The 57,671-nt window shown below is 61.6% G+C and carries 45 protein-coding genes and 3 pseudogenes (2 of these 48 cut by a window edge); 28 read left to right on the top strand and 20 right to left on the bottom strand.

Features of this window, described 5'->3' with window-relative positions; genetic code table 11:
* From JFU58_RS06630 to lpxC, 13 genes are all read left to right on the top strand, one after another.
* Positions 1-1,500, top strand: the 3' portion of a protein-coding gene (locus JFU58_RS06630; protein WP_167410175.1) for a peptidoglycan D,D-transpeptidase FtsI family protein. Its footprint begins 243 nt before the window's first position; only the last 1,500 of its 1,743 coding nucleotides appear in the window; its start codon lies off the left edge, out of view; it ends in the stop codon at positions 1,498-1,500.
* Positions 1,500-2,963 (top strand): UDP-N-acetylmuramoyl-L-alanyl-D-glutamate--2,6-diaminopimelate ligase, encoded by a 1,464-nt coding sequence (locus JFU58_RS06625; RefSeq protein WP_201140113.1) that lies wholly within the window; start codon positions 1,500-1,502, stop codon positions 2,961-2,963. The genes JFU58_RS06630 and JFU58_RS06625 overlap by 1 nt, the downstream gene beginning before the upstream one ends.
* Positions 2,956-4,326: a UDP-N-acetylmuramoyl-tripeptide--D-alanyl-D-alanine ligase gene (locus JFU58_RS06620; protein ID WP_201140111.1), complete on the top strand. Its 1,371-nt coding sequence runs from the start codon at positions 2,956-2,958 to the stop codon at positions 4,324-4,326. Before JFU58_RS06625 ends, JFU58_RS06620 begins: the two co-directional genes overlap by 8 nt.
* Positions 4,326-5,408: a phospho-N-acetylmuramoyl-pentapeptide-transferase gene (gene mraY, locus JFU58_RS06615; protein WP_017477688.1), complete on the top strand. Its 1,083-nt coding sequence runs from the start codon at positions 4,326-4,328 to the stop codon at positions 5,406-5,408. Before JFU58_RS06620 ends, mraY begins: the two co-directional genes overlap by 1 nt.
* Positions 5,409-5,414: 6 nt before the next feature.
* A complete protein-coding gene (gene murD / locus JFU58_RS06610) occupies positions 5,415-6,761 on the top strand; it encodes a UDP-N-acetylmuramoyl-L-alanine--D-glutamate ligase (RefSeq protein WP_177070285.1) in 1,347 nt (448 codons plus the stop codon).
* Positions 6,758-7,981, top strand: a complete 1,224-nt coding sequence (gene ftsW, locus JFU58_RS06605) for a putative lipid II flippase FtsW (protein WP_063027210.1) — start codon at positions 6,758-6,760, stop codon at positions 7,979-7,981. The genes murD and ftsW overlap by 4 nt, the downstream gene beginning before the upstream one ends.
* Complete coding sequence (gene murG, locus JFU58_RS06600) at positions 7,971-9,041, top strand: undecaprenyldiphospho-muramoylpentapeptide beta-N-acetylglucosaminyltransferase (protein WP_201140109.1); 1,071 nt, start codon at positions 7,971-7,973, stop codon at positions 9,039-9,041. Before ftsW ends, murG begins: the two co-directional genes overlap by 11 nt.
* Positions 9,034-10,479: a UDP-N-acetylmuramate--L-alanine ligase gene (gene murC, locus JFU58_RS06595; protein WP_003216219.1), complete on the top strand. Its 1,446-nt coding sequence runs from the start codon at positions 9,034-9,036 to the stop codon at positions 10,477-10,479. The genes murG and murC overlap by 8 nt, the downstream gene beginning before the upstream one ends.
* Positions 10,476-11,432, top strand: a complete 957-nt coding sequence (locus JFU58_RS06590) for a D-alanine--D-alanine ligase (RefSeq protein WP_076014383.1) — start codon at positions 10,476-10,478, stop codon at positions 11,430-11,432. The genes murC and JFU58_RS06590 overlap by 4 nt, the downstream gene beginning before the upstream one ends.
* A 4-nt stretch (positions 11,433-11,436) precedes the next feature.
* Positions 11,437-12,303 carry a cell division protein FtsQ/DivIB gene (locus JFU58_RS06585; protein ID WP_029615882.1) on the top strand — a complete coding sequence of 289 codons (867 nt, stop codon included), beginning with the start codon at positions 11,437-11,439 and terminating at the stop codon, positions 12,301-12,303.
* Between the two features lie 15 nt (positions 12,304-12,318).
* Positions 12,319-13,581 (top strand): cell division protein FtsA, encoded by a 1,263-nt coding sequence (gene ftsA, locus JFU58_RS06580; protein ID WP_003216224.1) that lies wholly within the window; start codon positions 12,319-12,321, stop codon positions 13,579-13,581.
* A gap of 65 nt (positions 13,582-13,646) precedes the next feature.
* Positions 13,647-14,843: a cell division protein FtsZ gene (gene ftsZ / locus JFU58_RS06575; protein WP_010170471.1), complete on the top strand. Its 1,197-nt coding sequence runs from the start codon at positions 13,647-13,649 to the stop codon at positions 14,841-14,843.
* A gap of 112 nt (positions 14,844-14,955) precedes the next feature.
* Positions 14,956-15,867 carry a UDP-3-O-acyl-N-acetylglucosamine deacetylase gene (gene lpxC / locus JFU58_RS06570; protein ID WP_003171886.1) on the top strand — a complete coding sequence of 304 codons (912 nt, stop codon included), beginning with the start codon at positions 14,956-14,958 and terminating at the stop codon, positions 15,865-15,867.
* 109 nt (positions 15,868-15,976) lie between these two features.
* Here the strand turns inward: lpxC and JFU58_RS06565 are convergent, their stop codons facing one another.
* The 3 genes from JFU58_RS06565 to JFU58_RS06555 all read right to left on the bottom strand — a co-directional run bounded on the left by JFU58_RS06565 (position 15,977) and on the right by JFU58_RS06555 (position 20,436).
* Entirely contained in the window at positions 15,977-17,482 is a 1,506-nt protein-coding gene (locus JFU58_RS06565; protein WP_063027214.1) for a diguanylate cyclase, read from the bottom strand.
* Between the two features lie 51 nt (positions 17,483-17,533).
* Positions 17,534-19,027 carry a sensor domain-containing diguanylate cyclase gene (locus JFU58_RS06560; RefSeq protein ID WP_201140107.1) on the bottom strand — a complete coding sequence of 498 codons (1,494 nt, stop codon included), beginning with the start codon at positions 19,025-19,027 and terminating at the stop codon, positions 17,534-17,536.
* 86 nt (positions 19,028-19,113) lie between these two features.
* Entirely contained in the window at positions 19,114-20,436 is a 1,323-nt protein-coding gene (locus tag JFU58_RS06555; RefSeq protein ID WP_201140105.1) for an OprD family outer membrane porin, read from the bottom strand.
* 350 nt (positions 20,437-20,786) lie between these two features.
* Here JFU58_RS06555 and JFU58_RS06550 point away from each other — a divergent pair, with 350 nt between their 5' ends.
* From JFU58_RS06550 to JFU58_RS06535, 5 genes and pseudogenes are all read left to right on the top strand, one after another.
* Positions 20,787-21,761 carry a 2-hydroxyacid dehydrogenase gene (locus JFU58_RS06550; RefSeq protein WP_177070289.1) on the top strand — a complete coding sequence of 325 codons (975 nt, stop codon included), beginning with the start codon at positions 20,787-20,789 and terminating at the stop codon, positions 21,759-21,761.
* Positions 21,762-21,785: 24 nt separating this feature from the next.
* Positions 21,786-21,884 (top strand): annotated as a pseudogene (locus JFU58_RS32195) (outer membrane lipoprotein carrier protein LolA); the annotation flags it as partial.
* A 51-nt stretch (positions 21,885-21,935) separates the two neighbouring features.
* Positions 21,936-22,838: a chemotaxis protein CheV gene (locus JFU58_RS06545; RefSeq protein WP_063027220.1), complete on the top strand. Its 903-nt coding sequence runs from the start codon at positions 21,936-21,938 to the stop codon at positions 22,836-22,838.
* A 3-nt stretch (positions 22,839-22,841) separates the two neighbouring features.
* Positions 22,842-23,324, top strand: a complete 483-nt coding sequence (locus JFU58_RS06540; protein ID WP_201140103.1) for a GNAT family N-acetyltransferase — start codon at positions 22,842-22,844, stop codon at positions 23,322-23,324.
* A gap of 108 nt (positions 23,325-23,432) precedes the next feature.
* Positions 23,433-24,176, top strand: a complete 744-nt coding sequence (locus tag JFU58_RS06535) for a YkgJ family cysteine cluster protein (protein WP_093205294.1) — start codon at positions 23,433-23,435, stop codon at positions 24,174-24,176.
* Between the two features lie 59 nt (positions 24,177-24,235).
* Here JFU58_RS06535 and JFU58_RS32550 read toward each other — a convergent pair.
* The 4 genes and pseudogenes from JFU58_RS32550 to JFU58_RS06520 form a co-directional block, all read right to left on the bottom strand.
* A pseudogene (locus JFU58_RS32550) lies at positions 24,236-25,228 on the bottom strand (methyl-accepting chemotaxis protein); the annotation flags it as partial.
* A gap of 303 nt (positions 25,229-25,531) precedes the next feature.
* Positions 25,532-25,813: pseudogene (locus JFU58_RS32545) on the bottom strand (PAS domain-containing protein); the annotation flags it as partial.
* 107 nt (positions 25,814-25,920) lie between these two features.
* The gene (locus JFU58_RS06525) at positions 25,921-26,709 is read right to left on the bottom strand and encodes a transporter substrate-binding domain-containing protein (RefSeq protein WP_201140101.1); all 789 of its coding nucleotides are present in this window, start codon (positions 26,707-26,709) and stop codon (positions 25,921-25,923) included.
* Positions 26,710-26,877: 168 nt separating this feature from the next.
* Entirely contained in the window at positions 26,878-27,120 is a 243-nt protein-coding gene (locus JFU58_RS06520) for a hypothetical protein (protein ID WP_003216247.1), read from the bottom strand.
* Between the two features lie 215 nt (positions 27,121-27,335).
* Between JFU58_RS06520 and JFU58_RS06515 the strand changes: the two genes are divergently transcribed.
* Genes JFU58_RS06515 through JFU58_RS06500 form a run of 4 tightly spaced genes read left to right on the top strand, consistent with a single transcriptional unit; the run spans position 27,336 to position 33,657 of the window.
* Positions 27,336-28,502: an efflux RND transporter periplasmic adaptor subunit gene (locus JFU58_RS06515; protein WP_177026147.1), complete on the top strand. Its 1,167-nt coding sequence runs from the start codon at positions 27,336-27,338 to the stop codon at positions 28,500-28,502.
* A complete protein-coding gene (locus JFU58_RS06510; protein ID WP_177026146.1) occupies positions 28,499-31,594 on the top strand; it encodes a multidrug efflux RND transporter permease subunit in 3,096 nt (1,031 codons plus the stop codon). Before JFU58_RS06515 ends, JFU58_RS06510 begins: the two co-directional genes overlap by 4 nt.
* 31 nt (positions 31,595-31,625) lie before the next feature.
* Complete coding sequence (locus JFU58_RS06505) at positions 31,626-32,303, top strand: heavy metal response regulator transcription factor (protein WP_063027234.1); 678 nt, start codon at positions 31,626-31,628, stop codon at positions 32,301-32,303.
* Positions 32,293-33,657, top strand: a complete 1,365-nt coding sequence (locus JFU58_RS06500) for a heavy metal sensor histidine kinase (RefSeq protein ID WP_177070297.1) — start codon at positions 32,293-32,295, stop codon at positions 33,655-33,657. The genes JFU58_RS06505 and JFU58_RS06500 overlap by 11 nt, the downstream gene beginning before the upstream one ends.
* A 13-nt stretch (positions 33,658-33,670) precedes the next feature.
* Here JFU58_RS06500 and JFU58_RS06495 read toward each other — a convergent pair whose 3' ends face one another.
* Entirely contained in the window at positions 33,671-34,639 is a 969-nt protein-coding gene (locus JFU58_RS06495) for a LysR family transcriptional regulator (RefSeq protein ID WP_003216257.1), read from the bottom strand.
* 182 nt (positions 34,640-34,821) lie between these two features.
* Between JFU58_RS06495 and JFU58_RS06490 the strand changes: the two genes are divergently transcribed.
* Genes JFU58_RS06490 through JFU58_RS06475 form a run of 4 tightly spaced genes read left to right on the top strand, consistent with a single transcriptional unit; the run spans position 34,822 to position 39,588 of the window.
* Positions 34,822-36,333 carry an efflux transporter outer membrane subunit gene (locus JFU58_RS06490; RefSeq protein WP_093205313.1) on the top strand — a complete coding sequence of 504 codons (1,512 nt, stop codon included), beginning with the start codon at positions 34,822-34,824 and terminating at the stop codon, positions 36,331-36,333.
* Positions 36,334-36,343: 10 nt separating this feature from the next.
* Positions 36,344-38,527 carry an FUSC family protein gene (locus JFU58_RS06485; RefSeq protein ID WP_201140099.1) on the top strand — a complete coding sequence of 728 codons (2,184 nt, stop codon included), beginning with the start codon at positions 36,344-36,346 and terminating at the stop codon, positions 38,525-38,527.
* Complete coding sequence (locus JFU58_RS06480) at positions 38,517-38,717, top strand: DUF1656 domain-containing protein (RefSeq protein ID WP_063027242.1); 201 nt, start codon at positions 38,517-38,519, stop codon at positions 38,715-38,717. The genes JFU58_RS06485 and JFU58_RS06480 overlap by 11 nt, the downstream gene beginning before the upstream one ends.
* 10 nt (positions 38,718-38,727) lie before the next feature.
* Complete coding sequence (locus JFU58_RS06475; protein WP_017477666.1) at positions 38,728-39,588, top strand: efflux RND transporter periplasmic adaptor subunit; 861 nt, start codon at positions 38,728-38,730, stop codon at positions 39,586-39,588.
* Positions 39,589-39,690: 102 nt separating this feature from the next.
* Here the strand turns inward: JFU58_RS06475 and JFU58_RS06470 are convergent, their stop codons facing one another.
* Both JFU58_RS06470 and JFU58_RS06465 read right to left on the bottom strand, forming a co-directional pair.
* Positions 39,691-40,089 (bottom strand): hypothetical protein, encoded by a 399-nt coding sequence (locus JFU58_RS06470; RefSeq protein ID WP_063027246.1) that lies wholly within the window; start codon positions 40,087-40,089, stop codon positions 39,691-39,693.
* Entirely contained in the window at positions 40,086-41,276 is a 1,191-nt protein-coding gene (locus tag JFU58_RS06465; protein ID WP_201140097.1) for an MFS transporter, read from the bottom strand. Before JFU58_RS06465 ends, JFU58_RS06470 begins: the two co-directional genes overlap by 4 nt.
* A 111-nt stretch (positions 41,277-41,387) precedes the next feature.
* On the opposite strand from JFU58_RS06465, the gene JFU58_RS06460 reads away from it, so the two are divergent.
* Positions 41,388-42,251: a LysR family transcriptional regulator gene (locus tag JFU58_RS06460; RefSeq protein ID WP_063027250.1), complete on the top strand. Its 864-nt coding sequence runs from the start codon at positions 41,388-41,390 to the stop codon at positions 42,249-42,251.
* A 30-nt stretch (positions 42,252-42,281) separates the two neighbouring features.
* Here the strand turns inward: JFU58_RS06460 and JFU58_RS06455 are convergent, their stop codons facing one another.
* Together JFU58_RS06455 and JFU58_RS06450 are read right to left on the bottom strand one after the other, a co-directional pair.
* The gene (locus tag JFU58_RS06455; protein WP_201140096.1) at positions 42,282-43,094 is read right to left on the bottom strand and encodes an SDR family oxidoreductase; all 813 of its coding nucleotides are present in this window, start codon (positions 43,092-43,094) and stop codon (positions 42,282-42,284) included.
* Between the two features lie 20 nt (positions 43,095-43,114).
* A complete protein-coding gene (locus tag JFU58_RS06450) occupies positions 43,115-43,579 on the bottom strand; it encodes a hypothetical protein (RefSeq protein WP_063033898.1) in 465 nt (154 codons plus the stop codon).
* 197 nt (positions 43,580-43,776) lie between these two features.
* Between JFU58_RS06450 and JFU58_RS06445 the strand changes: the two genes are divergently transcribed.
* The gene (locus JFU58_RS06445; RefSeq protein WP_201140094.1) at positions 43,777-47,160 is read left to right on the top strand and encodes a dermonecrotic toxin domain-containing protein; all 3,384 of its coding nucleotides are present in this window, start codon (positions 43,777-43,779) and stop codon (positions 47,158-47,160) included.
* A gap of 104 nt (positions 47,161-47,264) precedes the next feature.
* Here JFU58_RS06445 and JFU58_RS06440 read toward each other — a convergent pair whose 3' ends face one another.
* The 8 genes from JFU58_RS06440 to JFU58_RS06405 form a co-directional block, all read right to left on the bottom strand.
* Entirely contained in the window at positions 47,265-48,716 is a 1,452-nt protein-coding gene (locus tag JFU58_RS06440; RefSeq protein WP_063027256.1) for a mannose-1-phosphate guanylyltransferase/mannose-6-phosphate isomerase, read from the bottom strand.
* A gap of 149 nt (positions 48,717-48,865) precedes the next feature.
* Positions 48,866-49,522, bottom strand: a complete 657-nt coding sequence (locus JFU58_RS06435; RefSeq protein ID WP_026077992.1) for an alginate O-acetyltransferase AlgF — start codon at positions 49,520-49,522, stop codon at positions 48,866-48,868.
* A 16-nt stretch (positions 49,523-49,538) separates the two neighbouring features.
* On the bottom strand, positions 49,539-50,726 hold the full coding sequence (locus JFU58_RS06430) for an alginate O-acetyltransferase (RefSeq protein ID WP_201140092.1): 1,188 nt from the start codon (positions 50,724-50,726) through the stop codon (positions 49,539-49,541).
* Positions 50,727-50,737: 11 nt separating this feature from the next.
* The gene (locus JFU58_RS06425) at positions 50,738-52,303 is read right to left on the bottom strand and encodes an MBOAT family O-acyltransferase (RefSeq protein WP_063027259.1); all 1,566 of its coding nucleotides are present in this window, start codon (positions 52,301-52,303) and stop codon (positions 50,738-50,740) included.
* A gap of 217 nt (positions 52,304-52,520) precedes the next feature.
* Entirely contained in the window at positions 52,521-53,630 is a 1,110-nt protein-coding gene (locus JFU58_RS06420) for a mannuronate-specific alginate lyase (protein ID WP_017477656.1), read from the bottom strand.
* An 8-nt stretch (positions 53,631-53,638) separates the two neighbouring features.
* Positions 53,639-55,087 carry an alginate O-acetyltransferase gene (locus JFU58_RS06415; RefSeq protein WP_063033899.1) on the bottom strand — a complete coding sequence of 483 codons (1,449 nt, stop codon included), beginning with the start codon at positions 55,085-55,087 and terminating at the stop codon, positions 53,639-53,641.
* An 11-nt stretch (positions 55,088-55,098) separates the two neighbouring features.
* The gene (gene algG / locus JFU58_RS06410) at positions 55,099-56,691 is read right to left on the bottom strand and encodes a mannuronan 5-epimerase AlgG (protein WP_063027261.1); all 1,593 of its coding nucleotides are present in this window, start codon (positions 56,689-56,691) and stop codon (positions 55,099-55,101) included.
* Positions 56,691-57,671, bottom strand: the 3' portion of a protein-coding gene (locus JFU58_RS06405; protein ID WP_201140091.1) for an alginate export family protein. It continues 507 nt past the right edge of the window; 981 of the gene's 1,488 nt are visible here — the last part of the coding sequence; its start codon lies off the right edge, out of view; the stop codon is at positions 56,691-56,693. The genes algG and JFU58_RS06405 overlap by 1 nt, the downstream gene beginning before the upstream one ends.

The raw sequence follows: 57,671 nt of genomic DNA, 5'->3' as shown, positions 1-57,671 counted from the left end.
AACGCCAAGGAAATGCAGACCGCCAAGGACAAGTGGCCGGAACTGGCTGCCGCCCTGGGCCAGGACCCTAAAGCCCTGAGCGAGCGTCTCGACGCCCAGGCCAACAAAGAATTCATCTACCTGGTTCGCGGCCTCACCCCCGAACAAGGCCAGCAAGTGCTCGACCTTAAAGTCCCCGGTGTCTACGGCATCGAGGAGTTTCGGCGTTTCTACCCGGCCGGCGAAACCACTGCCCATATGGTGGGCTTCACCGACATTGATGATCACGGTCGCGAAGGCGTAGAACTTGCCTACGACGAATGGCTGGCCGGGGTCCCCGGCAAACGGCAGGTCATCAAGGATCGGCGCGGCAGACTGATCAAGGATGTCCAGGTCACCAAAAACGCCAAGGCCGGTAAGCCCTTGGCGTTGTCGATTGACCTGCGCCTGCAATACCTCGCCAACCGCGAGCTGCGTAACGCGATCATCGAGAACGGTGCGAAAGCCGGCAGCCTGGTGATCATGGACGTGAAGACCGGCGAGATTCTCGCCATGGTCAACCAGCCGACCTACAACCCGAATAACCGTCGCAATCTGCAACCGGCGATGATGCGCAACCGCGCCATGATCGACGTGTTCGAGCCCGGTTCGACCATGAAAGCCATCTCCATGAGTGCCGCCCTGGAAACCGGGCGCTGGAAGCCCTCCGACAAGGTCGAGGTCTACCCGGGCACCCTGCAGTTGGGCAAATACACCATTCGTGACGTATCGCGCACCGAAGGTCCGGTGCTGGATCTGACAGGTATCCTGATCAACTCCAGTAACGTGGGCATGAGTAAAGTCGCCTTCGATATCGGCGGCGAAGCCATCTATCACCTCGCGCAAAAAATCGGCCTGGGCCAACCCACTGGCCTGGATTTCCCGGGCGAGCGTGTGGGCAACCTGCCGAACTACCGCGACTGGAAAAAGGCCGAGACTGCCACGCTTTCCTATGGCTACGGCCTGTCGGTGACGGCCATCCAGTTGGCCCACGCCTTCTCGGTATTGGCCAACAACGGCCGCATGGTGCCGCTGAGCCTGATCCACCTGGACGAGGCGCCGCCTGCGACCCAGGTGATCCCGGAAAACGTCGCCAAGACCATGCAAGGCATGCTGCAACAAGTGATCGAAGCACCGCGTGGCGTGTTCCGTGCCCAGGTGCCGGCGTATCACGTGGCAGGCAAGTCCGGTACCGCGCGTAAAACCGCCGTAGGCACCAAGGGCTACGCCGAGAACTCCTACCGCTCGCTGTTCGCAGGCTTCGGCCCGATGAGCGATCCGCGTTACGCCATTGTTGTGGTGATCGATGAGCCGAGCAAAGCCGGTTACTTCGGTGGCCTGGTATCGGCGCCGGTGTTCAGCAAGGTGATGTCCGGGACGCTGCGCCTGATGAACATCACGCCGGACAACCTGCCGGCGACCCAACAAGCGAACGCCGGACCGCCGGCCGCTGCTGTAAAAGCCAATGGAGGGCGCGGCTGATGTCCCTTAGCCTGAACAAGATTTTTGCCCACGCTGGCCGCGATCTGCTGATTCGCGAGTTGACCCTGGACAGCCGTAATGTGCGCGCCGGTGACCTGTTCCTGGCCGTGCCGGGTGGCAAGTTCGATGGCCGTGACCATATCGCCGACGCGCTGAAACGCGGTGCGGCAGCGGTGGCCTATGAAGTGGAAGGCGCCACTGTGCTGCCGATCACCGACGTGCCATTGATTCCGGTCAAGGGCCTGGCGGCGCAGCTGTCGGACATCGCCGGGCGCTTTTATGGCGACCCGAGCCGTACCCTGAACCTGGTGGGCGTGACCGGCACCAACGGCAAGACCAGCGTGACCCAATTGGTTGCCCAGGCGCTTGACCTGCTGGGCCAACATTGCGGCATCGTCGGCACCCTGGGCACCGGTTTCTACGGCGCGCTGCAAAGCGGCCTGCACACCACGCCTAACCCGATTGCCGTACAGGCGACCCTGGCCGACCTGAAAAAGGCCGGTGCCAAGGCGGTTGCCATGGAAGTCTCGTCCCACGGTCTGGACCAGGGCCGCGTGACTGCCCTGGCGTTCGACGTGGCGGTGATGACCAACCTGTCCCGGGATCACCTGGATTACCACGGGACCATGGAGGCATACGCCGCCACCAAGGCCCGGCTGTTTGCCTGGAATGACCTGAAGTGCCGGGTGGTCAACCTGGACGACGAATTCGGTCGTCAGCTGGCCGCCGCCCAAGGCGACGGTCGCCTGATCAGCTACAGCCTGGAAGATTCCAGCGCCTACCTGTATTGCCGTGAAGCCAGCTTTGATGACGAAGGCGTGCGCGCCACCCTGGTGACGCCGCAGGGCGAGCACCATTTGCGCAGCACCTTGCTCGGGCGTTTCAACCTGAGCAACGTATTGGCCGCTGTTGGTGCCTTGCTCGGCCTGGATTACGCCCTCGACGAAATCCTGCGCGTGCTGCCGAAGCTGGAAGGCCCGGCCGGTCGTATGCAGCGCCTCGGCGGAGGCACCCAGCCGCTGGTAGTGGTCGATTACGCCCACACCCCAGACGCCCTGGAAAAAATCCTGCAAGCCCTGCGTCCCCACGCCAAGGGCAAGTTGCTGTGCCTGTTCGGCTGTGGCGGTGACCGCGATCGCGGCAAACGCCCGCTGATGGCTGAAATCGTCGAGCGCCTGGCTGATGGTGTCCTGGTCACTGACGACAACCCGCGCAGCGAAGACCCAAGCCAGATTTTCGATGACATTCGTGTCGGCTTTAAAGAGGCATCCAAGGCGACGTTCGTTGCCGGTCGCGGTGCAGCCATCGCCCAATTGATCGCCAGCGCAAGTGCTGACGACGTGGTGGTGCTGGCCGGTAAAGGTCACGAGGATTATCAGGAAATCAACGGCGAACGCCATCCTTTCTCGGATCTGGTCGAGGCTGATCACGCCTTGACCGCATGGGAGGTGGCCCATGCTTAAGGCGCTCACATTCAGCGAACTGACCCAGGCCTTGTCGGCCCGCGTGCTGTCGGCTGATTGCAGCTTTGATGGCGTCAGCATCGACAGCCGTACCATTAAGCCCGGACAACTGTTTGTCGCCTTGGCCGGCCCAAGTTTTGATGGCCATGACTACCTGAATGACGTCGCTGCCAAAGGCGCTGTCGGCGCTCTGGTGCAGCGCGAAGTTACTGACTCGACACTGCCGCAATTGCTGGTCGCTGACACCCGCCTGGCCCTCGGCCAACTGGGGGCGCTGAACCGTGCCGCTTTCACCAATCCTGTTGCGGCAATCACCGGCTCCAGCGGCAAAACCACGGTCAAGGAACTGCTGGCCGGCATCCTGCGCACGCGCGGTCCGGTCCTGGCGACCCGTGGCAACCTGAACAATGACTTCGGCGCTCCGCTGACCCTGCTCGAACTGGCCCCGGAACACACGGCGGCGGTGATTGAGCTGGGTGCTTCGCGCATCGGCGAAATCGCCTACACCGTGGCCATGACCAAGCCTCATGTCGCGGTGATCAGCAACGCCGGCACCGCCCATGTCGGCGAGTTTGGCGGCCCTGAAAAGATCGTTGAAGCCAAGGGCGAAATCATCGAAGGCCTCGACGCATCCGGCACTGCCGTGCTGAACCTCGACGACAAGGCCTTCGAAACCTGGCGTGTACGTGCCGCCGGTCGCAAGGTCTTGAGCTTCGCGGTGCACAACGCCGCTGCCGATTTCCATGCCTCGAATATCAAGGCCGACGCCCGTGGTTGCCCGTCCTTCACCCTGCATACCCCGCAAGGTGACGAGCACGTACAGCTGAACCTGCTGGGCAACCATAACGTCGCCAATGCCCTGGCGGCCGCCGCCGCTGCCCATGTGCTGGGCGTGTCGTTGTTTGGTATCGCCACCGGCCTTGGCGCGGTGCAACCGGTCAAGGGCCGCACCGTCGCGCAACTGGCCAGCAACGGCATGCGCGTGATTGATGACACCTACAACGCCAACCAATCTTCGATTTGCGCTGCTATCGACCTGCTGACCGGTTTCGCCGGTCGCAAGGTGCTGGTGCTGGGGGACATCGCCGAACTGGGCGAGTGGGCCGAACAGTCTCACCGTGAAGTCGGCGCGTACGCGGCCGGCAAGGTCGATGCCCTGTACGCCGTTGGGCCGAACATGCTTGACGCCGTGGACACCTTCGGGCCGGGCGCCAGGCATTTCGCCAGCCAGGCCGAGCTGATCCAGGCGCTGAGCGCAGCTGAACAAGACAAACACACCACTATTTTGATCAAGGGATCGCGCAGCGCGGTGATGGAAAACGTCGTCGTGGCCTTGTGTGGCTCAAGTACGGAGAAACATTAATGCTGCTGCTGCTGGCTGAGTATCTGCAACAGTTCCACAAAGGCTTCGCGGTCTTTCAGTACCTGACCCTGCGCGGGATTCTGGGTGTGCTGACCGCGCTGTCGTTGTCGCTGTTCCTCGGGCCATGGATGATCCGTACCCTGCAAAACCTGCAGATCGGCCAGTCTGTGCGCAACGACGGCCCGCAGTCGCACCTGTCCAAGTCCGGCACCCCGACCATGGGCGGTGCGTTGATCCTGTCGTCCATAGGCATCAGTACGCTGCTGTGGGCTGACCTGCATAACCGCTATGTCTGGACCGTGCTGTTGGTGACCCTGCTGTTCGGCGCCATCGGTTGGGTGGATGACTACCGCAAGGTGATCGAGAAGAACTCCAAGGGGCTGCCAAGCCGCTGGAAGTATTTCTGGCAGTCGGTGTTCGGCCTGGCGGCGGCAATCTTCCTTTATACGACTGCGCCAAGCGCGGTCGAGACCACCCTGATCATCCCGATGCTCAAGGACGCCAGCATCCCGCTGGGTGTTGGCTTCGTGGTACTGACTTACTTCGTGATCGTCGGCTCGAGCAACGCGGTCAACCTGACTGACGGCCTCGACGGCCTGGCGATCATGCCGACGGTGATGGTGGGCGGCGCGCTCGGCATCTTCTGCTACCTGTCGGGTAACGTGAAATTCGCTGAATACCTGCTGATCCCGTATGTACCGGGCGCGGGCGAACTGATCGTGTTCTGCGGCGCATTGATCGGTGCCGGCCTGGGCTTCCTGTGGTTCAACACCTACCCGGCACAAGTCTTCATGGGCGACGTCGGCGCACTGGCGCTGGGCGCGGCCCTGGGCACCATCGCGGTGATCGTCCGCCAGGAAATCGTCCTGTTCATCATGGGCGGTGTGTTCGTGATGGAAACCCTGTCGGTGGTGATCCAGGTTGCCTCCTTCAAATTGACCGGGCGCCGCGTGTTCCGCATGGCGCCGATACACCACCACTTTGAACTCAAGGGCTGGCCTGAGCCGCGGGTGATTGTCCGTTTCTGGATTATCACCGTGATTCTGGTTCTGTTCGGCCTTGCCACCCTGAAACTGAGGTAGAAACGAGTGTCCCTGATCGCTTCAGACCACTTCCGTATCGTTGTCGGCCTCGGCAAGAGCGGCATGTCCCTGGTTCGCTTCCTGGCGAACCGGGGCACGTCGTTTGCCGTGGCCGATACGCGGGAAAATCCACCGGAGCTGGTCACGCTGCGCCGTGACTACCCGCACGTGGAAGTGCGTTGTGGCGAGCTGGATGTCGAGTTTCTGTGCCGTGCCGATGAGCTCTACGTGAGCCCCGGTCTGGCCCTGGCGACCCCGGCCCTGCAAGCGGCGGCGGCCCGTGGTGTGAAGTTGTCCGGCGATATCGAGCTGTTCGCGCGTAACGCGAAGGCGCCGATCGTGGCCATCAGCGGTTCCAACGCCAAAAGCACCGTCACCACCCTGGTGGGCGAGATGGCAGCTGCGGCTGGCAAGCGTGTGGCCGTAGGCGGCAACCTCGGCACGCCGGCGCTGGACCTGCTCAGCGACGACGTCGAGCTGTACGTGATGGAGCTGTCGAGCTTCCAGCTGGAAACCACCGACCAGCTCAACGCCGAAGTGGCCACCGTGCTCAACGTCAGCGAAGACCACATGGACCGCTACAGTGGCCTGCCGGCCTATCACCTGGCCAAGCACCGGATCTTCCGTGGTGCGCGGCAAGTGGTGGTGAACCGTCAGGATGCCCTGAGCCGTCCGCTGATCGGCGAAGGTCTGCCGTGCTGGACCTTCGGCCTGAACAAACCCGACTTCAAGGCGTTCGGTCTTCGGGAAGAGAACGGCGAGAAATACCTGGCCTTCGAATTCCAGAACCTGATGCCGGTGCGTGAACTGAAAATCCGTGGTGCGCACAACCAGGCGAATGCCCTGGCGGCGCTGGCACTCGGTCACGCGGTGGGCTTGCCATTCGACGCAATGCTCTCGGCCCTGCGCACATTCGCCGGGCTTGAGCATCGCTGCCAGTGGGTTCGCGACCTCGACGGCGTCGGCTATTACAACGATTCCAAGGCCACCAACGTCGGTGCGGCACTGGCTGCCATCGAAGGTTTGGGGGCCGACATTCAAGGCAAGGTCGTGCTGATCGCCGGTGGCGACGGCAAGGGTGCCGACTTCAAGGACCTTAAAGGCCCGGTCGCTGCCCACTGCCGCGCCGTGGTGTTGATGGGCCGCGATTCCGGCTTGATCGCCGATGCCCTGGGCGACGCCGTACCGCAGGTGCGCGCGCAGTCCCTGGACGATGCCATCGCCCAATCCAAAGCCTTGGCTCAGCCGGGCGATGTGGTGCTGCTGTCGCCTGCCTGCGCGAGTTTCGACATGTTCAAGAACTACGAAGAGCGCGGCCAGCTGTTCGCCCGCGCCGTGGAGGCCTTGGCATGAGTATCAATTTCCGCAACATCATCAAGCCGTACCCGTCGCCGATCATTACCGGGCGCGGTATCGACCTGGATTTCCCGATGCTTGCCGGTTGCCTCGCGCTGCTGGGTCTTGGCCTGGTAATGATTACCTCGGCGTCCTCGGAAGTGGCCGCCGTGCAGTCTGGCAACACCCTGTACATGATGATCCGTCACCTGGTGTACCTGGTGATCGGTCTCGGTGCGTGCATCGTCACCATGATGATCCCGATTGCCACTTGGCAGCGCCTGGGTTGGCTGATGCTGGTGGGCGCGTTCGGCCTGTTGATCATGGTGATCCTGCCCGGCATCGGGCGTGAGGTGAACGGTTCGATGCGCTGGATCGGCTTCGGTGCGTTCAACGTGCAGCCGTCGGAAATCGCCAAGGTGTTCGTGGTGATCTACCTCGCCGGTTACCTGGTGCGGCGCCAGAAAGAAGTACGCGAAAGCTGGATGGGCTTCTTCAAGCCGTTCATCGTGCTGTTGCCGATGGCCGGCCTGTTGCTGATGGAGCCGGACTTCGGTGCCACCGTCGTAATGATGGGGGCGGCGGCGGCGATGCTGTTCCTCGGTGGCGTGGGCCTGTTCCGCTTCACCTTGATGGTGGTGCTGGCGGTGGCCGCTGTGACGATTCTGGTGCAGGCGCAACCCTACCGGATGGCGCGTCTGATTACCTTTACCGACCCATGGTCCGATCAATTCGGTTCCGGCTACCAGCTGACCCAGGCGTTGATCGCCTTCGGTCGCGGCGAGTGGCTGGGCGTGGGCCTGGGCAACAGCGTGCAGAAGCAGTTCTACCTGCCGGAAGCCCACACCGACTTCGTGTTCTCGGTACTCGCCGAAGAGCTGGGCGTCGTCGGTTCGTTGTGCACCGTCGCGCTGTTCGTATTCGTGTGTGTACGCGGCATGTACATCGGCCTGTGGGCCGAGAAAGCCAAACAGTATTTCGCCGCTTACGTGGCGTACGGCTTGTCGTTCCTGTGGATCGGCCAGTTTCTGATCAATATCGGGGTGAACGTCGGCTTGCTGCCGACCAAGGGCCTGACCTTGCCGTTCCTCAGTTACGGCGGCAGTTCGTTGGTGATTTGCTGCGCCTGTCTCGGCTTATTGCTGCGCATCGAGTGGGAGAGTCGAACCCACCTGGGCAGCGAAGAGATGGAGTTCAGCGAAAGCGACTTCGCCGAGGAGCCGAACCATGGGCGCTAACGTGCTGATCATGGCAGGCGGCACCGGTGGCCACGTGTTCCCGGCGCTGGCCTGTGCCCGCGAGTTCCAGAACCGCGGCTACAGCGTGCATTGGCTCGGCACGCCGCGCGGCATCGAAAATGATCTGGTACCGAATGCCGGCTTGCCACTGCATTTGATCAACGTCACCGGCCTGCGTGGCAAGGGCAAATTGTCCCTGCTCAAGGCGCCGTTCGTGTTGCTCAAGGCGGTGTGGCAGGCGCGCAAGGTTATCCGTGAAGTGAAGCCGGTATGCGTGCTGGGCTTTGGCGGTTACGTGACCGGCCCTGGCGGTGTCGCGGCAAAACTCGCCGGTGTGCCGGTGATCGTCCATGAGCAGAACGCCGTGGCCGGCACCGCCAATCGCCTGTTGGTGCCTTTGGCCGCCCGGGTGTGCGAGGCCTTCCCGAAGACCTTTGGTGCCGCGGACAAACTGCGCACCACCGGCAACCCGGTGCGTACCGAGCTGTTCATGGACATTGCCCGCCAGCCGTTGGCCGGTCGCAAGGCGCACCTGTTGATACTGGGCGGAAGCCTGGGCGCCGAACCCTTGAACAAATTGCTGCCTGAAGCGGTGTCGCAACTCCCTGAGGAACTGCGCCCGGAGATCTTCCATCAGGCCGGCAAGAACCACGATGAAGTGACCGCTACGCGCTACCGCGAAGCGGGTGTGGAGGCGAATGTGCAGCCCTTCATCAAAGACATGGCCCAAGCCTATGGCTGGGCCGACCTGGTGGTCTGTCGCGCAGGTGCGTTGACCGTCAGTGAACTGGCTGCCGCCGGTCTGCCGTCGTTGCTGGTGCCTTTGCCCCACGCGATCGACGATCACCAGACCCGCAACGCCGAATATTTGGCCGGGGAGGGCGCTGCCTTCCTGCTGCCGCAAAGAACGACTGGCGCCGCCGATTTGGCCGCACGCCTGACCGAGGTTTTGATGCAACCGGAACGACTGAACAGCATGGCGAGCACCGCAAGCCGCCTGGCCAAACCTGACGCAACCCGCACCGTGGTCGATATCTGCCTGGAGGTGGCCCATGGTTGAGAATCAGAAAGCCATGCCACAACCGGAAATGCGCCGCATCCGTCGCATCCACTTCGTCGGTATCGGTGGCGTGGGCATGTGCGGGATCGCCGAAGTGTTGCTGAACCTGGGTTATCAGGTGTCCGGCTCCGACCTGAAAATGTCGCCAGTCACCGAGCGCCTGGAATCGTTTGGCGCGAAAATCTTTATCGGCCACCGCGCTGAGAACGCCGCCGAAGCCGATGTGCTGGTGGTCTCCAGTGCCGTGAACACCTCCAACCCGGAAGTGGCCACAGCCCTTGAGCGCCGCATTCCCGTGGTGCCGCGCGCCGAGATGCTGGCCGAACTGATGCGCTACCGCCACGGCATTGCCGTCGCCGGTACCCATGGCAAGACCACCACCACCAGCCTGATCGCCTCGGTGTTCGCCGCCGGTGGCCTGGACCCGACGTTCGTGATCGGTGGCCGCCTGAATGCAGCCGGCACCAATGCACAGCTCGGTACCAGCCGCTACCTGATCGCCGAAGCCGATGAAAGCGACGCCAGCTTCCTGCACCTGCAACCGCTGGTGGCCGTGGTGACCAACATCGACGCCGACCACATGGCGACCTACGACGGTGACTTCAACAAACTGAAGAAAACCTTCGTCGAGTTCCTGCACAACCTGCCGTTCTACGGTCTGGCCGTGGTGTGCCTGGACGATCCGGTGGTGCGTGAAATCCTGCCGCTGGTGAAGCGTCCGACCGTGACCTACGGCTTCAGCGAAGACTGCGACGTGCGTGCAATCAATGTGCGCCAGCAGGGCATGCAGACCTTCTTCACCGTGCTGCGTCCTGACCGCGAGCCGCTGGATGTCTCGGTGAACATGCCGGGCAACCACAACGTACTCAACTCCCTGGCGACCATCTGCATCGCCTCTGACGAAGGCGTCAGCGATGAAGCCATCGTCGAAGGCCTGTCGGGTTTTGCCGGCGTAGGTCGTCGCTTCCAGGTGTACGGCGAACTGCCGGTGGACGGCGGCAACGTGATGCTGGTGGACGACTACGGTCACCACCCGACCGAAGTCGCGGCGGTGATCAAGGCCGTACGCGGTGGCTGGCCGGAACGCCGTCTGGTGATGGTGTACCAGCCGCACCGCTACAGCCGTACCCGCGACCTGTACGACGACTTCGTCAATGTACTGGCGGATGCCAACGTGTTGCTGCTGATGGAAGTCTACCCGGCCGGTGAAGAGCCGATCCCGGGCGCCGACAGCCGCAAGCTGTGCAACAGCATCCGTCAACGCGGCCAGCTGGACCCGATCTACATCGAACGCGGTGTGGACCTCGCGCCAATCGTCAAGCCGCTGCTGCGTGCCGGCGACATCCTGCTGTGCCAGGGTGCCGGTGACATCGGCGGCCTCGCCCCTAAATTGCTGGCAAGCCCGCTGTTTGCCGCTGCACAGGGGAAGTCGAAATGACCACTGACTACGGCTCGCTGTTCTCCACCATCCAACCTGCCGACTTCGGCCGCGTCGCGGTGCTGTTCGGTGGCAAAAGTGCTGAGCGTGAAGTGTCGCTGAAGTCCGGCAACGCCGTACTGGAAGCGCTGCAAAGCGCCGGTGTGAACGCGTTCGGCATCGACGTGGGCGATGACTTCCTGTCGCGCCTGCAGGCCGAAAAGATCGACCGCGCCTTCGTCATTCTTCACGGCCGTGGCGGTGAAGACGGCAGCATGCAGGGCCTGCTGGAGTGCCTGGGCATTCCGTACACCGGCAGCGGGATCCTCGCTTCGGCACTGGCCATGGACAAGTTGCGCACCAAGCAGGTGTGGCACAGCCTGGGTATTCCGACCCCGCGTCACAGCGTGCTGTGCAGCGAAGACGATTGTATTTCTGCAGCCAAGGAACTGGGCCTGCCTTTGATCGTCAAACCAGCCCATGAAGGCTCCAGTATCGGCATGGCTAAAGTGAACTCAGCCGCCGAATTGATTGACGCATGGAAAGCGGCCAGTACCTACGATTCGCAAGTGTTGGTGGAACAGTGGATTCAAGGTCCCGAGTTCACCATCGCTACGCTGCGTGGCCAGGTATTGCCGCCTATCGCATTGGGCACGCCCCACACCTTTTATGACTACGACGCCAAGTACGTGGCTTCCGATACTCAGTACCGGATCCCGTGTGGCCTCGACGCAACCAAGGAACAGGAATTGATGGACCTCACGGCGAAAGCCTGTGAGGCGCTGGGTATCGCCGGTTGGGCGCGGGCAGACGTGATGCAGGATGACCAAGGGAATTTCTGGTTCCTTGAAGTCAACACCGCACCCGGGATGACCGATCACAGCCTGGTACCTATGGCCGCTCGTGCAGCCGGTTTGGATTTCCAGCAGTTGGTGCTGGCGATCCTGGCAGCAAGCATTGAGCCTCGAGGCTAAGACCATGAACGGCGCATCGCTTCGTCATCAGCAACCCGCTCCCGGCCGCAAGCCGGTGCCGCGTGGTGCCAGCCGAATGGTGGCTAAAGAGCCGATGTCGGCGCGCATGCCGAAAGCCAACTTTGGTTTTCTGAAGGCTTTGTTCTGGCCGGTGATCCTGGTGGCGTTGGGGTTTGGTACGTACGAAGGCGCCCAGCGTCTGTTGCCGTATGCCGACCGGCCGATCACCAAGATCAGTGTGCAGGGCGATTTGAGCTACATCAGCCAGCAAGCCGTGCAGCAGCGAATCGCCCCGTTTGTGGCGTCGAGCTTCTTCACCATCGACCTGGCAGGCATGCGTTCCGAGCTGGAACAGATGCCATGGATTGCCCACGCCGAAGTTCGTCGCGTGTGGCCGGATCAGGTAACGATCCGCCTGGAAGAACAACTGCCTGTGGCCCGTTGGGGCGATGGACAGTTGTTGAACAACCAGGGCCAGGCGTTTGCACCTCGCGAAGTGGCGAATTACGAGCACCTGCCGCAGTTGTTCGGGCCGCAGCGGGCGCAGCAGCAAGTGATGCAGCAGTACCAGGCGTTGAGCCAGATGCTGCGGCCGTTGGGCTTCTCGATTGCGCGACTGGAATTGCGTGAGCGGGGGAGCTGGTTTTTGACCACGGGTGCAGGCAGTTCCGGCCCGGGCATCGAGTTGTTGCTGGGACGCGGCAACCTGGTGGAAAAGATGCGCCGTTTTATCGCCATCTATGAAAAGACCTTGAAAGAACAGATTACGAACATTGCGAGCATCGACCTGCGTTACGCCAACGGCCTTGCCGTCGGCTGGCGGGCCCCTGCGGCGCCCACGGCAGCGCAACCTGCTGTCGCGAAGAATTAAGAAGAGGCAGGACCCATGGCAAACGTGCAAAGCGGCAAAATGATCGTCGGTCTGGATATCGGCACCTCCAAAGTGGTGGCGCTGGTAGGCGAGGTCGCGGACGACGGCACGCTGGAAATCGTCGGAATCGGCACGCATCCGTCCCGGGGCCTGAAGAAGGGCGTGGTGGTGAATATTGAATCCACCGTGCAATCGATCCAGCGCGCCATCGAAGAAGCGCAGCTGATGGCCGGTTGCCGGATTCACTCGGCATTCGTCGGTGTTGCCGGCAACCACATCCGCAGCCTGAACTCCCACGGCATCGTGGCGATCCGCGACCGCGAAGTCAGCTCGGCTGACCTGGAGCGGGTACTCGACGCAGCGCAAGCCGTGGCGATCCCGGCTGACCAGCGCGTGCTGCACACGCTGCCGCAGGACTACGTGATCGACAACCAGGAAGGTGTTCGCGAGCCTTTGGGCATGTCGGGCGTCCGTCTGGAAGCCAAGGTTCACGTCGTGACCTGCGCCGTCAACGCTGCACAGAACATTGAAAAATGCGTGCGCCGCTGCGGCCTGGAAATCGACGACATCATTCTCGAGCAGTTGGCTTCGGCTTACTCGGTACTGACCGACGACGAAAAAGAACTGGGCGTGTGCCTGGTGGACATCGGCGGCGGCACCACGGACATCGCGATCTTCACCGAGGGTGCGATCCGTCACACCGCCGTGATCCCGATTGCCGGTGACCAGGTGACCAACGACATCGCCATGGCGTTGCGCACCCCGACCCAGTACGCCGAAGAAATCAAGATCCGTTACGCCTGCGCCCTGGCCAAGCTGGCCGGTGCAGGTGAAACCATCAAGGTGCCGAGCGTGGGCGACCGTCCACCGCGCGAACTGTCGCGCCAGGCGTTGGCCGAAGTGGTTGAACCGCGCTACGACGAACTGTTCACCCTGATCCAGGCTGAACTGCGCCGCAGCGGCTACGAAGATTTGATCCCGGCCGGCATCGTGCTGACCGGTGGTACCTCGAAGATGGAAGGCGCGGTCGAACTGGCCGAGGAAATCTTCCACATGCCGGTCCGCCTGGGCGTGCCTCATGGCGTGAAAGGCCTGGGCGACGTGGTGCGCAACCCGATTTATTCCACCGGTGTGGGCTTGCTGTTGTACGGGCTGCAAAAGCAGACCGACGGCATTTCCCTGTCGGGCCCGAGCAACCGCGACAGCTACAGAAGCGACGACGAAGCGAAAGCACCGTTGTTCGAGCGGTTGCAGGCTTGGGTGAAAGGCAATTTCTAAAGATTTACCGCAACACCGTTTCAAGTAGTAGGCGAAAAAACTAGAGAAATGAAAGGAGAGGGAAAATGTTCGAACTCGTAGACAACATCCCCGCAAGCCCGGTCATCAAAGTGATCGGCGTCGGCGGTGGCGGCGGCAACGCTGTCAACCACATGGTCAAGAGCAACATTGAAGGCGTTGAATTCATCTGCGCCAACACTGACGCCCAGGCCCTCAAAAGCATCGGTGCACGCACCATCCTGCAATTGGGCACAGCCGTGACCAAGGGCCTGGGTGCCGGCGCGAACCCGGAAGTCGGCCGTCAAGCCGCTCTGGAAGACCGCGAGCGCATTGCTGAAGTGCTGCAAGGCACCAACATGGTGTTCATCACCACAGGCATGGGCGGTGGTACCGGTACCGGTGCTGCGCCGATCATTGCCGAAGTGGCCAAGGAAATGGGGATCCTGACGGTTGCCGTCGTGACCCGTCCGTTCCCGTTCGAAGGTCGCAAGCGCATGCAGATCGCCGATGAAGGCATCCGTCTGCTGTCCGAAAGCGTCGACTCGTTGATCACCATTCCCAACGAGAAGCTGCTGACCATCCTCGGTAAGGACGCCAGCCTGCTGTCGGCTTTCGCCAAGGCTGACGATGTACTGGCCGGTGCCGTTCGCGGTATCTCCGACATCATCAAGCGTCCGGGCATGATCAACGTCGACTTTGCCGACGTACGTACCGTGATGAGCGAAATGGGCATGGCGATGATGGGCACTGGCTGCGCCAGCGGTCCGAACCGTGCACGCGAAGCTACCGAAGCGGCTATCCGCAACCCGTTGCTGGAAGATGTGAACCTGCAAGGTGCACGCGGCATCCTGGTGAACATCACCGCCGGTCCTGACCTGTCCCTGGGTGAGTACTCCGACGTGGGTAGCATCATCGAAGCCTTCGCTTCCGAGCACGCCATGGTCAAGGTCGGTACGGTTATCGATCCGGACATGCGCGACGAACTGCACGTGACCGTTGTTGCTACCGGCCTGGGTGCAAAAATCGAGAAGCCTGTAAAGGTCATCGACAATACCGTCCATACCAGCCACGCCAGCCAGCAAGCTGCCGCTCCAGCGCCTGCGCGCCAGGAACTGCCGTCTGTGAACTATCGTGACCTGGATCGTCCGACCGTGATGCGCAACCAGGCTCAGGCCGGTGCTGCTGCATCCCGTAGCCCGAATCCGCAAGATGACCTGGACTACCTGGACATCCCGGCTTTCCTGCGTCGTCAGGCCGATTAATGGAATGTATCAGGGCTATGAAGGTGATTGGTGTTCAGCAAAGGTCTGGTCTGCTATTATCGCCAGCCTTTGTTGATACCAGTTCGCAATTTGCGCTGAAGCGGTCCAAGCCATGATTAAACAACGCACCCTGAAGAATATTATCCGTGCCACAGGTGTAGGTCTGCACTCCGGGGAGAAGGTATACCTGACCCTCAAGCCCGCACCTGTCGACACCGGCATCGTGTTTGTTCGTGCCGACCTGGACCCTGTGGTGCAGATTCCTGCTCGCGCGGAAAATGTTGGCGAAACCACGATGTCGACCACGTTGGTCAACGGTGACGTCAAAGTGGACACGGTGGAGCACTTGCTCTCGGCCATGGCCGGTCTGGGCATCGATAACGCCTACGTCGAGCTCTCCGCGTCCGAAGTCCCAATCATGGATGGCAGCGCCGGACCCTTCGTATTCTTGATTCAATCTGCCGGCCTGGAAGAACAGGACGCAGCCAAGAAGTTCATTCGCATTCTGCGGGAAGTGACAGTAGAAGACGGCGACAAGCGCGCCACCTTCGTCCCGTTCGAAGGCTTTAAAGTGAGCTTTGAGATCGATTTCGATCACCCGGTATTCCGTGACCGCACACAAAGTGCAAGCGTGGATTTTTCCAGCACTTCGTTCGTAAAAGAAGTCAGCCGCGCCCGTACCTTTGGTTTCATGAGTGACATCGAGTACCTGCGCAAGCACAACCTCGCACTCGGCGGCAGCGTTGAAAACGCCATTGTGGTCGACGCGGATGGTGTACTGAACGAAGACGGCCTTCGCTATGAAGACGAATTTGTGAAGCACAAGATCCTCGATGCAATCGGTGACCTCTACCTGCTGGGCAATAGCCTGATAGGCGAGTTCAAAGGCTTCAAGTCGGGCCACGCCCTTAACAACCAGCTGCTGCGCAAGTTGATTGAGCAGACAGATGCTTGGGAAGTCGTGACCTTCGAAGATGCCAGCACCGCACCGATCTCTTACATGCGTCCCGTCGCGGCGGTGTAAGTAACAACTCTCTTTCCTTTTGTTTTTAAAGGCTGCCTTCGGGTGGCCTTTTTTTATGCCTGATCGTTCCCTACGTTCTGCGTGGGAACGCCTCCTGTGACGCTCCGCGTCACGGCTTTAACGCGCAGGCATCAACAACGCGATTACGCCCGGTATGCTTGGCCTCATACAGCGCCTGGTCGGCGTTGAGCAGTAATTCCTCCAGCGTGGTGCGGCTGTTTTTGGTCCAGGTACTGAGGCCAATGCTGACGGTAATCGGCACCGTATCCCCGCCCACCCGCGGCAGGTGTTCGACACTGCTGCGGATATGTTCAGCAATCACCAGCGCCCCCTGGCTGTCGGTATGTGGCAGCACCACCGCAAATTCCTCGCCGCCATATCGGGCCGCGAGATCGGCAGGGCGGCGGATATTGCCCTCGATCACCTGCGCCACCGTACGCAATGCCTCGTCGCCACCTTGATGGCCATGTCGGTCGTTGAACGCCTTGAAGTGGTCCACATCAATCATCAGCACCGTCAACGGTTCGGCTGAACGCTGGGCACGGTCCCATTCCAGGCGCAGGCGCTGGTCCAGGGTGCGGCGGTTGGCCAGGCCGGTGAGCGCATCGGTGGCTGCCAGTTCTGACAGCACCTGCTCGGCGCGGTGGCGCCTGCGCAGTTCCATGCAAAGCATCCCGGTCAGCCACAGCAGGCCAATGCACAAAACCCCGGTGGCCCCGCTGATCAATAGCGCCGCACGCTGCCAGGGTGCGAATATGTCATCCGTGGACAGGCCCACCACGACGATCAGCGGTAAATTCCCCACCGTGGAGAAGGTATAGAGGCGGTTCTCCTCATCCACACTGGACGTGCCACGAAAGTTGCCATCGCGCTCTTTCAGTATGCGCGCGACGTTGGGGCGTTGGCTGAGGTCCTTGTCGATCATGTCCCGTTCCAGCAACGGCTGTTGGGCCAGCAGGATGCCTTGCTGGTTGATCAGGTTGATGGTGCTGTCGTTGCCGATATTCAGGCTGCGGAACAGTTGCTGGAAATACGACAGGCGCATGGAGGCCACGGCCACCCCGAGGAATCGCCCGTCGGGTCCGGAGACCCTGCGGCTGAATGCGATGCGCCATTGGTCGTCACACACGCAGCGCGCCATGAAGGGCCGGCTGATGAACAGGCCCAGGTCGGGATTCTGCCGGTGGGCCTGAAAGTAATCACGGTCGGCGAAGTTGGCAGCCTTGGGCGTCAGCAGCGAGGAGTCGGCAATCACCTCGCCGTTCTTGTCCAGCAGCAGGATGTCACCCTTGTACGGCGCCGCTTCCGATCGATCAAACAGCACCAGGTGGCGGATGCTGGCCGATACTCCGGCCAAATCACTGCGTTCGGTGGCCGCGATCAGGCCTTTGATCGACAAGTCGTACAGCTCGACGTTGCGCAGCACGTCGGCATCGATCAGTTGGGTGATGTTATTGGCCGTGCGCTGGGCCGCCTGCAAGGTGTTGGCGTGCTCGCGGGTCAGCAACACCGCGACTACCAACATGATCAGCAGCACCGTGACGCAACTGCCGATGATCAGCAGCAGCTCCGGACGGTGGGTCGGGCGGGGCGGGCGGGTGGTGCTTGGGCTCATCGGGCGTACTTCTGCTTCGAGGATGCCCTTAGCGTAGTTGCTGATAACGGCTCATGTGGTCTGGCTGTGAACCGTGCGGTTGCGCCCGGAGTGCTTGGCGTCATACAGCGCCCGGTCGGCACTCAGCAGCAGCTCTTCCAGTGAACCACGGCGGCGTTTGTCCCAGGTACTGAGGCCGATGCTGACAGTGATCGACAACGCGTCTCCGTCCGCTGGTGGCAAGTGCTCCACCGCGCTGCGGATATGCTCGGCGATGATGCTCGCACCGTCGATGTCGGTATCCGGCAGGATCACCGCGAACTCTTCGCCGCCGTAACGGGCCGCCAGGTCGGCGGGGCGACGAATATTGCTGCCGATGACCCGGGCGACGTTGCGCAGCGCCTCATCACCGCCTTGGTGGCCGTGGCGGTCGTTGAAGGCCTTGAAGTGGTCGACGTCGATCATCAGCAAGGCCAGCGGCTCGCCCGAGCGTTGTGCGCGCTCCCATTCCAGGCGCAGGCGCTGGTCGAGGGTGCGGCGGTTGGCCAAGCCGGTGAGGGCGTCGGTGGCCGCCAGTTCCGACAACACCTTCTCGGCGCGATAGCGGCGGCGCAGTTCCCGGCGCAGCATCCAGGTCAGCCACAGCAGGCCTATACACAGCACACCGGTGGCGCCACTGATCAGCACGGTGGCACGTCTCCAGGCGGCAAACACGTCATCGTTGGACAGCGCCACCACCACAATCAGCGGCAGCGCACCGACGCTGGTGAAGGTGTACAGCCGTTGCTTGCCACTGATGGAGGAGAGACCGCTGAAACTGCCGCTGCCTTCGCGCAGCATTCTTTTGAAGTTTGGCCGCATGCTCAGGTCTTTGTTGATCATGTCGCTTTCGAGCAGAGGCTGCTGGGCCAGCAGAATGCCGTCGTTGTTCAGCAGGTTGATGCTGCTGCCGCTGCCGATGGTCAGGCTATTGAACAGCTGGTCGAAATACGCCAGGCGCATGGTCGCCACCGCCACACCGGCAAACTCGCCATTGGGCCCGGGCACCCGACGGCTGAACGCAATACGCCAGACCTGATCGCACTCGCAACGAATCTTGAAGGGCCGGCTGATGAACAAGCCCGCGTTGGGGTTCTGCTGGTGGATCTGGAAATAGTCGCGATTGGCGAAATTGCGTGACGTGGGCGTCAGCGTGGAGGAGTCGGCGGTGACCGCGCCGGCCTTGTCCAGCAGCAGGACCTCGCCTTTGAAAGGGGCGGCCGTGGACTGGTCGAACTGCACCATATGCAGGATGTCGGCCGAGACCTGGGGTAAGTCGTGGCGGGTGGTCGCGACAATCAGGCCGTTCAGGGCCAGGTCGTAGAGTTCGACGTTGCGTAACACATCGGCGTTGATTAACTGGGTGATATTGGTGGTGGAGCGCTGGGCCGTCAGCAGGGCGCTGTTGTGTTCGCGAGTCAGCAGTACGGCAACGATGATCACGATCAGGATGACGGTAAGGCCGCTGCCCAGAATCAGCAGAAGCTCCGGGCGTGCAGGCGGGGTGAAGGTGCGGCGTTGACTCATGGGACTGACTTCGGCACTCGAGATACTGGCAGTTTAGTTCCATGTTGTGAAAAATAAGTCGTCGCCGCTAAAAGAATGCCTGAAGGTTAAAAAACGTCGATCGGGTAGTCGACGATCACCCGGTATTCATCCACGTCCCGGTCCACTGCCGCGTAGCCATTGCCGCCGCGATTGGTTGCCCACTGCAGGCGTACGGCCAGGTCCTTGGCCTTGCCGCCTTGCACCACGTACTTGAGGTCGATGTCCCGTTCCCAGTGCTTGGCGTTCTTGCCGTCGGCGCTGTACCAGGATGAGTAGCCACGGCTGTCCGGGTCGACGGTGGTCAGGTCGGTCTTGCCGCTGATGTACGACACCGCCGAGGTCAGGCCAGGCAGGCCCAGCCCGATGAAGTCATAGGCGTACTTGAGCTTCCACGAGCGTTCGTTGGGGCCGTTGAAGTCCGAGTATTGCTGGGAGTTATCCAGGTAGATGCTGTCACCCTGGCTGATGTAGTCGAACGGTGTGTTGCCGTTGACCCGCTGGTAGGCGGCGGTGACGCTGTGATTGCCTACGCCGACGGTGAAATGCAGGCTGTAGGTGTTGTTGTCGATGTTACCCAGCAGGGCTTTGCCGGTGTCCTGGGTGTGATAGTAGTGCAGACCCGGGTTCAAACTGACCAGTTCGTTCAGTTGCCAGGTGTAGTCCAGGTCGTAGTAGTACTGGTTCCAGATGTCCTTGAGTTCGGACGCGTACAGGTTGCTGGTCAGCCCCGGCAGGCCGCTGAAGGACACACCGGCCCAGTCCAGGTGCTGGCTGTCTTCACCGTTGGGCAAGGCGCCGTAGCTGGTGCCGATGCGCCGGTGGCCACTCTGGTTGTAGAGCTTGGTGAAGCTGGCCTGGCCGCCTTCGAACATCCAGCCGTCCAGGCTGTGGTTGGTCAGGCTCACGCCGCGGAAGGTCTGGGGCAGCATGCGGGTCATGCCGCCGGCAATTACCGGGTTGTTGAGGAACAGGTCGCCGGCTTTCAGCTCGGTGTCGAAGGCACGCATTTTCAGGGTCGCGCCAGCGGTGGAGAACGAGCCAGGCGCTTTACCGTTGCCGGAGCTCACCGGCAGGATGCTGGAACCGTCGGTGCCGCCACCGCCGTCGAGCTTGAGACCGAGCATGGCGTTGGCGTCCAGGCCAAAGCCGACGGTGCCTGGGGTGTAGCCGGATTCGAAAATGCCGATGATGCCCTGGCCCCATTCCTTGCTGTCATCGATGTGAATGTCGCGACGGTCGCGGTTCATGTAGTAGTTGCGGGTGTTGATCTTGAAGCTGGAACCTTCGACGAATCCGTCGGTGGTCGGGGTGTCTGCCGCGTGGGCAAGGGGAACGATCGTTGCAGCAATCGCGAGGAATAACGGGGTGAACGTCAGCGAGGTTTTCACCGGTGGAGCTCCTTTGGGTCAATCGAAACCGGCCAGTGTTGTTGGGGTTCCTGGCCTTTTTTCAGCGCAAAAAAAAGCCGCTGAACTCAGCGGCTTTAAGACAGATTCCCAGTGTAGAGCCCTGGAAATAAGTCGAGGGAAATCGGGGGAGAGCGGGTCGGTCTTAACCGCTGCGCTCATCGATGCGACAAATTAGCGCAGGTGAGCGATGCGATACAGAGTGTAACAAGATAATGACTGTTGCCCAAATCGCAACAGTCTGGCTTTGCGGGTGTGGGGCGTCCTGACAACCCCTACCCAAGAATGTTAGCGTGCTTGCCATTCCCACGTAGTCGATGAGCCCGCCTTCCATGAAAAAGACTGTCCTCGCCTTCAGCCGCGTCACCCCGGAAATGATCGAACGCCTGCAACAGGATTTCGATGTCATCGCGCCTAACCCAAAGCTGGGCGACATCAATGCCCAGTTCAACGAGGCTTTGCCGCACGCCCACGGGCTGATCGGCGTAGGCCGCAAGCTGGGCCGTGCGCAACTGGAAGGCGCGAGCAAACTGGAAGTGGTTTCCAGCGTGTCGGTGGGCTACGACAACTACGACCTGGCGTACTTCAATGAGCGCGGGATCATGCTTACCAACACTCCGGACGTGCTCACCGAAAGCACCGCCGACCTGGCGTTTGCCCTGCTGATGAGCAGCGCCCGCCGCGTCGCCGAACTGGACGCCTGGACCAAGGCCGGGCAGTGGAAAGCCAGCGTCGGAGCGCCGTTGTTTGGCTGTGATGTACACGGCAAGACCCTGGGCATTGTCGGCATGGGCAACATCGGCGCGGCCATCGCCCGTCGGGGTCGCCTGGGTTTCAATATGCCGATTCTGTACAGCGGCAACAGCCGCAAGACCGAACTGGAACAGGAACTCGGCGCGCAATTTCGCAGCCTCGACCAGTTGCTGGCCGAAGCCGACTTCGTCTGCCTGGTGGTGCCGCTGAGTGAGAAAACCCGCCACCTGATCAGCCATCGCGAGCTGGGGTTGATGAAGTCCAGTGCGATCCTGGTGAACATTTCCCGTGGCCCGGTGGTGGATGAGCCGGCGCTGATCGAGGCCCTGCAAAACCAGGCCATCCGTGGCGCCGGCCTGGATGTGTATGAGCAGGAGCCGCTGTCCGAGTCGCCGCTGTTCCAGCTGAGCAATGCCGTGACCCTGCCGCACATCGGCTCGGCCACCAACGAGACCCGCGAAGCCATGGCCAACCGTGCCCTGGAAAACCTGCGCAGTGCGCTGTTGGGCCAGCGTCCGCAGGATTTGGTGAACCCGCAGGTGTGGAAGGGCTGACGACTGCTTGTTGTAGGAGCGAGCTTGCTCGCGAAAAGCGTCAACGAGAAAGCGGGCAGCCTGGATAAACACAGCGCCCTCAGGTTCTTCGCGAGCAAGCTCGCTCCTACAGTTTTTCGCGTGCAAGTCGATAACGGTCTATAGATCGTCATCCCTGATCCACAGAAGGTTTTTATGTCCACCACCAAAGCCCGCGCAGACTCACTCTCGCTTCTGCTCTTTACCTTGCGCAGCGGCAAGCTGATGGCGATCAACCTGTTGAAAGTCAGTGAAATCATTCCCTGCCCGCCGCTGACCAAGCTGCCGGAGTCGCACCCCCACGTCAAAGGCATCGCCACCTTGCGCGGCGCCGCCTTGTCGGTGATCGACCTGAGTCGGGCGCTGGGGGAAATGCCCCTGCAAGACCCCGATGGCGGCTGCCTGATCGTCACCGATGTCAGCCGTTCCAAGCAGGGTCTGCATGTGCAGGCGGTAAGCAAGATCGTGCACTGCCTGACCACCGACATTCGCCCGCCGCCGTTTGGCTCGGGCGGCACGCGTTCGTTTATCACCGGTGTGACCCAGGTCGAAGGCGCCCTGGTGCAGGTGCTGGACATCGAAAAAGTCATCCACGGCATCGCCCCGGCGCAGATCGAAGCGGCGCCCACCGACCTGACCATGGAAGAAGCCGAAGTGCTGGGCAATGCCCGAATCCTGGTGGTGGACGACAGCCAGGTGGCCCTGCAGCAATCGGTGCACACCCTGCGCAACCTCGGCCTCACCTGTCACACCGCCCGCAGCGCCAAGGAAGCGATCGACCGCTTGCTGGAGCTGCAAGGTACTGTCGAGCAAATCAACGTGGTGGTCTCGGACATCGAAATGTCCGAAATGGACGGCTACGCCTTCACCCGTACCCTGCGGGAAACCCCGGACTTCCAGGACCTCTATGTGCTGCTGCACACCTCTCTGGACAGTGCAATGAACAGCGAAAAAGCCCGCCTGGCCGGCGCCAATGCGGTGCTCACCAAGTTCTCCTCCCCCGAGCTGACCAAGTGCCTGGTGGTCGCCGCCCAGACCGTTGCACAGCAGGGCCTCTGACCGGTGGGAGAGTATTTCCAGCTGCTGCGTCGCGACCTCACCGGTAGCCTGCCCGCGGCACAATGGCCGGCGGACATCCAGCTGGATCATTACCACGAAGCCATGGCTCCGGCGATTCACGAGGTATTGAGCCTGGCCCAGGAACAAGGCGGCGGACGTGTCGGTTCCCTTGAACATTGGCGTCAGCAGTTCGTTACCGATGCCGAGTTCGATCCAAAACTGTGCCTGGTGGCGAGTAACGCCAGCGGCATCCTGGGTGTGTCCCAATGCTGGACCAGCGCCTACATCAAGAACCTGGCCATTCACCCCTGTGCCCAGGGCATGGGGTTGGGCCGGGCGTTATTGCTGCACACCTTCCAGGTGTTCAAGCAGCGCGGCGAGGCGTTTGTCGACCTCAAGGTGCTGGAATCCAACCTGCGGGCCCGCCGCCTGTATGAAAATGCCGGCATGGTGTTTGTGCTTCGGGACCTTGCCCCCGAAGACTGAGGACGCTGGCGCATAACTTGCTTTGCACAGAGACAGAACGGTGAACAGAGGCAAAAACCCGCCACCGTTCACGAGTGCCTTCTGACCTTGCCTGGTGACAGATCCTCCATGAATACCCACTTTTCCTGCGTCGGTTGCGGCAAATGCTGCACTGACCACCATGTGCCCCTGACCCTCGAAGAAGCCCGCAGTTGGGCGGCTGACGGCGGCAATGTCATCGTGCTGGTGGAGGGTTTCCTGGGCACGGGCCTTGGCCTGCCCGAGTTGCAGCGTGAGCACGCACAACGCCGTTCCGCCATCGTGCCCAGCGGCAATACCGAAGCGTATGTGGCAATCACCTTTGCCGCCTATAACGCCGGGCGCTGCCGGAATCTTGACGAGGACAACCGTTGCCGCATTTACGAGCGGCGGCCGTTGGTGTGCCGCATCTACCCGATGGAGATCAACCCGCACATCCCGCTGAACCCGGGCGCCAAGGACTGCCCGCCGGAATCCTGGGAGCAGGGGCCGGCGCTGATCGTGGGTGGCGAGTTGATGGACAAGGAACTGGCCGAGCTGATCAGCCGGTCACGCCAGGCTGATCGCGACGATATCCAGGCCAAGGAAGCGGTGTGTGGGTTGCTGGGCATCCATACCACGGCGCTCAAGGGCGATGGATTTACCGCGTACTTGCCGGACATGGGCCTGTTTGCCCAGGCGATCGAATTGGCGACCCAAGAGGCGGTGCCGGCCAATGAGTGGGTGTTTCATGTGTCCGGGATGGACATTGCCGAGCAGTTGCTGGATGCCGGCGCCCGGATTGCCACCGAGGTGCCGGCCAACTATGCGTTCATTTCGTTACGGGCGGCTTGAGTGAATGTACACCTGTGGCGAGGGGGACAAGCCCCCTCGCCCCAAAACAGCTCATGCCGCTACTGCCGCCGCTTACTCCAGAACTCCTCCGCCAGCCGCCGCAAGTCATCCGCCAGCCCCGCCACATCCCCTGAGCTGAGCTGGCTCTGCTGACCCGCGTTGACCGTCACTTCCCCGGCATTGCGAATGCCGATGATGTTGCGGTTGATGTCCTCGCTGACCGCGCTTTGCTCTTCCACCGCCGCCGCAATCTGCTGGCTCATGGCGGTAATCTGGGTCACCCGCTGGCTGATCCCGTCCAACGCGGCGGCAGCGCGTTGGGCCTGGTCGACGCTGGCCTCGACATGCTGGCTGCTTTGCGCCATCGCCTGTACCGCATCTCGGGCGCCGCCTTGCAGGGTGCTGATCATGCGCTGAATTTCATTGGTCGACTGCTGCGTACGCTGGGCCAGCCCGCGCACTTCATCAGCGACCACGGCAAACCCGCGTCCCTGTTCTCCGGCCCGTGCGGCTTCAATGGCGGCATTGAGCGCCAGGAGGTTGGTCTGCTCGGCAATCGCCCGGATCACTTCCAGCACCCCGGAAATATCGCCGCTGTGGCTTTCAAGTTGATGGATCACGTCGGTGGCGCGCGCCAGCTCCTGGGATAACCGCAGCACCGCGTCGCGGCTTTCATCCACCCGTTGATGACCTTCCCGGGTCTCGCTGCCGGCCTGGTCAGCGGCCTTGGAGGCTTGCAGCGCATGCTCGGCAACTTGCGCCACGCTGGCGGCCATTTGATTGATCGCGGCGGCGACCTGATCTGTCTGGGACTGTTGGCCGAGACTGCTGGTGTGGCTGCTGTCCAGTTGTTGCACCAGCGCGGCGGCGTGCCCGGACAGGCGTTGCGAGGCATCGCCAATCCGGCCCACCACCGCGCCCACCTGGGCTTCCAGCATCTGCATGGCGAACTCGATGCGCCCGAACTCATCCCCGCGTCCGGTGTAGATCGCCTGGCTCAGCGGGTTGTCGGCAATCAACCGGGCTCGCTGGTTCAACTGTGCGAGGGGCCGCAACAAACCATGCACGCCCATCACCCCTATGGCACAGGTCGCGGTGACCGCCAGCAGTTGCCAGGTCAGTGGATAAGTGGCCAGTCCAAGGCCCAAGGCCCAAGTTGCGGCGCAGGCCCCCAAGACCCAGGCCGACAGCTTGAGGGTCATGCCCACCACGGGCCGTGCTCGCCGAGTACCGGCACGCAGCCGGGCATAGGCCCGCTCGGCCAGTTGCACCCGCCGCGCATCGGGCTTGGTGCGCACCGACTGATACTCCACCGTCACACCGTCCCGGGTGACCGGCGTGGCGTAGGCACTGACCCAGTAGTGATCGCCGTTCTTGCAGCGGTTTTTCACCATGCCCATCCACGAGCGGCCGCTCTTCAACACCTGCCACATGTGCGCAAAGGCAGCGGGTGGCATGTCCGGGTGACGCAGCAGGTTGTGCGGCGTACCCAACAACTCCTCGCGGGTGTAGCCGCTGATATCGATGAAGTCCTGGTTGGCGTAGGTAATTGTGCTAGTCAGGTCGGTGGTCGAGAGGATATTGGCGTCGGGGGCAAAGTCCACATTTCGACCGGTGACCGGCAAATTGATCTTCATGGAAACGCGCGCTCGTGATTGTTGGAGGAGTCGGCAGGGCGTCGACTCTAAGCGCACGGGTTGGCCAAATACTGATCCAGCTCATGTTCGGTGCAATTAATTGGCCATTACGGCCTGGCGGGCGGTGCATCAAGCCGGTAGGGCGCGATGATGCGCTGGTACTCGCCGCTTTGTTTCAGTTGCTCAAGGGCGCAATTGAGGGTGCTGCGCAATGCCGTATCTGGCTTGCGCAATGCAATCCCTACGCCGTTACCCAACAGTTCGGCAGAGAGGGCGGGGCCGAGGAAGTCGAAATTCTGGCCCTCGGGGGTGTCGAGCAGCGCCTCACGGATTTCCACCATGCCTTGCAAGGTGGCATCGATGTCCCCCGCCAACAGGCTGCGGATCAGTTCGTCGTTGCGCCAGAAACCCTTGATGATGACGCCTTTTGGCGCCCACTTCGACAGGGCAAAGGCTTCGCGGTTACTGCCCACCAGCACCCCGACGCGCTTGCCCTTCAACGACTGTGGCGTTGGTTTCAAACCTGACTTCCTGCGGGCCACCAGACGCGTGGTGATCGGATAAAGGTCATCGGTGAAACTTACCCGCTGGTGCCGCCTCGACGTCGAGGCCATGCCCATGATTGCGTCGAATTGCCTGGCTTCAAGGGCAGGGTAATTTTCCACCAGGATCTGGTCGACCCAGGTACATCGCACATTGAGCTGTATGCACAGGGCGTTGCCCAATTCGATGTTCAGCCCCACCAGTTGGCCTTGTTGATTGCGGCTTTGGAAAGGAGGGAATTGTGCAGCGACGGCGAAACGAATTTCGCGCCGTGGTTGATCACTGGCCGCAGTCGAGGAGAAAACGCTGACCATCAGCGACAACAGCACGACACAGGTGCGTATAGGAACCACGGGGACGTCCTTTTCCGGAAAACCAGCTTTACCACGCCTGGCCCCGAGCGAAAGCGTCGGGGCAGGTGAGTGTCGTGCAAGCTTTCAAGAATTGGCCGCAGGCCTACAAGGCGAAACGTCAGTAACTGTTGTAGGCATAAATCGTCATTGCGAAGGATTTATTACCGGTCAGCGCTTGCCCATCGAGCGACGGGTGCCGGGTGGTGCCATGCCCGGACTCTTGGTATGGCCGTTCTTCGCGCCATTTTTGTACCACGGCTGGCTGGCGTTTTTCGCACCGGCCAGTTCGCCCGGCTTGAACGGAAACTTGAATGCCGGGATCTCGGCCTTGGTTTCGCCTTCGACGCTGTCAGGATTGGCCTGTTGGTCGATGTCGACCGCTTCAACAGCGGGTTGTGTCGGGGAATTCATGGAAGCTCCGGGGGAGTACTGAAAATGACGCGGGCCCGACTTGCAGGCCACACCGTCGCGCAGTATACCTGCGCGCCTCGGATCTTTAACCACTGCTCGTACGAATGGTCGGACTTTACTGACGGCGCTGTCAGTTAGCAGTCACTTTGCTGACCGGGTTGGCGGGCTATAAAGAACCTTCATTCTTCCGATCCTTTGCCCTGGCGCCTCACCCCATGCACATTCAACGAAAACCTGCCTTGATCGTGGGCGTCCTTGTGGTACTGGCTGTGGTTGCCTGGGTGGTGACCCGTCCGGCCAAGACCAAACTGACTGCGTCGGCAGCGATTCCGGTGCGTGTGATCAGCGTCAAACAGCAGGACATCCCGGGTTTTGTCAGCGGCATCGGTTCGGTGCTGTCGTTGCACAGCGTGGTGATTCGCCCGCAGATCGACGGCATCCTCACCAAATTGCTGGTCAAGGAAGGTCAACTGGTGAAGGCCGGTGACCTGCTGGCGACCATTGATGACCGCTCGATCCGCGCCAGCCTGGACCAGGCCAAGGCGCAACTCGGGGAAAGCCAGGCGCAACTGCAAGTCGCGCTGGTCAACCTCAAGCGCTACAAGGAACTGAGCATCGACGACGGCGTGTCCAAGCAGACCTATGACCAGCAACAAGCCCTGGTCAACCAGCTCAAGGCCACGGCCCAAGGCAACCAGGCTGCCATCGATTCGGCCCAGGTGCAGCTTTCATACACCCAGATTCGCTCTCCGGTCACCGGGCGCGTCGGGATTCGTACGGTGGATGAAGGCAACTTCCTGCGCATGAGCGACACCCAGGGCTTGTTCTCCGTGACCCAGATCGACCCGATTGCCGTCGAGTTCTCCCTGCCGCAACAAATGCTGCCGACCCTGCAACGCCTGATCGCCGCGCAACTGCCCGCTGACGTCAACGCCTACATGGGCGCCGACACCGACGGCCAGACCGGCGACCTGCTGGGCGAAGGTCGCCTGAGCCTGATCGACAACCAGATCAGCGGCACCACCGGCACCATCCGCGCCAAGGCCGAGTTCAGCAACGGCGCGCAAAAACTCTGGCCGGGGCAACTGGTGACAATCCGCATCCAGACCGCCCTGCACAAGAACGCCCTGGTTGTGCCACCCACTGTGGTACAGCGCGGCCTGGATTCGCACTTCGTGTACCGGGTCAACGGTGACAAGGTCGACATCGTGCCGGTGCAGGTGCTGTACCAGAACAGCGACATGAACATCCTCCAGGGTGTGCAGGCCGGTGACGTGCTGGTCAGCGACGGCCAGTCACGGCTCAAGGCAGGCGCTCAGGTCGACGTACTCAAGGAACCGCCGCAGGTGATCCAGACCGTTGATGCCAAGGTGCAGCCATGAGCGGCAGTCGTTCGCCGTCGGCCTGGTGTGTTGACCATCCGGTCGCCACCTTGCTGCTGACCTTCGCCCTGGTACTGCTCGGGATGATTGCCTTCCCACGGCTGGCCATCGCCCCGCTGCCGGAAGCCGAGTTTCCGACGATTCAGGTCAGCGCCACGCTGCCCGGCGCCAGCCCGGACACCATGGCGTCCTCCGTGGCCACACCGCTGGAGGTGCAATTCAGCGCCATCCCCGGCATGACCCAGATGACCTCCAGCAGTGCCTTGGGCTCCAGCCTCCTGACCCTGCAGTTCACCCTCACCAAGAGCATCGATACCGCCGCGCAAGAAGTGCAGGCGGCGATCAACACCGCGTCCGGCAAACTGCCCAGCGACATGCCGAGCCTGCCGACCTGGAAAAAGGTCAACCCGGCGGACAGCCCGGTGCTGATCCTCAGCGTCAGCTCCGACAGCATGCCCAGCACCGAGCTGAGCGACTACGTGGAAACCCTGCTGGCCCGTCAGATCAGTCAGATCGACGGCGTCGGCCAGATCAACATCACCGGCCAGCAACGCCCGGCCATCCGGGTGCAGGCGTCGGCCGATAAACTCGCGGCCATCGGCCTGACCCTGGCAGACGTGCGCCTGGCGATCCAGCAATCCAGCCTGAACCTGGCCAAGGGCGCGATCTACGGCGAGAACAGCGTGTCGACCCTGTCGACCAACGACCAGTTGTTCCACCCCGAGGATTACGCCCAACTGATCGTGTCCTACAAGGATGGTGCACCGGTACAACTGCGGGATATCGCCAAAGTCATCAACGGCTCGGAAAACGCCTACGTGCAGGCCTGGTCCGGCGACACGCCCGGCGTCAACCTGGTGATCTCCCGCCAGCCCGGCGCGAATATCGTCGAGACCGTGGACCGCATTCAAGCCGAGCTGCCACGCCTGCAAGCCATGTTGCCGGCCTCGGTGCAGGTCAGCGTATTGACCGACCGCACCAAGACCATCCGTGCGTCCCTGCATGAAGTGGAAGTGACCCTGCTGATCGCGATCCTGTTGGTGGTGGCGGTGATGGCGCTGTTCCTGCGCCAGTTGTCCGCCACCTTGATCGTGTCCAGCGTGCTCGGGGTGTCGCTGGTCGCCAGTTTTGCGCTGATGTACCTGATGGGCTTCAGCCTGAACAACCTGACCCTGGTGGCGATCGTGATCGCCGTGGGGTTTGTGGTGGACGATGCCATCGTGGTGGTGGAGAACATTCACCGCCACTTGGAAGCCGGCCTCGACAAGCGCGAAGCGGCGATCAAGGGCGCGGGGGAAATCGGCTTTACCGTGGTGTCCATCAGCTTCTCGCTGGTGGCGGCGTTTATTCCGCTGCTGTTCATGGGCGGTGTGGTCGGGCGGTTGTTCAAAGAGTTTGCGCTGACAGCCACCTCGACCATCCTGATTTCGGTGGTGGTTTCACTGACACTGGCGCCCACCCTGGCTGCGCTGTTCATGCGCGCCCCGACCCATCACGCCCACGACAAACCCGGCTTCAGCGAACGCCTCCTCGCCGGCTATGCGCGCAATCTGCGCCGCGCCCTGGCCCACCAACGCACCATGGCCGCGATCTTTATCGTGACCCTGGCCCTGGCGGTGGTCGGCTATGTGTTTATCCCCAAGGGTTTCTTCCCGGTACAAGACACGGGCTTCGTCCTCGGCACCAGCGAAGCGGCGGCCGACGTATCCTTCCCGGACATGGTCGCCAAGCACAAGGCGATCGCCGAGATCGTCAAGGATGACCCGGCGGTGGAAGCGTTTTCCCATTCGGTGGGCGTGACCGGCAGCAACCAGACCATCGCCAACGGACGGTTCTGGATCGCCTTGAAAGATCGCGGGGACCGCGACGTGTCGGCCAGCCAGTTTATCGACCGGATCCGGCCGAAACTGGCGAAAGTGCCGGGCATCGTGCTGTACCTGCGTGCCGGCCAGGACATCAACTTAAGCTCCGGCCCCAGCCGCGCCCAGTACCAGTACGTGCTCAAGAGCAATGACGGCCCGACCCTGAATACCTGGACCCAGCGCCTCACCGAAAAACTGCGGGCCAACCCGGCGTTCCGCGACCTGTCCAACGACCTGCAGTTGGGTGGCAGCATTACCCATATCAGCATCGACCGTCAGGCCGCCGCGCGTTTTGGCCTCACCGCCACCGATGTGGACCAGGCGCTGTACGACGCCTTCGGCCAGCGCCAGATCAACGAGTTCCAGACCGAGATCAACCAGTACCAAGTGGTGCTGGAGCTGGACACCCAGCAACGCGGCAAGGCCGAAAGCCTGAACTACTTCTACCTGCGCTCGCCGCTGACCAACGAGATGGTGCCGCTGTCGGCGGTGGCCAAGGTCGACCCGCCTACCATAGGGCCCTTGTCCATCAGCCATGATGGCATGTTCCCGGCGGCCAACCTGTCGTTCAACCTGGCGCCGGGCGTCGCGTTGGGGGATGCGGTGATCATGCTCAACCAGGCCAAGAACGAAATCGGCATGCCGACTACCATCATCGGCAACTTCCAAGGCGCGGCCCAGGCGTTCCAGAGTTCGTTGGCCAGCCAGCCCTGGCTGATCCTCGCGGCACTGGTGGCGGTCTACATTATCCTGGGTGTGCTGTACGAGAGCTTCGTGCACCCGCTGACGATCATCTCCACCTTGCCGTCGGCGGGGTTGGGGGCGCTGATCATGCTGTCACTGATGGGCCAGGACTTTTCGATCATGGCCCTGATCGGGCTGGTGCTGCTGATCGGTATTGTGAAGAAGAACGGTATCCTGATGATCGACTTCGCTCTGGACGCCCAACGCGTACGCGGCTTGCCGCCTGAAGAAGCGATTTATGAAGCCTGTGTCACGCGGTTCCGGCCGATCATCATGACCACCCTGGCCGCGCTGCTGGGTGCGGTGCCGCTGATGCTCGGCTCCGGCCCCGGCGCGGAAATGCGCCAGCCGCTGGGTATCGCGGTGGTGGGCGGGTTGCTGGTGAGCCAGGCGCTGACGCTGTTCACCACACCGGTCATATACTTGTACCTCGAGAAGTTTTTCCACAGACCCAAACCGGCTCCCCAGCTGGCAACCACACACTGAGGCTGAGGCCCCGTCCTGGAACAAAAGGCTCATGCGTGTACTGATTGTTGAAGACGAAGAAAAAACCGCCGACTACCTGCACCGCGGCCTGACGGAGCAAGGCTATACCGTCGACGTCGCCCGTGAAGGTGTCGAAGGTCTGCACCTGGCCCTGGAGAACGATTACGCGGTGATCGTGCTCGACGTGATGCTGCCCGGCCTGGATGGCTTTGGCGTGTTGCGCGCGCTGCGGGCGCGCAAGCAGACGCCGGTGATCATGCTCACCGCCCGCGAGCGCGTGGAAGACCGCATTCGCGGCCTGCGTGAAGGGGCGGACGATTACCTCGGCAAGCCATTCTCCTTCCTGGAGCTGGTGGCGCGCCTGCAAGCCCTGACCCGTCGCAGCGGCGGGCATGAGCCGGTGCAGGTGACCATCGCCGACCTGTGGATTGACCTGATCAGCCGCAAGGCCAGTCGCAATGGCGTTCGCCTGGACCTGACCGCCAAGGAGTTCTCGCTGCTCAGCGTATTGGCGCGGCGCCAGGGTGAAATCCTGTCCAAGACCTCGATTGCGGAAATGGTCTGGGACATCAATTTCGACAGCGACGCCAACGTGGTGGAAGTGGCGATCAAGCGCCTGCGGGCCAAGCTCGACGGGCCGTTCGAACAGAAACTGCTGCACACCATCCGCGGCATGGGTTATGTGCTGGAGAGCCGCAGTGTCGGCTAACTCCATCGCCCTGCGCCTGAGTGGCATGTTCACGTTGGTGGCGCTGCTGATCTTTCTGTTGATCGGCGGCGCGCTGTATCAGCAGGTGGACAAAGGCCTGGGTTTGTTGCCCGGGGCCGAGCTGGATGCGCGTTACAGCGTGCTGGAGTCTTCGGTGAACCGCTTTGGTACGCCGGATCACTGGGCGAAGATCACCGCCAAGCTCAAGCTGTTGGGGGAGGAAGACAAGCGCATCCGCTTCTGGGTGGTGAGCAGCGATCCGACCTACGAATACGGCAACCCGGACGCGCAGATTCGCGCCTTCGCCGAAGGCCCGACCGGCAAGCGCGATTTGCACCTGCCGGGCCATCATCATCCGTTCAAAGTGCTGGTCAGCCAGTTCCCGGCCAAGGACCAGCGTCCGCCGTTGCGCTTCATGATTGCTGTCGACACCGAGAACTTCCGCGCCACCCAGCATCAACTGCTGATGGCGCTGATCGGCCTGGCGTTTGTTGGCGTGGTGTTGGCGTCGCTGCTGGGGTTCTGGGTCGCACGTATCGGCCTCAAGCCGCTGATCAAACTGTCGGATGAGGCGCAGAAACTCGCGCCGCCGAAACTCTCCGGGCGCCTGCAATTGTCGCCGTTGCCGCCGGAGCTGAAGCAGTTCGTCAATTCCTTCAACTCGACCCTCGACCGGGTGGAGCAAGCCTATTCGCGCCTGGAGTCATTCAACGCCGACGTGGCCCATGAATTGCGCTCACCGCTGACCAACCTGATTGGCCAGACCCAGGTGGCGCTGACCCGTGGGCGTTCGGCCGAGCATTATTTCGAGGTGCTCCAATCGAACCTCGAAGAGCTGGAACGGCTGCGCTCGATCATCAATGACATGCTGTTCCTGGCCAGCGCCGACCAGGGCAGCAAGGCCACCAAGTTGATCAGCAGTTCATTGGCGGACGAAGTGGCGACCACCCTGGACTACCTGGACTTCATCCTCGAAGACGCCCAGGTGCAGGTACGCGTGAGCGGCGATGCCCAGGTGCAGATCGAGAAGGCGCACTTGCGCCGGGCGTTGATCAATCTGTTGAGCAATGCGGTTCAGCATACGGCGCCTGGCCAGGTGATCGAGGTAAAGATCGAAGTATTGGAAGATCACGTGGCGATCGGGGTGACCAACCCCGGCGATGAGATTGCCAGCGAGCATTTGCCCCGGTTGTTCGAACGGTTCTATCGGGTGGACGCGTCCCGCAGCAATAGCGGGGCGAATCACGGCTTGGGGTTGGCGATCGTCAAGGCGATCGCGCTGATGCACGGCGGGGATGTGTTTGTGCGCAGCGAGGGCGGCGGCAACACCTTTGGCATTACGCTGCCGGTGTAGCGGCTGCCCCCCCTCAGTTACTCAGTCGTACCCCGCCCAAACTGCCACTCAGCTCATAGGCCGCCAGTTCCGCCTGATGCGCGGCCATGATTTCCGGCAGGGAGCTGCGCAGGTATTCCACCCACGTCTTGATCTTCGCATCCAGGTACTGGCGCGACGGGTAGATGGCGTACAGGTTGAGTTCCTGGGAACGGTAGTTTGGCATTACCCGCACCAGGGTGCCGTTGCGCAGGCCTTCAATCGCCGCATACACCGGCAACAGGCCAACGCCCATGCCGCTGGTGATTGCGGTCTTCATCGCATCTGCCGAGTTCACCAGGAAGGGCGAGCTGTTGATCGCCACACTTTCCTGGCCTTCCGGGCCGTTGAACGACCATTTATCCAGCTGAATCACCGGGCTGACCAGGCGCAGGCACGCGTGGTTGAGCAGGTCACTCGGGCGTTGCGCGCAGCCATTGGCCTTGACGTAAGCCGGTGACGCACAGGCGATGCTGTAAGTTATCCCCAGGCGCTGCGAGACAAATCCCGAATCCGGCAGTTCGCTGGCGAGCACGATGGACACGTCATAGCCCTCGTCCAGCAGGTCGGGCACGCGGTTGGCCATGGTCAGGTCAAAGGTCACGTCCGGGTGGGTGCGGCGGTAGCGGGCAATCGCATCGATCACGAAGTGCTGGCCGATGCCGGTCATGGTGTGCACTTTCAACTGCCCGGCGGGGCGTGCGTGAGCGTCGCTGGCTTCGGCCTCGGCTTCCTCGACGTACGCCAGGATCTGCTCGCAACGCAGCAAATAGCGCTTGCCGGCCTCGGTCAAGGCGATGCGGCGGGTGGTGCGGTTGAGCAAACGGGTTTGCAGATGGGCCTCAAGGTTGGAGACCGCGCGCGAGACGTTGGCCGTGGTGGTATCCAGTTGCACGGCGGCGGCGGTGAAGCTGCCGGCTTCGGCCACACAACTGAAGGCGCGCATGTTTTGCAAGGTGTCCATTAAGGTGCTCTCAGGGGAGATGGCAAATTGTGACACGAAGTTGCAGGATCCAGTGATCCCTACGAACGGATTATCGCCTGAACGGTAACAAAGATTCACAAGAATCCCACCTTATCGCCATCCGGCCCGCCCCTTAGAATTGCGCCACCTTCCCCGCAACACCCTCTCAGGAATTCGCAGCAGTGCCGCGTCGCATCAGCAGAGAGCTGAAGACTCTCAGTGTTTGGGCCTTATCGTTAGCAATCAGCGGCTGCATCGGAACCGGAGGAATTGCCCCTCAAGGCCAGTCACTCGTCGCCAATACATTGGCCACCGACGAAGCGATCAAAACCGCCGCCCAGGACGCCCACTGGCCCACCGCGCAATGGTGGCAAGCCTACGGCGACCCGCAACTCAACCACTGGATCGACCTCGCCGTGCAAGGCAGCCCGAGCATGGCCATGGCCGCTGCTCGTGTGCGTGAAGCCCGGGCCATGGCCGGGATCGCCGAGTCGGCTGAGTCGTTGCAGGTCAATGGCGACGCCACGCTCAAGCGCCACAATTGGCCGAGCGACCAGTTCTACGGCCCGGGCGCGCTGGACAATTCCACCACCTGGGACAACAACGCGTCCTTGGGCTTGAGCTATGCCCTCGACCTCTGGGGCCGCGAAAGCAATGCCACCGAGCGTGCCGTGGACATGGCCCACATGAGCGCCGCCGAAGCGCGCCAGGCCCAGCTCGAATTGCAGAACAACGTGGTGCGCGCCTATATCCAACTGTCGTTGCATTTCGCCCAGCGCGATATCGTGGCCGCCACCCTGGCCCAGCAACAACAGATCCTCGACCTGGCGCAAAAGCGCTTGAATGGCGGGATCGGCACCCACTTCGAAGTCAGCCAGGCCGAGACGCCGCTGCCGGAAACCCATCGGCAACTGGACGCTCTGGATGAAGCCATCGCCCTGAGCCGCAACCAGCTGGCTGCGCTGGCGGGCAAAGGGCCGGGGGAGGGCGCGCAGTTGCAGCGGCCCACCTTGTCCCTCGGTGCACCGTTGAAGCTACCGTCGACCTTGCCCGCCGAACTGCTCGGCCAGCGCCCGGACGTGGTCGCCAGTCGCTGGCAAGTGGCGGCCCAGGCCCGTGGCATTGACGTGGCCCACGCCGGTTTCTACCCCAACGTCGACCTGGTGGGCAGCCTCGGCTACGTCGCCACCGGCGGCGGGATGCTCAGTTTCCTCACGGGTAAAAAGCTCAACTACACCGCGGGCCCTGCCATCAGCCTGCCGATCTTCGATGGCGGGCGCCTGCGCTCGCAGTTGGGTGAAGCCAGCGCCGGCTATGACATCGCCGTCGCGCATTACAACCAGACCCTGGTCAATGCGCTCAAGGGCATCAGCGACCAGTTGATCCGCCGCGAGTCGATGGACAAGCAGCAAGCCTTCGCCGCCGAATCCGTGGCCTCGGCGCAGAAAACCTATGACATCGCGATGATCGCCTACCAGCGCGGCCTCACCGACTACCTCAATGTGCTGAATGCCCAAAGCCTGTTGTTCCGCCAGCAGCAGGTGCAGCAGCAGGTTCAGGCCGCACGCCTGAGTGCCCACGCCGAACTGGTGACCGCATTGGGCGGCGGCCTCGGCGCTGGCAGCGACGTGCCGCAAGACAGCAAGACGCTTCCGAGCAAGACCCCGGCGGCCCTCGCCGTGTTTGATCACTGAGTAGGATGCAATGACTCCCTTGCCTGCACCGCTGCGCTGGTTGCACTCCCTTGAATGGCGCCGTGGTTTCTTCGATTGGGCACGCAGTGACGGCGTGACCTGGGTCTATATCTTCAAGGTGCTGATCGCGGCGTTCCTGACCTTGTGGCTGGCCATGCGCCTGGAACTGCCGCAGCCGCGCACCGCAATGATCACGGTATTTATCGTGATGCAGCCGCAGAGCGGCCAGGTATTCGCCAAGAGTTTCTACCGCTTCCTTGGCACCCTGGCGGGCTCGGCGGTGATGGTTTTTCTGATCGCCTTGTTCGCCCAGAACACGGAGCTGTTCCTCGGCTCGCTGGCGATCTGGGTCGGCATCTGTACTGCTGGCGCGACCCGCAATCGCAACTTTCGCGCCTACGGTTTTGTGCTGGCGGGCTACACCGCGGCGATGGTTGGGTTGCCGGCCCTGGCCCATCCCGATGGCGCCTTCATGGCGGCCGTGTGGCGGGTCCTGGAGATCTCGTTGGGGATTGTCTGCTCCACGTTGATCAGCGCCGCGATCCTGCCGCAAACCGCCAGCGCTGCGATGCGCAACGCTTTGTACCAGCGCTTCGGGGTGTTTGCGCTGTTCGTCACCGACGGCCTGCGCGGTCGCAGTGAGCGTGAAGGGTTTGAACGCAGCAACGTACGCTTTATCGCCGAAGCCGTGGGCCTGGAAGGGCTGCGCAGCATCACGGTGTTCGAAGACCCGCACATGCGTCGGCGCAATGGTCGGCTGACGCGCTTGAACAGCGAGTTCATGAGCATCACTACTCGCTTCAATGCCTTGCACCAATTGCTCGAACGCCTGCGCAGCCAAGAGGCCGATCACGTGGTGGCCGCCATCAAACCCGGCCTGCAAGACCTCGCGGAATTGCTCGACGGTTTCTCCGGCCGTGCCCTCACCAGCCCCGACGCGGCGCGCCTGGCCAATCAGTTGAATACCTATAAGGAAGGCCTGCCCGCCAAGGTGCGCAGCCTGCGCACGAGCTTCCAGGAAAGTCAGCCCAGCGACGCCGAGCAGTTGGATTTTCACACCGCCTACGAGCTGCTGTACCGCTTCGTCGACGATCTGCACAACTACGCCCAGACCCACGCGTCCCTGGCGGACCACAGCCACGAGCGCGAACACTGGGACGAGCCCTACACCCCGAAAACCAACTGGCTGGCCTGCGCTGCTTCCGGGATTCGCGCCTCGTTTATCCTGATCGTCCTCGGCAGTTACTGGGTGGCCACGGCCTGGCCCAGCGGCGCCACCATGACCCTGATCGCCGCCGCGACGGTGGGCCTGTCCGCCGCCACGCCCAACCCCAAGCGCATGGCGTTTCAAATGGCCTGCGGCACCTTGATCGGGGCGCTGGTGGGCTTTGTTGAAATGTTCTTCGTGTTCCCCTGGATCGATGGTTTCCCGCTGCTGTGCGTAATGCTCGCCCCGGTGATCATCTTCGGTTCGTTCCTGGCTTCGCGCCCGCAGTACGCCGGCGTTGGCGTGGGGTTGCTGATTTTCTTCAGCACCGGCTCGGTGCCGGACAACCTCACGATCTACAACCCCTACACCTTCATCAACGACTACATCGCCATGGTCATCGGCATGCTGGTGTGTGCGGCGGCGGGTGCGATCATCCTGCCGCCCAACAGTCGCTGGTTGTGGCGCCGGCTGGAGCAGGACTTGCGCGAGCAAGTGGTGTTCGCCATCAGCGGCAAGCTCAAGGGCCTGGCGTCAGGTTTCGAAAGCCGCACCCGCGACCTGCTGCACCAGGCCTATGGTTTCGCCGCCGGGCAACCCCAGGTGCAACGCAACCTGCTGCGCTGGATGTTCGTGGTGCTGGAAGTCGGCCACGCGATTATCGAGTTGCGCAAGGAACAGGCGATCTTGCCGGTGCACCCGGCGTATGCCGAATCCCAGCCGTGGCGCCAGGCGATCCGGGTGATGGGCCGCTCGTTGGTGCGGCTGTTCCTGCAACCCAGCGCCAGCAACCTGGAGCGCAGCCTGATCGCCGTGGACCATGCCATCAGCCGGGTGCAGGCCACCGACGAACCCTTCGCCCCGCACTTCGACACCTCGGCCCTACGCCGAGTGAAAAGCTACCTGCACTTTATCCGCACCTCATTGCTGGACCCGCAATCACCCCTGGCTGCCCTCAAGTCCGAAGGACCCGCCCATGCCTCGTGAAATCGCCTTCCACGGCGTCTACATGCCCACCATGACCCTGATGTTTTTGATCGCGGCGGGCCTGGCCTGGGCCCTCGACCGATTCCTGGCCGGCTTTGACCTGTACCGTTTTTTCTGGCACCCGGCGCTGCTGCGCCTGAGCCTGTTCGCTTGCTTGTTCAGCGCCCTGGCGCTGACCGTCTACCGTTGAGAATGCCCCGATGAAAAAGTTTTTCAGCCTGTTCGCGACCTTGCTGGTACTGGCCCTGGCGATCTGGATGGGTCGTACGCTTTGGGTGCAGTACATGGAAACCCCCTGGACCCGCGATGGGCGCGTGCGCGCCGACATCATCAACGTTGCCGCCGATGTCACCGGCGAGGTAGTCAATGTCCCGGTGCGTGACAACCAACTGGTGAAAAAGGGCGACCTGCTGATGCAGATCGACCCCGAGCACTACCAGATCGCCGTCAAGCAGGCGCAATCCCTGGTAGCTTCACGCAAGGCCACCTGGGAGATGCGCAAGGTCAACGCCCACCGCCGCGCCGACCTCGATGCCCTGGTGATCTCCAAGGAGAACCGCGACGACGCCAGCAACATCGCCGACTCGGCCCTGGCGGATTACCAGCACGCATTGGCGCAACTGGAAGCGGCCGAGCTGAACCTCAAGCGCACCCAGGTTGTGGCGGCGGTGGATGGCTACGTCACCAACCTCAACGTGCACCGTGGCGACTACGCGCGTATTGGCGAGGCGAAGATGGCGGTGGTGGATATGAACTCGTTCTGGGTGTACGGCTTCTTCGAAGAAACCAAGCTGCCCCACGTCAAAGTCGGGGATAAAGCCGACATGCAGTTGATGAGCGGCGAAACCCTCAAGGGCCACGTGGAAAGCATCTCGCGCGGGATCTATGACCGGGACAATCCGGAGAGCCGCGAGCTGATCGCCGATGTGAACCCGACCTTCAACTGGGTGCGCCTGGCCCAGCGGGTGCCGGTGCGGATTCACATCGATGAAGTGCCGGAGGGTGTGCTGTTGGCGGCGGGGATCACCTGCACCGTGATCGTCAACCAAACACAGAACTGAATGTGGGAGCGGGCTTGCTCGCGAAAGCGGTGGATCAGGCACTCTATTCAGTGGCTGACACTCCGTATTCGCGAGCAAGCCCGCTCCCACATTTTGACTGTGTCAGGCCTGTAGAAAAGTCTCATGCAAGTGGCGCCACAGCAGGGCGCCGCTGGCCTGCTTTTCAAACACCACGGTCGATCGCCGATCGGTTTGGGCGCCGCTGTCATCCACCTGCTGCTCGCGATAACTCACCGTCGCGCCACGGGCATGTCGATCAATCCCGGCAAACTCGCTGAGGCTGATCTTGAACCCGGGGCGCTTGCCGCCGGCCTGGCTGAACAGCTGGTTGAGCAGCGCAAAATCCAGTTGTTTGCCAGCCGGAGTGATCATGGAAAAGTCCGGCGAGAAACGGCCGAGCAAAATCTGCAGCGTTCCCTCCGGTGCTGTCCCGGCAAACCATTGCTCGATCTCGACATGGGCCTGGATCACTTCATCAAAAAAGTCGCGGTAATCAATCATCGTGTGGGCTCGCTCGCAGGGTGAAGCAGTGTCCGTACCTTGGACGCATCCAGGCACAGTACGGCAAATAATGGAAAGAGGGTCAACGCTGCGGCAATCGCGAAGGTCGCGGCGAAGGAGTCCAGCGCGGCCAGTACCCCACTGAGCACGGCGGCGCCGAGGCAAAAACTCAATTGCCGATTGATGTTCCATAAGGCGCTGGCATGCCCCATGCGCTCGGCCGGAATGTCGAGAAAGGCCAGGGTTTGCGCGGTGCTGCTGCACAGGCTGCCGCCCAGACCCATCAGGAGGTAGGCGAGCACGATGACTGTCGGGTGTGGCTCGATCAGCAACAGGATGCCGATGGATTGCAGCAGCATGCCCGCCAACAGCAGAGGCCGAGGCCCGCAGCGATTGAACAGTTTTTTGCTCAAGGCAATCGCCAACCCTGAGGCCAGCGCCCACGGCAGCATCAGCGCGCCGATGTGGCTGGCAGTAAACCCGAGGCCGTGCAGATAAAGAATCGCCACCAGGCTGGTGCCGATAAACACGCCCGGAATGAACAGGTACACCAGCATCGCGACCCGCAGCATCGGGCGCCGAACCTGGCGCACTATTTTGCCGAGTTCCAGCGCTGGGCGTGTGGAGGCGGGCGTGTCCGCCTCCAGCCAGCACAAGGTCAACACCAGGGTGATCAGCGCCAGGGGCAGGTTGGCGAAAAAGATCCAGCGCCACGACACACTGTCCACCACCAAGCCACCCAACGCCGGCGACAGCGCCGGTATCAGCAGCGCCACCAGCATGACTTTGGCCGTCAGTTGGCTGCGTTCTGCCGGCGCAAAATGCCGATACGCCAAGGCTTGTCCCACAGGAATCAACAAGCCACCGCCGAGGCCTTGCAGCAGGCGCCAGCCGATCAGCGCTTCAATCGACGCGGCCTGGCCCACCAGCACCGAGGCCGCACCGAACAGCAGCAGGCTTACGGCAACCAGGCGTCGTTCGCCCAACAGCGCCGCCAGCCACACGCTCAGGGGAATCACCACGGTCAGGCCGAGCATATAGGCGTTGCCGATCCACGCCAGTTGCGTGACCGAAGCGTGCAACTCCCGGGCTATATCCGGGTAGGCGATGGTGGCGACAAACATGTTCACCAGGTCGAGGGCGAAGCCCAGTAGAAAGATCCAGGTGACTTTCGAGCGGTAGGTCATTGCGCGCTTCCTGCAGTGGATGGCGGCAGGGTAGGCGGGTGCGGGCACTTGGGAAACAGCGGTTTGACTGTTAGTTTGTCAAAAATATTTTGACAAAGGAGTGCGCGCTTAATGGTCAGCCTGGATCGATTCGACACCTTCAAAGCCGTGGTCGAGGCCGGTTCGTTGACCGCGGCCGCTGATTTTCTCGGGCAGACGCGAGCAGTGGTGAGCTTCAACCTCAAGCGCCTGGAGGCCGAACTGGGTGTCACCCTGCTGACCCGCAGTACTCGGCAACTGGCACTGACCGATGCGGGTGAGCGCTTTTACCTGCGCTGCACGCGGATGCTGGAGGAGGCGCGCCTGGCGGTTGAGGAAGCCCGTTCGGAACACAGCCAACTCAAAGGCACGTTGCGCATCACCACCACCGTCGAATACGGATTAGCTGTGGTGGTGCCGGCGCTGGAAACTTTTCGCGGCCTGCACCCGGAATTGAACATCCAGTTATCCACATCCTCCAGCCACGCTGACCTGATCTCGGAACGGTTTGATGTGGCTATTCGATTGGGGCGGATGCTCGACTCCAATCATCGGGCGGTGCAGCTGTCGAGCTACGAGATTTTTGCCGTGGCCGCGCCGGCGTTTGCCGGGGTCGCCACGCTGGATGAGCTGGAGCAATTGCCCAAGCTGGGTCACGGGCGGCTGACGGAGTTGGCGGTGGTTGATCCGGCTGGCGTCGAGCACCTGTATCGCCCGGGGCCCGGCAAGGCTTCATTGGTTGCGGACAGCGCCGCCATTCTCCAGGCCTTTGCCGTGCGCGGGCATGGCGTGGCGATCCTGCCCCAGTGGCTGGTGCAGGAAGACCTGGATGCCGGGCGTTTGGTGCGTCTGCTGCCGGGTCATCGATTTGCGCCACAGGGGGTGTATGCGCTGTACCCGGATACTCGGCATTTGCCGCTGAAAGTGCGGGCCTTCATTGATTTCATGAAAGGCTGATCAGTCGAGAAACCGTGTGGCGGGGGGCTCTTACAGCTGGCCGCTCAGGCCAAATCGTTTTTTCAAGACAGTCTCCAGCAAACCCTTGGGCAGCAACGCCGCCATCAATGGCAATGCCCGGCAGCCATTACCCGAGCGCAACAGACGCGGCGGTGTTGTCTGTTGCACGGCCTTCAATACATCCGCGGCAAAAACGCGAGCGGGCGTAGGCCGATCCTGGGAGGCCTTGGCCCGGGCGCGGATGCTTTCGCGTAATGGCCACCAGGGCGACTTTTCATTGATCAACAGCTCGGCCTGGGTGCCGGCGTTTTTCGCAAAACTTGTATCGATGGCCCCCGGCTGCACTTCCATCACCCGCACGCCGAAGGGCGCGAGCTCCATGCGCAACGCATCACTCAAGGCATGCACCGCCGCTTTGGAGGCGCAGTACGCACCGGCAAACGGTGTGACCAACACGCCGGACACGCTGCCGATATTCACCACCAACCCTTTACGGCGACGCAGGGCAGGGAACAGCGCCTGGGTCACCCCAACCACGGAAAATACGTTGGTCTCGAATTGCTGCTGCATCGCCTGGGTGCCGCCGTCGAGCAACGGGCCCATGGCGCCGTAGCCAGCGTTGTTGATCAGTACGTCCAGCTCGCCGATCTGCCCCGCCAGTTGCGCCAGCGCGGCGCTGTCGTTGACGTCGAGTTGCACCGCGTTAAAGCCGGCGCTGCCGAGTGCCGCCACATCCTCGCTGCGCCGGGCGCTGGCCCACACGTCAAAACCGGCTTGCTTGAAGGCGTCCGCCAGGGCACGGCCGATACCACTGGAACAGCCGGTGATGAGCACATTGGGCATGGATCAGTCCTTCGTCGTTATTAGTCAGAGAAGCTGCCTTGCAGATGCTCGGCACGAAATTCCAGGGTTTGCGGGCGATAGCCGGGGCGCAGCGGCGGCACTGGCAGGCAGTCTTCCCAGGTAGCGCCAGCCTGCAACTCACCGGGGCCGCGATAGCGCGGGGCAGCGTACACGTTGTCCGCCAGGTTGACCGTATCGCCCGGCGCATAAGCGGCGATGCGCCAACGCAGTTCGGTCAGCGGTACGTTGTTGCCGTTGTTCAAGGTGAGCTTGAGCGGGCGGTCCGCCGGGCATTCTTTCGGGGCGTAGACGGTACGCAGTTCCAGACGCGCCAATTGCTGGGCCTCGCGGTTGTCCAGCCACACCACCCATACCGCCACCAGGCCCAGGCCGACGGCGGCCGCGAGGGAAACCGGCAACGCCTTGGCGGGGTAGCGCAGCAGGAGGACCAGCCAAGTAATGATCAGCAGAACACCGATGAACACGATAAAGCCCTCGCTTGCCATGAGCTTTCATCGTAGCTGAGCCCGGAGGCTAAGCCTATTCACTTGCCGAAATGCACTGCTATTTTCCCATCGGAACCCGCTGAGCCTCTTACACCACTGACTGATTTATCACTGGAGTGATATCTCTTTTACAAGGGTAACAATGGACTGGCCCCCTTAATCACAGGGTCCATTTAATGATTGTTAAACCTCATACCCACTATCAGCCTGATCTTCCCCCTTCCTCAGACTCAACCCGCCCTCAACCTTCAGAAAGGCCAGCGCCTCCACTCGGGGATCAGGCACCACTTTCTGGCCACGCCGTCACCGGTACCCCCGTTCTACCGGTCGTTCGGGGTATTCGTCCGGCCGTTGTCGCCGAGTATGTTTTTGGCAGACCCGCTTCTGCCCAACAAGGGTTTCTCACTCAGCACGATGCACTCAACATTAAAATCAACCGGTTGATCAGCCAGCAGCCCACCTACGAACAGTTTGTGCAGGAATATCAGGAGTACGTTGCCACGACGCCTGGCGCCGTGGGGGAAGTCGGGGATCTGTTTGCCAACGCTGTCACTCGGTTCTGGACGTCTGCCCGCCCCACCGAAACAGACCCGAGCCCGCCTCAAGACCAACTGATCAACCTGCACCGGCAAATGCTCTCCACCCAGGCGGCGCTGCGGGTGGAGGACGGCACCCTGAGCCTGGCGAGCAAAGCCCTGATCGACAAGGCGTTCCGCTATCCGACCCTCGCGGCCCGGGAAAACGCCTTCCCCAACGGTGCGCGGCCCGGTGTGTATCCGATCACGGTGGATGACAATACGCCGAACGGCGCGTGCTTGGCCGGGGCCTTCATGATCACCACCACCGATGGCTCCGGGCAAACGCAACCGCACTGGCCCAACGGCAACAAAAACTTGCCTGCCAGCCAGGACCATGGACCTGTGGTGCTCTACACCCCAGGTGAGGGCTTTGAAGAATTCGCGACCCCTGCACAATTGCAGGCGGCACTGATGCAACGAATTGACAAAGGAGGCGTTCCCGCAGAACTGCTGTCGCAGAGCTTGCCCTTGTCGGCGGAAAACCTGCGCAAACCGTTACGCGGGGAGGACCTGACGCTGAGTTTCGTCCCGACTTCAGGGGACGTGATTGCTGAAGCGATTCCTCGGCTTCTGGAGCGACAAAAAGCCGAACTGAATGCCCTGACGCACTCAGACACCAGCGACATGAACGGCCCACAAATCTCCCAGGCCATGAACAACGCCGCCAATTGGTCTTCTCAACTGGACGGCAGCAATGCAATGCTCGCCCGGGGAGAAAGGCTTGAAGAAAAACAGCAGCCACCGTGGCTGAAAAACCTGTCGCGCATGAGCGAGGGGCAATACAAAGACCTGGATGCACGCGAGCAGCAATCCCTCCAGACGCTGGTGCCGTTGCTGGAAGAGATCCCTTCACTGCAGGACTTTGCCAGTCAGCAATTAAAGGCTGCACTCAGGAAAAAATACCCTACGGTGAATCTCGACCCGGACAAGATCGTGGTGACCACCACCACGCAATCCAGAATTCATACCGGTCGGTCAGGTGCTTACGTCCCGCGCGATGTCGGCAGGCAGCACAGCTCATTGATTGACCTGGCCCTGAGAAACCCTACGGCATGGCCCGCAGCAGAAAGCCACCAGGATACTGAGGTGAAGTTCGCCGCGAAGCTGACCGATACTTCAGGCAAACCGGTAATCGGGGCAGATGGAAAACCCCTGGTGTTGGGAACCGAGGACCTCAAGGCGCTGGTGAATGAGCTCGATGTGGGCGGCAACTACATCGCGCTACTCAAGGAACGGATGGCACCGGACGCCCAGACGGGAAAGCCGGGAAAACTGCGCGCGGCGTGGAAAGCCAACCTGTCGGATGTCATGCAGAAACAGGCGTTTCTGGGGCAGTTGAACCCGCAGGCTTATCCACAAGGCTCCTCGGGACCTGAATGGGTCCGGGCCGTGCTCGATTTTCCGGACGCCTCCACGCGGCCCCAAGTGGATGGAAAGACCGTTGTCGCCAACACCGTCAGCCACTACGGTCAGGCGCTTCAGGGTGTGATCGCTATCGGCAACGGGCAGGACGGGCCGCTTGTGCTGTATAGCCCTGATGCGCCTGACGGGATCTCCTTTCGGGAAGTCGCCAATCAGGCGGCCCTCAGTGCGCTTTTCAAAGAACCGGGATGGCGAACCTACGCAATTAGCAAAACGTCGCCGCTCGATCCGGACGGTGTAGGGGCAATCATCGAGGGGAGCATGGTTGAAAACGTAGAGCGGCTGGGACGGATAAATGAGTTGGGCAGCAACGCCTACCTCACACCTATCCAGGGCAATTTCCAGGACACGCTGTACAAACAACTGACGGAAATATTGATCGATAAGGCGGACGTCGGATCTGTCAGCTCAGATGAAGTAGCCAAAGAATCGAGATACAACAAGAGCCTGTTCGGCATCGAGGTCGCCACGATGTTCATGGACTTGCTGCCCATTGTCGGAAAGGGCGTTTCGACCGCGGCCCGGCTGACCAAGGCGGGGCTGCGTGTCATCCGGGCACCGGGACAATCCATCGTCAACCTGCTCAACAAACCCAACCGCCTTGCCATGATCTACGCCCGGTATGGCGACGGCAGCGGCATGGCGGCAGGTAGCAAGGCCAGCCCAATTATGCGCCCGGTCCTGCAGCCACCGCCGATCAGTAGAGTCGTCGCGCCGTTGTTGAATCCAATGGCGGTACGCCAGGCATCGGCGGAGGAGGCCTCAGCCCGCGCATTGCCAGACATCAGTGCCCATTCCGTGGCTGACAGCCTGCTCAGTGGCCGCACGATGAGGGGCGACGGCACCTATCAAGTCGGCGAGCAGTTCTATGTGCGTTACACCGACGGTACCGGCGTCAGTAAACCCTATGAAATCAGCCCGGTGTACAAGGTCGAGGGGGGACCTGTACGGGTCATTGACGCGCAAACCAAAAAAACCGTGGCATTCCTGCAGCCGGCGGGCGAGGGCGAATGGCGATTGAATCGTATGCCGGGCGGGATCAAGTCAGGAACCCCAGGCTCAAAGAAGGCTAGCCAGCCCCAGGCACAAAAGGCGCTTGGTCGGCCAGGCAGCTCTGCCCCACTCGCTGCAACGAACAAGCCATTGGTCAATCATCCGGATTGGCGGTCGATAGTGGATTCGGGCCTGCACAACGGGCAACCCGTTTATATCCACTACACCAGCAAGGAAGGCGCCGAAGCGATCGCTCGGGGGCACAGCATTAATGATCTGATGCGTGGGGAAACGCGGGCGGGTTCAAAGGGCGGTGTGTACGTTAATCCCCCCGGCCAGCAACTTAATGGCGAAAACGTGGAAAACCTGTTGTTTCTAGGTAACGAACGTTATGTGGGCAGGGGCGATTATATGGTGGTATTCAGCAGCGACCAGGTTCCGCAGGACCTAGGTTCCATCACGTCGGGTAGCCAGTTCGTTGAGTTGAAGATGAACAAGGAAATCAAGCTGACTGAGTCGAACTTTCTGTATTTGGGGCCGAATCAGTTTCCCGACTATTTCAGTTGAGCGCGTTTGAAAGCGCTGGGGCAATGATCTAAAAAAGCCCCCGACCCACCGGTTGCGGATAGGGGACGCAGTCGGTGTGACGGGGGCTTCTTGTGCCGCTCTGTTTACTGCGCGATGGTTTTCACCGACACGCCACGCTCGATTGGCGTAGACCGACCGTAGATATCTTCAAAACGCTCGATATCGTCTTCACCCAGGTAGCTGCCGGACTGCACCTCAATGATCTCCAATGGGATCTTGCCCGGGTTGCGCAAGCGGTGCACCGAGGCAATCGGGATGTAGGTGGACTGGTTTTCGGTGAGCAGGAACACGTTCTCGTCACAGGTGACTTCGGCGGTGCCACTGACCACGATCCAGTGTTCGGCGCGGTGGTGGTGCATCTGCAACGACAGGCAGGCGCCCGGCTTGACCGAGATGTGCTTGACCTGGAAGCGGCCGCCCATGTCCACCGAGTCGTACGAGCCCCACGGACGGTACACCTCGCAGTGGTTCTGGGTTTCGCTGCGGCCCTGCTCATTGAGGGTGTTGACCATCTGCTTGACGCCCTGGACCTTGTCCTTGTGGGCAATCATCATCGCGTCCTTGGTTTCCACCACCACAATGTTTTCCAGGCCGATCACCGACACCAGCTTGCCGTTGCCGTGGATCATGCAGTTCTTGCTGTCCTGGATCACCACATCGCCCTTGCTGACGTTGCCGTTGGCGTCTTTTTCATTCACGTCCCACAGCGATGCCCAGCAACCCACGTCGCTCCAGCCGGCGGTCAATGGCACCACGCAGGCCAACTGGGTTTTTTCCATCACGGCGTAGTCGATGGAATTGTCCGGGCAGCAAGCGAAGGTGGACTCGTCGATGTCGATGGTGTCGGCGGTGTGGTTGCTGCGCTCCAGGGTCAGCACGCAGGTGTCGTAGATGTCCGGGTCGTGCTTTTTCAGCTCTTCCAGGAAGCGGCTGGCGCGGAACAGGAACATGCCGCTGTTCCAGAAATAACCACCGCTTTTGACGAATTCGGTGGCGCGTTTTTCATCAGGTTTTTCAACGAACTGTTGCACGCGGCTGACGCCTTCGGGCAGCAGCGAATCGTTGGTCGACTTGATGTAGCCGTAGCCGGTTTCCGGACGGGTGGCCGGCACGCCGAACAGCACCATTTCGCCACGCTCGGCTGCCACAGTGGCCAGGGCCAGGGCGCGTTGCAGGGCTTTCTGGTCGTCCAGCACGTGGTCGGCCGGCAGCACGAGCATCAACTCGTCACGGCCTTCGTTGACCAGCATCATCGCCGTCAGGGCCACAGCCGGCGCGGTGTTGCGGCCGAACGGTTCCATCAGGATGCGCTGGGTTTCCAGTTTGCGGGCAGCCAGTTGCTCGTTGACGATAAAGCGATGGTCCTTGTTGCAGACCACGATGGGTGCGTCCATGCCGTCGAACACCAGGCGCTCCAGGGTTTGCTGGAACAGGGTGTGCTCGCCGGTCAGGGCCAGGAACTGCTTGGGAAACTGTTTACGCGAAAGCGGCCAAAGACGTGAGCCGCTACCACCGGAAAGGATTACTGGGATCATGGTGTTTCTCCTTGAATCAAATTTGGTTAGAGCCTGTGGGAGCCGGGCTTGCCCGCGATGGCATCACCTCGGTGTACCTGATACACCGAGTTGTCCGCATCGCAGGCAAGCCAGCTCCCACAGGGGGCAGCGTCAATCTGAAAATCTAATCAGCGGGTCGACACAGGGCGCTTGACCCACACTGGCGACAGGTTGGCGCCGGTGCCGGTGACGTACAGCACTGCGGCTTCACCACGTTCCAGGGCGACCGGCTTCACGTCGCCGACTTTCTTGTCGCCCTCATACAGCGCCAGGCTGACCTTCACCGGGTTGATCTCGCGCTCGCCACGGCCCTTGGCGGCCACGGCCTGGACCACGTCGGTCTTGCCGTCGGCGGTTTTCAGGGTCAGCGACTTGTCACTGAGGTTCTGCACGCGCACCAGGGATTTCTGCTTGTTCTTGAACGGCGGTTCTTCGATCAGTTGCGGCTGGCCGCTGCCGCTGCTGACCAGGGTGTAGTAGTGGTCGGCGGCGAGCTTGACCGGCAGGGTCTGGCTGCCGACCTTGGCGCTGTAGTCACCGCCCGGCATGAAGCTGAAGTCACTGCTGGCCAACGGGGCAACCTCGTTGAGGTTGGTGCTGCCGACGGTGGCGCTGACCTCCTGGTTGCTGGCGTTGTACACCCGCACAAAGCTCGAGCCTTTTGGCGCGACGGGGCCGTAGAGGGCGGCGTCGCCACCGGCGAAGGCGGACATCGAAATCACGCTCATGCCTGCAACGAGGGCAAAGGTTTTTGCGAGACGACGCGGAGTAGTAGTGAAAGTCATGTGAGTTACCTCTCTTTCAGTTTTGCGCCCGGTTGGGCGTCTCGGAGTTCATGTTTTTAACGGCGGGAGTGTTGATAGCCATGTTCTGTTGGCGCATACCGGCTTGTTTGAGCTGCGCAACCCACTGCGGGTCGGCATCGCCGATTTCGTTGTCCACAGGCAGATAACGTTCGGGAAACTCCCAGATCAGCACCTGTGGCGGGCTGTTCTTGAAGTCATCGCTTTTCAGGTAGCTGAGCATCGGCAGGATCGGGCCGTGGCCGTCTTCGGAGTAGTTGATGACGTCGCTGCCCAGGGCTTGCTTCAGCGCGCCGACAAAGTTCCAGTTCGGGTTGGCGCTGTAGCTGGTGCCCACCAGGGCCACCGGGGTTTCGCTGTCGGCGAACAGGGCGTCGTCGCCTTTGGTTTCAGCCAGGTGAGTCACGCGTTTTTGCAGCGGCTCCTTGGGTGGCATCAGGTTTTCGAACAGCGGGTCCAGGGGCAGGAACAGGCGCAGGTCGCCCTTGTGTGGCTCGGTCTTCTCGGCTTCGGTGACAAAGCGTTGAGGCTCGCCGCTCAGGGGCGTTTTGTTGGCAATTGTCTTGGCCAATTCTTTGGCCGCCACTTCAGCGCCGTCCGGGGTCCAGTGGGTGTCGGTGCGCAGGAACACTTGCTGGCCGTGCAGCTTGGCCTGTTGCAGCGGGCCCATCAGGTCGGGAGCGACGATCTTGTCGGCGGCCATGCGGGCATGGAAGTCCTGGTACAGACCTGCGTGGATGCTCGCCGGCTGCACTTCACCCAGGTGTTCCGGGTACAGGCGCACCTTGGCCGGCACGATCGCCATCACCAGCTGGATGCCTTGGGCCTTGAGCTTCTGGCGCACGCCTTCCACCAGGGCGTAGTTGCCTTGCAGGTTCTGGTCTTCGTTGACGATGGGGTTGAATTCCTCGTCGCTGTAGAGCCAGTGATCGCGGCCGATCACCACGCCAGGGCGGCCTTCATTGAACAGCTTGTAGTCCAGGGCGGCCCAGAGGTTGGTGCCCAGGCGCTTGATCGGGAACTGGTCGTCGTAATGGGTCTCGACGGCCTTGGTCCAGCGACCGTTGAGCACGGTGGCGTCGGCGTTGGTGCTGAAGCCGAAGAAACTGCGCATCGACCAAGCGCCCAACGCCAGCAGCACGGCGAGGAACAAAGCGATGTAGAGGACGCGTAATGAACGGGTCATGGTCGGCTCCCTCAGAACTGGAAGTAAAGGAACGGCGAGAAGCTCTGCGCCGAAAGTTTGAGAATCGACGCCACGAACAGCAGCAGCACGGCGGCGCGCATGGCGTAGCGTGGCCAGGTGGCGCTCCAGTAGGCCGGTTGCACGGTGGCCTCGGTGCCCACGGTGTAACCGGGCTCGTGGATGCTGCCTGGGTTATCGCCCGGCACGGCCTTGATCAAGCCGGGTTGGGCAGTGGCCGGGCCATCGGCCTGGGTGTTGACCACAGGCTTGGTTTTTTCCGGTGGGCGGTTGGTGTAGAAGTCCCGCAGGCCGAAGAACGCCAGGGTTGCGTATGCCACCACCAGGGTTGCCACTTGCAGGCCGGTGAGGCTGGCGCGGTTGAGTTCCGAGAGTGACCACTCGCCGAAGCTGAACATCGCGCCGTACATGCGGCCGGCGACGTGCAGGTTTTCCGAGCGGAAGATCACCCAGCCCATCACCACCAGCAGGAAGGTGAAGGCCCAGCGCACGACGTTGAAACTGCGCGGTGCGGTGTTGAGGCCGATGGCTTTTTCAATCGCCAGCCACATGCCGTGCCAGGCACCCCACACGATGTAGGTGATGTTCGCACCGTGCCACAGGCCACCGAGCAGCATGGTCAGGAACAGGTTGCGGTAGGTGGTCAGCGTGCCTTTACGGTTGCCGCCCAGGGTGATGTAGAGGTAGTCACGCAGCCAGGTGGACAGGCTGATGTGCCAGCGCCGCCAGAACTCGGTGATCGACTGGCTGATGTACGGCTGCTTGAAGTTTTCCATGAAGCGGAAACCCATCATCAAGCCCAGGCCGATGGCCATGTCGCTGTAGCCGGAGAAGTCGAAGTACAGCTGCGCGGTGTACGCCAGCGCGCCGAGCCAGGCGTCACCCGTTGTAGGGTTTTGCAGGGCGAAACAATGGTCGGCGACCACCGCCAGGGTGTCGGCGATGAACACCTTTTTGATGAAACCCTGCATGAACCGCGTGCAGCCCTCGGAGAATTTATCGAGGGTGTGGGTGCGGTTGTTGAACTGGTCGGCCAGGTCGCGAAAGCGCAACACGGGGCCGGCAATCAGGTGCGGGAAGATCGCCACGAACGCCGCAAAGTCGATCAGGTTGCGAGTGGCCGGGGTATCGCCGCGGTACACGTCGATGATGTAGCTGATGGACTCGAAGATGTAGAACGAGATACCGATCGGCAACAGCACGTGGGTCAGGATGAAGGGTTCCAGGCCGGCCGACTTCATCATCAGGTTGATGCTGTCGACGCCGAAGTTGGCGTACTTGAAGTAGCCGAGGATGCACAGGTCGACCGCCACGCCCAACAGCAGCCAGCGCTGGGCCGGCTTGGTGCGCACGCCTGCCGCACCGACCTTGAGGCCGATCCAGTAGTTCCACAGCGTCACGGCGGCGAACAGCGCCAGGAAGTCCACTCGCCACCAGGCGTAGAACACATAACTGGCAACCAGCAGCAGCAGATTGCGATAGCGTTGCCCGCTCAAATAGTACAAGCCGAGGAAGATCGGCAAGAACAGAAACAGGAACACATTGGACGAGAAAACCATCCCGATCTCTCCATGTTTAACCAACAGTCAAGGGCCAACGGCCCCCCCAAACCCCCCACCGAAAACGGAGAGGGGCGGTATTACATTCCCACTGACGAAACCGGCTCAAAATGTGGGAGCGGGCTTGCTCGCGAATGCGGTGTGTCATTCAACACAGAGGGCGACTGATACACCGCCTTCGCGAGCAAGCCCGCTCCCACATTTGAAGTGCGTTTCGTCAGCTGCCTTTGTTGCCTTTCTCATGCGCCGGGTCGTAGACCTTGGTCAGGTCACCTCCGAGGCGGAATGTCTTGAACGGCTGCATCCCGTGCTTGCGCTCGATCACATCCGGCGCGCAGGTGTAGAGGGTGCAGAAGGGCTCAAGCCAGGCAAATTTCATGTCTTCCTTGAGGTCCTTCATGTCTTGTTCCTTGCCGTTCTTCTTCTCGAAGATCTCCGGGTCTTTCACCCCGGCCAGCACGTTGTCGCCCAGGCGTTTCAAGGCGCCGTTGTTTTCCTGGCGCAGGTCCACACCGTTGACCAGGGCAAAACTGGCAATCATCGCCAGCGGCGGCAGGGCGTAGTTGTGGTACGACAAAGCCCGTTGCTGACGCTTCAATTCGTTGGGCAGGAAGCCTTGGGCATCCACCTGATTGGCGCCGACCTTGTATTCCTTCACGGCCCAGTCAAACAGGTCGCGACGGTTGGTGGCGATGGAGGTCGCCATCACCGACCAGGCAGCCCAGTAGGAGTGGTTGTTGGTTTTATCCAGCGGCAGGTTGTCCCAGTCGCTCACCACCTGATCGGCCATTTTGCTGAACCAGGCTTCGATCAACTGCGACTCCTGCTGGTGGTTGGCCAGCGGGTGGGAGTCGGAGAACTTCAGGCGCACATAGGCCGACGCCATGCTGCCCAGTGCCCATTTGCGCATGGACTTGCCGGTGTGGTTGAAGTCCTTGGACATCAATGCATCGGCCTTGGCCCAGCTGGTTAGCCAGTTGAGTGTGCATTCCAGCTGCTCCGGACGACCGTCACGCATGAATTGCATCACGCGTTTACTGGTGTCTTTTTCCAGCTTGGTGATGTCGGCGGTGCTGTCGCGAAAGGCTTTTTCGGACTGCACATTCAGGGTCGAGCGAGCCTTGTCCGAACCTTCGTACTTGCTACGAAATTGCAGCGAGCCGGTGTACGGCGCCGGCATGGCGTCGCAGTCATTCTTGAAGTCGCCGGTCTTGAACGCCTCGATCGGCGCAAAATAGCCTTGCGGCGGACGCAGTGGCGCGGCGGCATTGACGGAGCCGGCGAAGATCGCCAGCCCCAGCAACGATGGAATCAATAACTTCTGCATAGGTAACCTCATTGCCCGGCCGAAGCGGTCTGTTGACCACTGGCGGGGAATACGTTGCGTGTGCAAATTTTCGCTTCGACTTTCTGCGCGGCCTGGCCCGCTTCAGGGCCCTGCACTTCCACGGCCAGCAGGTTTTGCGTGGCCCAGTCTTCATCGGTGCGCAGTTCAAAGGCGAAACGCCCGTCTGTATCGGATGTTTCGGGTTTTTCGATCTTGATGTCCTCGTGGCGCCCGTTCATGTACCAGAGGGTGGCTTGCAGGGTTTTCACCGACGGGTCGGCGAAGCGGATGTCGACCTGATGGCTGGCATTGCGCAGGTCTTTGTTCGAACTGTTAACCAGCAATTCGTTCTTGCCGGGTTTCAGCGTGGTGCTGGCGCTCATCTGTGCGGTCTTGCCTTCACAGCCGTTGTCCAGCAGCGACATCATCTGGCGGTAGATGGTCTCCTGGTCCAGGCGATACAGCGGCGAGAATTCCCAGATCAGAATCTTCGGCGGGGTCTTCTGGAATTCTTCGCTGCCCAGGTACTGGATCATCGAGCCTTCCAGGCCACCACCGGGGAAGGCGACGTTGAGGATGTCGGCACCGATTTCCTGTTCCAGGAAGCCGGCGAAGTTGTAGTTCTTGCCGCTGTGGCTGGTGCCCACGAGGGTGATCTGCGGGTTGCCGGAATCACCGAACAGGTCGCCGTCCGCCGCTTCGCCCTTGGGCTCGGTGGTGAACTGGTCCATGTACTGGATCGCGTAGCTGGTGCCACACAGTTGCCCGGCCATGTTGTGTAGGGTGCCGGTCTTGCCCATGCGCCCGGAGCGCTTGGTCTCGAATTCACGTTGCGGGATGCCGGCAAATTCAGGCATCGCCCGCACTTTGGCACCGACGATTTTGGCGGTGCGCTGGGCGCCGTATGGCGTCCAGTGTTGGTCACCGCGGAAGTAGAAATCGTGGGCCGGCAACTCGTCCGGCAGCTGCTCATTGGTCAACGGCGACAGGTCCGGCACGACGTAGCCCATCTTGGCGAAACGGCCGAGCATGGTCTTGTAGTTGCCCAGGGCCTTGTCGAAATCGAACTTGGCTTTCTCTTCAGGGTTGAGCTTGTTGCGGTTCACCAGGCCACGGGTTGGCTGGTAGACCACCACCAGTTCCACGCCCTTGCTCTTGAACGCATCGTGCAGCTGCTGCATGCGTTTGTAGCCGGCGGGGCTGGTGTCGAATTCGGTGCGCAGGTCTTCCTGAGTACGGAACAACCAGTCGCCTTGGGCTTGCACCAGGGTGGTGAAGTTCTGCTGGTAGCGCGTGGTGTAGTTCTTCGCATCGTGGGCGGCCGGGCACAGGCTGCAGCACGGTTCGGCGCTGAATGTCGGGGCCTTTACTTCGTCGGCGCGCACGCCCTGGCTGGCCGCGAGCAGGCCGAGGGTCAAACCCGAAAGGCTGAGCAGTTTGATCATGTGTGGGTGCATAAAGGTCATCCTCAGTCCTGCATTTCGGTCTGGCGTTCGACAGGGTCGATCAGCACGGCTTTCTTCTGGCGTACCAGCAAGTCGAGAATCTCTTCCTGGCGATCGCCGAGAACGCCCGAGAAGCTGATGCCACTGGATTTGGTCGGCGCAAGCATCGACACGCGGTACAGCTCGACGCTCAACGGCGAGTCGATGGACAGCGGCCCGCTGCCGTTGGCGGCCAGTTCACCGCCGACCACAATCAGCGAGACCTTGGTGTCGAACGGGTCGAGGGCGATGTCGCGGTCGGTATCGGTCAGATCCTTGATGTGGCCGTACACGCCGGTCAGCCCGTTGGCCATGGCCACGTTCTCGTACAGGCGAATGTTCACGCTGTTACGGATGCGGATGCCGTGGCGACGGTTGCTGATCACCTTGTTGCCCCACAGCAGGTTGTCGCCGCTCTCATAGAGGGTGATGCCGTCGGTGTGGTTGCGGTAGATCTCGTTGTCGGCGATCAGGTTGTTGACGCTGTTACGGTCGATCACCAGGCCCGAGAGCTTGTTGTCGAAGCTGCGGTTGTTGAAGATGAAGCTGTCGTTCACTTCCCGGGAAATGATGATCCCGTGCTTCTTCTTCGTGCCGTAGACGGTGTTGTCGGTGATGATCAAACCGTGTGAACGGTCGTGGGGGTCAATGCCGTAGACGATGTTGTCTTTGTAGGTATTGCCCTTGAGCACAAAGCCGGTGGTTTCGTAGCAGTAGAAGCCGTACCACATGTCCGAGAACTCGGAGTCGACGATCCAGCCCGTCGGCTCAGGGCGCTTGAGCACCTTGGCCATGTTCGGCGTGTACTGGGAAATACTCACGCCATACGACTTACTGTTGGCGTAGCCGAAGCTGGCCATCTTGCTGTTGGCGATGTAGGTCTCGGTGCCGCCCCAGGCCAGCAGGAACGGACGGAATTCCTTGGGCGACTGGAAGGTCGCCGGGCCGTTGGTCTTTTCCTTCCAACCGGTGATTTTGGTGTCGCGCACAAACAGTTGGCCATCGTTGATCAGGAACGAACCGGCTTCCTGGGAGAGGCGCAGCTCCTGGGTCTGCTTGTCGATTTCGAGGATGCCCTTACGGCCTACCACGATCGGCAACTTGGCCAGGAACACCCCCGGCGAGGTTTCGCTGAAGTACTGCTTGGGCACTTTGTTCAGCAGGTCCTTGAGGTTCATGTAGCCGTCGTCGACGAAGATCGCCTGGGGAATGCCGTGCTGGCGCACCACCCATTCGGCCATCTTGTTGTCACCGCCGATGAAGTCCTTCAGGGCGTCTTCCTGCATCATCCGGCGGATGCTGATTTTGCCGGGTTTACTGCGCACGATTTTTTTCGCGATATTCGCCGCGGTGTAGCCGGACACGTCCGGCAGCGCAGGCTTGGCTAACTCCAGCGGTTCGGTCGGCGGGCTGGAGATGGTGTAGGTCTTGGCCTGTTGCAGCTCTTTGGCGATGGTCGGCGCCTTGACCTGCTGCGCGACATCGGCGAAGGCCGAAGTGCTGGCCAGCAGCATGGCTGCGACCAGCAGGCTGACCGAGCCTTTGAGGGCTTGAGGGTTCATTGCGCAGGCTCCCATCAGAACTTCCAGATCACGTCGACAAAGGCGCGATGCATGTACGAGTCGACTTGGCTGCCGTAGGCGTCGCCCGGTTTGAACACGCCTGCACGGAAGCGCACCAGGGCCGACGGTTCGTCGATCGACTGGCTGAGCCCGGCCGGCAGCAGGCCTTTCTTGAAGTACTTGGTGACCACCAGGTCCATCTCCTGGCCCAGGTCTTTCTTGCCGTCTTCAAGCGGCAGGGACGTGCTGGACAGGATCGCGCCGGTCACGTCATCGGTGTTGTTCTGCACGGCATCGATGCCGTTGCTGCCCACCGGCTTGTTGCCGTCGACGCGCCAGAACTTGTGGTACACCAGGCTGGCGTCATAGTCCTCACGCAACTGCCACGAACCGAACAGGCTCATGGACTGCATGTTGTTCATCTCGCCGCGAAACGCTTCGCCGAAACGGTGGACGCGGGACTGGGTACCGGTCCAGTTCGAACGGTTGCTTTGCAGGCCGTTCTGCTCGTATTCGGCACTGGCGCGGGAGTAGGCGGCGCCTACTTGCCACTGCGGGTCGAGGCGCAGGCGCACACCCAAATCGGTGGCCCAGCCATTCACGTCATCGCTGCGCTTGGCATTGGCCGGGCGGGTGCCGTCGGCGTTCAAGGCGTTGACCGTGTCGCGGTCGCCCTGCATGCCGGTGACGCTCGCCCAATAGTTGACGGTGTTGGTGTTGCGCCAGTTGTAGGCGTCGCTGTTGGCTTCGATGCCGAGCCAGGTCAGGTCGCCGTTCTCTCGCTTGTCCAGCGAGTCGGTGGCCACGCCCGGTTCCGGGTAGTCCAGCTTGCCGTCGTCATGGGTGTGGTGAGCGCGCAGCCCGATCCACTGGCCTGGCGTCCATTGATAGGCGGCGTCGGCGTACAGGTGCTGACGGTCCTTGTCCTTGGGCGACAGTTCCTTGAGGTCGGTGCGGTATTCGCTGAAACGCTCGGCGACGCCGACATTGGCCTT

The sequence above is a fragment of the Pseudomonas sp. TH34 genome (assembly GCF_016650865.1).
GTDB lineage: Bacteria > Pseudomonadota > Gammaproteobacteria > Pseudomonadales > Pseudomonadaceae > Aquipseudomonas > Aquipseudomonas yamanorum.
Note: the sequence above shows the minus strand (reverse complement) of the source record. Positions and strands in the feature narration are given on the sequence as shown.

Excerpts from the sequence above, each read along its gene's own strand:
- JFU58_RS06520 (WP_003216247.1), bottom strand. The coding sequence starts at position 27,120 with ATGAATTCCCCGACACAACCCGCTGTTGAAGCGGTCGACATCGACCAA.
- JFU58_RS06435 (WP_026077992.1), bottom strand. The coding sequence starts at position 49,522 with ATGACTTTCACTACTACTCCGCGTCGTCTCGCAAAAACCTTTGCCCTC.
- mraY (WP_017477688.1), top strand. The coding sequence starts at position 4,326 with ATGCTGCTGCTGCTGGCTGAGTATCTGCAACAGTTCCACAAAGGCTTC.
- JFU58_RS06485 (WP_201140099.1), top strand. The coding sequence starts at position 36,344 with ATGACTCCCTTGCCTGCACCGCTGCGCTGGTTGCACTCCCTTGAATGG.
- ftsA (WP_003216224.1), top strand. The coding sequence starts at position 12,319 with ATGGCAAACGTGCAAAGCGGCAAAATGATCGTCGGTCTGGATATCGGC.
- JFU58_RS06415 (WP_063033899.1), bottom strand. The coding sequence starts at position 55,087 with ATGCACCCACACATGATCAAACTGCTCAGCCTTTCGGGTTTGACCCTC.
- lpxC (WP_003171886.1), top strand. The coding sequence starts at position 14,956 with ATGATTAAACAACGCACCCTGAAGAATATTATCCGTGCCACAGGTGTA.
- JFU58_RS06445 (WP_201140094.1), top strand. The coding sequence starts at position 43,777 with ATGATTGTTAAACCTCATACCCACTATCAGCCTGATCTTCCCCCTTCC.
- murG (WP_201140109.1), top strand. The coding sequence starts at position 7,971 with ATGGGCGCTAACGTGCTGATCATGGCAGGCGGCACCGGTGGCCACGTG.
- JFU58_RS06420 (WP_017477656.1), bottom strand. The coding sequence starts at position 53,630 with ATGCAGAAGTTATTGATTCCATCGTTGCTGGGGCTGGCGATCTTCGCC.
- JFU58_RS06475 (WP_017477666.1), top strand. The coding sequence starts at position 38,728 with ATGAAAAAGTTTTTCAGCCTGTTCGCGACCTTGCTGGTACTGGCCCTG.
- JFU58_RS06455 (WP_201140096.1), bottom strand. The coding sequence starts at position 43,094 with ATGCCCAATGTGCTCATCACCGGCTGTTCCAGTGGTATCGGCCGTGCC.
- JFU58_RS06505 (WP_063027234.1), top strand. The coding sequence starts at position 31,626 with ATGCGTGTACTGATTGTTGAAGACGAAGAAAAAACCGCCGACTACCTG.
- JFU58_RS06515 (WP_177026147.1), top strand. The coding sequence starts at position 27,336 with ATGCACATTCAACGAAAACCTGCCTTGATCGTGGGCGTCCTTGTGGTA.
- JFU58_RS06585 (WP_029615882.1), top strand. The coding sequence starts at position 11,437 with ATGAACGGCGCATCGCTTCGTCATCAGCAACCCGCTCCCGGCCGCAAG.
- ftsW (WP_063027210.1), top strand. The coding sequence starts at position 6,758 with ATGAGTATCAATTTCCGCAACATCATCAAGCCGTACCCGTCGCCGATC.
- JFU58_RS06625 (WP_201140113.1), top strand. The coding sequence starts at position 1,500 with ATGTCCCTTAGCCTGAACAAGATTTTTGCCCACGCTGGCCGCGATCTG.
- murC (WP_003216219.1), top strand. The coding sequence starts at position 9,034 with ATGGTTGAGAATCAGAAAGCCATGCCACAACCGGAAATGCGCCGCATC.
- JFU58_RS06470 (WP_063027246.1), bottom strand. The coding sequence starts at position 40,089 with ATGATTGATTACCGCGACTTTTTTGATGAAGTGATCCAGGCCCATGTC.
- JFU58_RS06495 (WP_003216257.1), bottom strand. The coding sequence starts at position 34,639 with ATGGACACCTTGCAAAACATGCGCGCCTTCAGTTGTGTGGCCGAAGCC.
- JFU58_RS06480 (WP_063027242.1), top strand. The coding sequence starts at position 38,517 with ATGCCTCGTGAAATCGCCTTCCACGGCGTCTACATGCCCACCATGACC.
- JFU58_RS06620 (WP_201140111.1), top strand. The coding sequence starts at position 2,956 with ATGCTTAAGGCGCTCACATTCAGCGAACTGACCCAGGCCTTGTCGGCC.
- JFU58_RS06535 (WP_093205294.1), top strand. The coding sequence starts at position 23,433 with ATGAATACCCACTTTTCCTGCGTCGGTTGCGGCAAATGCTGCACTGAC.
- JFU58_RS06545 (WP_063027220.1), top strand. The coding sequence starts at position 21,936 with ATGTCCACCACCAAAGCCCGCGCAGACTCACTCTCGCTTCTGCTCTTT.
- algG (WP_063027261.1), bottom strand. The coding sequence starts at position 56,691 with ATGGGAGCCTGCGCAATGAACCCTCAAGCCCTCAAAGGCTCGGTCAGC.
- JFU58_RS06550 (WP_177070289.1), top strand. The coding sequence starts at position 20,787 with ATGAAAAAGACTGTCCTCGCCTTCAGCCGCGTCACCCCGGAAATGATC.
- JFU58_RS06590 (WP_076014383.1), top strand. The coding sequence starts at position 10,476 with ATGACCACTGACTACGGCTCGCTGTTCTCCACCATCCAACCTGCCGAC.
- JFU58_RS06425 (WP_063027259.1), bottom strand. The coding sequence starts at position 52,303 with ATGGTTTTCTCGTCCAATGTGTTCCTGTTTCTGTTCTTGCCGATCTTC.
- JFU58_RS06510 (WP_177026146.1), top strand. The coding sequence starts at position 28,499 with ATGAGCGGCAGTCGTTCGCCGTCGGCCTGGTGTGTTGACCATCCGGTC.
- JFU58_RS06460 (WP_063027250.1), top strand. The coding sequence starts at position 41,388 with ATGGTCAGCCTGGATCGATTCGACACCTTCAAAGCCGTGGTCGAGGCC.
- JFU58_RS06565 (WP_063027214.1), bottom strand. The coding sequence starts at position 17,482 with ATGAGCCCAAGCACCACCCGCCCGCCCCGCCCGACCCACCGTCCGGAG.
- JFU58_RS06430 (WP_201140092.1), bottom strand. The coding sequence starts at position 50,726 with ATGACCCGTTCATTACGCGTCCTCTACATCGCTTTGTTCCTCGCCGTG.
- ftsZ (WP_010170471.1), top strand. The coding sequence starts at position 13,647 with ATGTTCGAACTCGTAGACAACATCCCCGCAAGCCCGGTCATCAAAGTG.
- JFU58_RS06465 (WP_201140097.1), bottom strand. The coding sequence starts at position 41,276 with ATGACCTACCGCTCGAAAGTCACCTGGATCTTTCTACTGGGCTTCGCC.
- JFU58_RS06560 (WP_201140107.1), bottom strand. The coding sequence starts at position 19,027 with ATGAGTCAACGCCGCACCTTCACCCCGCCTGCACGCCCGGAGCTTCTG.
- JFU58_RS06440 (WP_063027256.1), bottom strand. The coding sequence starts at position 48,716 with ATGATCCCAGTAATCCTTTCCGGTGGTAGCGGCTCACGTCTTTGGCCG.